Origin of the sequence: Lactiplantibacillus mudanjiangensis (genome assembly GCF_005405385.1) — a bacterium.
GTDB lineage: Bacteria > Bacillota > Bacilli > Lactobacillales > Lactobacillaceae > Lactiplantibacillus > Lactiplantibacillus mudanjiangensis.
In genome coordinates this window covers 56,743-114,413 of sequence record NZ_BJDY01000007.1, presented here as the reverse complement: position 1 = coordinate 114,413, position 57,671 = coordinate 56,743, and the positions used below count along the sequence as shown (strand labels likewise).

Annotated in this window: 55 protein-coding genes and 1 pseudogene (2 of these 56 only partly in view); 47 read left to right on the top strand and 9 right to left on the bottom strand. The window is 43.9% G+C overall.

Annotated elements, in window-relative coordinates; all coding sequences use genetic code 11:
* Both FFM84_RS13945 and FFM84_RS13940 read left to right on the top strand, forming a co-directional pair.
* On the top strand, positions 1-346 hold the 3' portion of the coding sequence (locus FFM84_RS13945) for an EF2685/EF0750 family sortase-dependent surface protein (RefSeq protein WP_130845889.1). 77 nt of this gene lie to the left of the window's left edge; only the last 346 of its 423 coding nucleotides appear in the window; its start codon lies off the left edge, out of view; the stop codon is at positions 344-346.
* On the top strand, positions 343-2,496 hold the full coding sequence (locus FFM84_RS13940) for an L-type lectin family protein (RefSeq protein WP_130845888.1): 2,154 nt from the start codon (positions 343-345) through the stop codon (positions 2,494-2,496). The genes FFM84_RS13945 and FFM84_RS13940 overlap by 4 nt, the downstream gene beginning before the upstream one ends.
* A 54-nt stretch (positions 2,497-2,550) precedes the next feature.
* On the opposite strand, the gene FFM84_RS13935 is transcribed toward FFM84_RS13940, so the two are convergent.
* Entirely contained in the window at positions 2,551-3,315 is a 765-nt protein-coding gene (locus tag FFM84_RS13935) for a DeoR/GlpR family DNA-binding transcription regulator (protein WP_130845887.1), read from the bottom strand.
* Positions 3,316-3,499: 184 nt separating this feature from the next.
* On the opposite strand from FFM84_RS13935, the gene FFM84_RS13930 reads away from it, so the two are divergent.
* The 8 genes from FFM84_RS13930 to FFM84_RS13895 all read left to right on the top strand — a co-directional run bounded on the left by FFM84_RS13930 (position 3,500) and on the right by FFM84_RS13895 (position 12,306).
* Entirely contained in the window at positions 3,500-5,845 is a 2,346-nt protein-coding gene (locus FFM84_RS13930) for a formate C-acetyltransferase (RefSeq protein WP_130845886.1), read from the top strand.
* A 12-nt stretch (positions 5,846-5,857) separates the two neighbouring features.
* Positions 5,858-6,646, top strand: coding sequence for a radical SAM protein (locus FFM84_RS13925; protein ID WP_130845885.1), 789 nt, complete (start codon positions 5,858-5,860; stop codon positions 6,644-6,646).
* Positions 6,647-6,836: 190 nt separating this feature from the next.
* On the top strand, positions 6,837-7,631 hold the full coding sequence (gene sufC, locus FFM84_RS13920; protein WP_130845884.1) for a Fe-S cluster assembly ATPase SufC: 795 nt from the start codon (positions 6,837-6,839) through the stop codon (positions 7,629-7,631).
* Positions 7,615-8,928: a Fe-S cluster assembly protein SufD gene (gene sufD, locus FFM84_RS13915; protein ID WP_225425322.1), complete on the top strand. Its 1,314-nt coding sequence runs from the start codon at positions 7,615-7,617 to the stop codon at positions 8,926-8,928. Before sufC ends, sufD begins: the two co-directional genes overlap by 17 nt.
* The gene (locus tag FFM84_RS13910; protein WP_130845883.1) at positions 8,912-10,141 is read left to right on the top strand and encodes an aminotransferase class V-fold PLP-dependent enzyme; all 1,230 of its coding nucleotides are present in this window, start codon (positions 8,912-8,914) and stop codon (positions 10,139-10,141) included. The genes sufD and FFM84_RS13910 overlap by 17 nt, the downstream gene beginning before the upstream one ends.
* Positions 10,138-10,599: a Fe-S cluster assembly sulfur transfer protein SufU gene (gene sufU / locus FFM84_RS13905; protein WP_130845882.1), complete on the top strand. Its 462-nt coding sequence runs from the start codon at positions 10,138-10,140 to the stop codon at positions 10,597-10,599. The genes FFM84_RS13910 and sufU overlap by 4 nt, the downstream gene beginning before the upstream one ends.
* A complete protein-coding gene (gene sufB, locus FFM84_RS13900; protein WP_130845881.1) occupies positions 10,583-11,992 on the top strand; it encodes a Fe-S cluster assembly protein SufB in 1,410 nt (469 codons plus the stop codon). Before sufU ends, sufB begins: the two co-directional genes overlap by 17 nt.
* Before the next feature lie 11 nt (positions 11,993-12,003).
* Positions 12,004-12,306: a metal-sulfur cluster assembly factor gene (locus FFM84_RS13895; RefSeq protein WP_130845880.1), complete on the top strand. Its 303-nt coding sequence runs from the start codon at positions 12,004-12,006 to the stop codon at positions 12,304-12,306.
* Positions 12,307-12,854: 548 nt separating this feature from the next.
* Here the strand turns inward: FFM84_RS13895 and FFM84_RS13890 are convergent.
* Positions 12,855-14,471 (bottom strand): putative polysaccharide biosynthesis protein, encoded by a 1,617-nt coding sequence (locus tag FFM84_RS13890; protein ID WP_130845879.1) that lies wholly within the window; start codon positions 14,469-14,471, stop codon positions 12,855-12,857.
* A gap of 207 nt (positions 14,472-14,678) precedes the next feature.
* Here FFM84_RS13890 and FFM84_RS13885 point away from each other — a divergent pair, with 207 nt between their 5' ends.
* The 5 genes from FFM84_RS13885 to FFM84_RS13865 all read left to right on the top strand — a co-directional run bounded on the left by FFM84_RS13885 (position 14,679) and on the right by FFM84_RS13865 (position 17,852).
* Positions 14,679-15,338: a CPBP family intramembrane glutamic endopeptidase gene (locus FFM84_RS13885; RefSeq protein ID WP_170179873.1), complete on the top strand. Its 660-nt coding sequence runs from the start codon at positions 14,679-14,681 to the stop codon at positions 15,336-15,338.
* A gap of 109 nt (positions 15,339-15,447) precedes the next feature.
* Entirely contained in the window at positions 15,448-15,957 is a 510-nt protein-coding gene (locus FFM84_RS13880) for a helix-turn-helix domain-containing protein (RefSeq protein WP_165450000.1), read from the top strand.
* 18 nt (positions 15,958-15,975) lie between these two features.
* Positions 15,976-16,644 (top strand): CPBP family intramembrane glutamic endopeptidase, encoded by a 669-nt coding sequence (locus tag FFM84_RS13875; protein ID WP_130845876.1) that lies wholly within the window; start codon positions 15,976-15,978, stop codon positions 16,642-16,644.
* A 106-nt stretch (positions 16,645-16,750) separates the two neighbouring features.
* Positions 16,751-17,287 carry a helix-turn-helix domain-containing protein gene (locus FFM84_RS13870; RefSeq protein WP_130845875.1) on the top strand — a complete coding sequence of 179 codons (537 nt, stop codon included), beginning with the start codon at positions 16,751-16,753 and terminating at the stop codon, positions 17,285-17,287.
* 43 nt (positions 17,288-17,330) lie between these two features.
* Positions 17,331-17,852, top strand: coding sequence for a helix-turn-helix domain-containing protein (locus FFM84_RS13865; protein WP_130845874.1), 522 nt, complete (start codon positions 17,331-17,333; stop codon positions 17,850-17,852).
* 35 nt (positions 17,853-17,887) lie between these two features.
* On the opposite strand, the gene FFM84_RS13860 is transcribed toward FFM84_RS13865, so the two are convergent.
* Positions 17,888-18,406, bottom strand: a complete 519-nt coding sequence (locus FFM84_RS13860; RefSeq protein WP_130845873.1) for a DUF3278 domain-containing protein — start codon at positions 18,404-18,406, stop codon at positions 17,888-17,890.
* A gap of 177 nt (positions 18,407-18,583) precedes the next feature.
* Between FFM84_RS13860 and FFM84_RS13855 the strand changes: the two genes are divergently transcribed.
* Positions 18,584-18,985, top strand: coding sequence for a nuclear transport factor 2 family protein (locus FFM84_RS13855; RefSeq protein WP_225424697.1), 402 nt, complete (start codon positions 18,584-18,586; stop codon positions 18,983-18,985).
* Positions 18,986-19,082: 97 nt separating this feature from the next.
* Positions 19,083-19,664, top strand: a complete 582-nt coding sequence (locus FFM84_RS13850) for a DJ-1/PfpI family protein (protein WP_130845872.1) — start codon at positions 19,083-19,085, stop codon at positions 19,662-19,664.
* A 39-nt stretch (positions 19,665-19,703) separates the two neighbouring features.
* Here the strand turns inward: FFM84_RS13850 and FFM84_RS13845 are convergent, their stop codons facing one another.
* Positions 19,704-22,142 carry a glycyl radical protein gene (locus FFM84_RS13845; RefSeq protein WP_130845871.1) on the bottom strand — a complete coding sequence of 813 codons (2,439 nt, stop codon included), beginning with the start codon at positions 22,140-22,142 and terminating at the stop codon, positions 19,704-19,706.
* Between the two features lie 649 nt (positions 22,143-22,791).
* Positions 22,792-23,538, bottom strand: coding sequence for a DeoR/GlpR family DNA-binding transcription regulator (locus FFM84_RS13840; RefSeq protein WP_130845870.1), 747 nt, complete (start codon positions 23,536-23,538; stop codon positions 22,792-22,794).
* 146 nt (positions 23,539-23,684) lie between these two features.
* Here FFM84_RS13840 and FFM84_RS13835 point away from each other — a divergent pair, with 146 nt between their 5' ends.
* From FFM84_RS13835 to FFM84_RS13760, 16 genes are all read left to right on the top strand, one after another.
* Complete coding sequence (locus tag FFM84_RS13835) at positions 23,685-24,491, top strand: glycyl-radical enzyme activating protein (protein WP_130845869.1); 807 nt, start codon at positions 23,685-23,687, stop codon at positions 24,489-24,491.
* A 13-nt stretch (positions 24,492-24,504) separates the two neighbouring features.
* Positions 24,505-25,230 (top strand): VIT1/CCC1 transporter family protein, encoded by a 726-nt coding sequence (locus FFM84_RS13830; protein ID WP_165450329.1) that lies wholly within the window; start codon positions 24,505-24,507, stop codon positions 25,228-25,230.
* Positions 25,231-25,302: 72 nt separating this feature from the next.
* Entirely contained in the window at positions 25,303-25,839 is a 537-nt protein-coding gene (locus FFM84_RS13825) for a GNAT family N-acetyltransferase (protein ID WP_130845867.1), read from the top strand.
* A 166-nt stretch (positions 25,840-26,005) separates the two neighbouring features.
* Positions 26,006-27,511, top strand: coding sequence for an MFS transporter (locus tag FFM84_RS13820; protein WP_130845866.1), 1,506 nt, complete (start codon positions 26,006-26,008; stop codon positions 27,509-27,511).
* A 134-nt stretch (positions 27,512-27,645) separates the two neighbouring features.
* Positions 27,646-28,491, top strand: coding sequence for an alpha/beta fold hydrolase (locus FFM84_RS13815; protein WP_130845865.1), 846 nt, complete (start codon positions 27,646-27,648; stop codon positions 28,489-28,491).
* Positions 28,492-28,770: 279 nt separating this feature from the next.
* Complete coding sequence (locus tag FFM84_RS13810; protein ID WP_130845864.1) at positions 28,771-29,319, top strand: GNAT family N-acetyltransferase; 549 nt, start codon at positions 28,771-28,773, stop codon at positions 29,317-29,319.
* A gap of 73 nt (positions 29,320-29,392) precedes the next feature.
* Positions 29,393-30,331: a DNA/RNA non-specific endonuclease gene (locus tag FFM84_RS13805; protein WP_130845863.1), complete on the top strand. Its 939-nt coding sequence runs from the start codon at positions 29,393-29,395 to the stop codon at positions 30,329-30,331.
* Positions 30,332-30,858: 527 nt separating this feature from the next.
* Positions 30,859-31,188, top strand: coding sequence for an ArsR/SmtB family transcription factor (locus FFM84_RS13800; protein ID WP_130845862.1), 330 nt, complete (start codon positions 30,859-30,861; stop codon positions 31,186-31,188).
* Between the two features lie 102 nt (positions 31,189-31,290).
* Positions 31,291-31,833: a TetR/AcrR family transcriptional regulator gene (locus FFM84_RS13795; RefSeq protein ID WP_225425321.1), complete on the top strand. Its 543-nt coding sequence runs from the start codon at positions 31,291-31,293 to the stop codon at positions 31,831-31,833.
* 37 nt (positions 31,834-31,870) lie between these two features.
* Positions 31,871-35,161, top strand: a complete 3,291-nt coding sequence (locus FFM84_RS13790; RefSeq protein ID WP_130845973.1) for a YhgE/Pip domain-containing protein — start codon at positions 31,871-31,873, stop codon at positions 35,159-35,161.
* A gap of 143 nt (positions 35,162-35,304) precedes the next feature.
* Entirely contained in the window at positions 35,305-37,056 is a 1,752-nt protein-coding gene (locus tag FFM84_RS13785; RefSeq protein WP_130845860.1) for an ABC transporter ATP-binding protein, read from the top strand.
* Positions 37,056-38,849, top strand: coding sequence for an ABC transporter ATP-binding protein (locus FFM84_RS13780; protein ID WP_130845859.1), 1,794 nt, complete (start codon positions 37,056-37,058; stop codon positions 38,847-38,849). The genes FFM84_RS13785 and FFM84_RS13780 overlap by 1 nt, the downstream gene beginning before the upstream one ends.
* 734 nt (positions 38,850-39,583) lie before the next feature.
* Positions 39,584-40,450: a DUF3737 family protein gene (locus tag FFM84_RS13775; RefSeq protein WP_130845858.1), complete on the top strand. Its 867-nt coding sequence runs from the start codon at positions 39,584-39,586 to the stop codon at positions 40,448-40,450.
* Positions 40,440-41,606 carry a MalY/PatB family protein gene (locus FFM84_RS13770; RefSeq protein ID WP_130845857.1) on the top strand — a complete coding sequence of 389 codons (1,167 nt, stop codon included), beginning with the start codon at positions 40,440-40,442 and terminating at the stop codon, positions 41,604-41,606. The genes FFM84_RS13775 and FFM84_RS13770 overlap by 11 nt, the downstream gene beginning before the upstream one ends.
* 124 nt (positions 41,607-41,730) lie before the next feature.
* Positions 41,731-42,324, top strand: a complete 594-nt coding sequence (locus FFM84_RS13765) for an NADPH-dependent F420 reductase (protein ID WP_130845856.1) — start codon at positions 41,731-41,733, stop codon at positions 42,322-42,324.
* An 11-nt stretch (positions 42,325-42,335) separates the two neighbouring features.
* Positions 42,336-43,325: a zinc-binding dehydrogenase gene (locus FFM84_RS13760; protein ID WP_130845855.1), complete on the top strand. Its 990-nt coding sequence runs from the start codon at positions 42,336-42,338 to the stop codon at positions 43,323-43,325.
* Between the two features lie 538 nt (positions 43,326-43,863).
* Here the strand turns inward: FFM84_RS13760 and FFM84_RS13755 are convergent.
* The gene (locus tag FFM84_RS13755) at positions 43,864-44,724 is read right to left on the bottom strand and encodes an alpha/beta hydrolase (RefSeq protein WP_130845854.1); all 861 of its coding nucleotides are present in this window, start codon (positions 44,722-44,724) and stop codon (positions 43,864-43,866) included.
* A gap of 85 nt (positions 44,725-44,809) precedes the next feature.
* Here FFM84_RS13755 and FFM84_RS13750 point away from each other — a divergent pair, with 85 nt between their 5' ends.
* The 8 genes from FFM84_RS13750 to FFM84_RS16190 all read left to right on the top strand — a co-directional run bounded on the left by FFM84_RS13750 (position 44,810) and on the right by FFM84_RS16190 (position 49,260).
* Positions 44,810-45,391 carry a sugar O-acetyltransferase gene (locus FFM84_RS13750; RefSeq protein WP_130845853.1) on the top strand — a complete coding sequence of 194 codons (582 nt, stop codon included), beginning with the start codon at positions 44,810-44,812 and terminating at the stop codon, positions 45,389-45,391.
* 69 nt (positions 45,392-45,460) lie between these two features.
* Complete coding sequence (locus tag FFM84_RS13745) at positions 45,461-45,904, top strand: universal stress protein (protein WP_130845852.1); 444 nt, start codon at positions 45,461-45,463, stop codon at positions 45,902-45,904.
* A 124-nt stretch (positions 45,905-46,028) separates the two neighbouring features.
* The gene (locus tag FFM84_RS13740; protein ID WP_130845851.1) at positions 46,029-46,664 is read left to right on the top strand and encodes a histidine phosphatase family protein; all 636 of its coding nucleotides are present in this window, start codon (positions 46,029-46,031) and stop codon (positions 46,662-46,664) included.
* A gap of 74 nt (positions 46,665-46,738) precedes the next feature.
* A complete protein-coding gene (locus FFM84_RS13735; RefSeq protein WP_130845850.1) occupies positions 46,739-47,860 on the top strand; it encodes a family 20 glycosylhydrolase in 1,122 nt (373 codons plus the stop codon).
* A gap of 114 nt (positions 47,861-47,974) precedes the next feature.
* Positions 47,975-48,280: a hypothetical protein gene (locus tag FFM84_RS13730; protein ID WP_130845849.1), complete on the top strand. Its 306-nt coding sequence runs from the start codon at positions 47,975-47,977 to the stop codon at positions 48,278-48,280.
* Between the two features lie 22 nt (positions 48,281-48,302).
* Positions 48,303-48,560, top strand: a complete 258-nt coding sequence (locus FFM84_RS13725) for a hypothetical protein (protein ID WP_130845848.1) — start codon at positions 48,303-48,305, stop codon at positions 48,558-48,560.
* Positions 48,561-48,596: 36 nt separating this feature from the next.
* The gene (locus FFM84_RS13720; RefSeq protein WP_130845847.1) at positions 48,597-49,070 is read left to right on the top strand and encodes a hypothetical protein; all 474 of its coding nucleotides are present in this window, start codon (positions 48,597-48,599) and stop codon (positions 49,068-49,070) included.
* 13 nt (positions 49,071-49,083) lie between these two features.
* Positions 49,084-49,260 carry a hypothetical protein gene (locus tag FFM84_RS16190; RefSeq protein WP_165450328.1) on the top strand — a complete coding sequence of 59 codons (177 nt, stop codon included), beginning with the start codon at positions 49,084-49,086 and terminating at the stop codon, positions 49,258-49,260.
* A gap of 118 nt (positions 49,261-49,378) precedes the next feature.
* On the opposite strand, the gene lepB (FFM84_RS13715) is transcribed toward FFM84_RS16190, so the two are convergent.
* On the bottom strand, positions 49,379-49,987 hold the full coding sequence (lepB, locus tag FFM84_RS13715; protein ID WP_130845845.1) for a signal peptidase I: 609 nt from the start codon (positions 49,985-49,987) through the stop codon (positions 49,379-49,381).
* A 163-nt stretch (positions 49,988-50,150) separates the two neighbouring features.
* Positions 50,151-50,766: pseudogene (gene lepB, locus FFM84_RS13710) on the bottom strand (signal peptidase I).
* Between the two features lie 219 nt (positions 50,767-50,985).
* On the opposite strand from lepB (FFM84_RS13710), the gene FFM84_RS13705 reads away from it, so the two are divergent.
* From FFM84_RS13705 to FFM84_RS13690, 4 genes are all read left to right on the top strand, one after another.
* Complete coding sequence (locus FFM84_RS13705; RefSeq protein ID WP_130845844.1) at positions 50,986-51,606, top strand: sugar O-acetyltransferase; 621 nt, start codon at positions 50,986-50,988, stop codon at positions 51,604-51,606.
* Between the two features lie 132 nt (positions 51,607-51,738).
* A complete protein-coding gene (locus tag FFM84_RS13700; protein ID WP_130845843.1) occupies positions 51,739-52,440 on the top strand; it encodes an ABC transporter ATP-binding protein in 702 nt (233 codons plus the stop codon).
* 9 nt (positions 52,441-52,449) lie between these two features.
* Complete coding sequence (locus FFM84_RS13695) at positions 52,450-55,026, top strand: ABC transporter permease (RefSeq protein WP_130845842.1); 2,577 nt, start codon at positions 52,450-52,452, stop codon at positions 55,024-55,026.
* A 99-nt stretch (positions 55,027-55,125) separates the two neighbouring features.
* Entirely contained in the window at positions 55,126-56,361 is a 1,236-nt protein-coding gene (locus tag FFM84_RS13690) for an ArgE/DapE family deacylase (protein ID WP_130845841.1), read from the top strand.
* Positions 56,362-56,523: 162 nt separating this feature from the next.
* Here the strand turns inward: FFM84_RS13690 and FFM84_RS13685 are convergent, their stop codons facing one another.
* Positions 56,524-56,958 (bottom strand): MerR family transcriptional regulator, encoded by a 435-nt coding sequence (locus tag FFM84_RS13685; protein ID WP_130845840.1) that lies wholly within the window; start codon positions 56,956-56,958, stop codon positions 56,524-56,526.
* Between the two features lie 144 nt (positions 56,959-57,102).
* Between FFM84_RS13685 and FFM84_RS13680 the strand changes: the two genes are divergently transcribed.
* Together FFM84_RS13680 and FFM84_RS13675 are read left to right on the top strand one after the other, a co-directional pair.
* Positions 57,103-57,507, top strand: coding sequence for a cupin domain-containing protein (locus tag FFM84_RS13680; protein ID WP_130845839.1), 405 nt, complete (start codon positions 57,103-57,105; stop codon positions 57,505-57,507).
* A 12-nt stretch (positions 57,508-57,519) separates the two neighbouring features.
* Positions 57,520-57,671, top strand: the 5' portion of a protein-coding gene (locus FFM84_RS13675) for a carboxymuconolactone decarboxylase family protein (protein WP_130845838.1). 175 nt of this gene lie beyond the right edge of the window; 152 of the gene's 327 nt are visible here — the first part of the coding sequence; it begins with the start codon at positions 57,520-57,522; its stop codon lies off the right edge, out of view.

Genomic DNA, 57,671 nt, shown 5'->3' with positions numbered 1-57,671 from the left:
GGCAACGAGTGATCAGAATCAGACAACGGCGAGTGTTGGATTTACTGCAGGATCGACGACGGAAAGTCAGGGCGCGACTATTGATCCGGTCATTCCAAACGGGAAAACGGCTACGGTAAAAACAACGAAACCGAAGGCGACAACTTCGTCAGCCGATGGCGATGCAATTCAAACACCAGGACAGCAGCTTAAACGTGCTTTAACTAGTGGTCGTTTGCCACAAACTAATGAAATGATGACGGTCGCTGCCCAGATTCTTGGTGGCTTGCTGATCATTGCTTTAATCTTGGTGATTATTGTTGGGTGGCAACTTCGCCGATTACGGGAAGGGGTCGAATCAAGATGAAATTACGTACAATATTAAGTGGACTTGTCTTGAGTGGTGCTTTGTTGTTTAGTGGGACAGTTGCTCAAGCAACCGATTCGGCGGCCCTCAGTTCAATGCCTAATGGAGTTTCGGCAATTTCAGATGTGTTCACGATTCCAACGTTAACGCCTACTAATGTTGCGAAGATTGTCCAATCGACAAATACGGCTAACCCCAATGCAAAAGCCGTTCAGGTTACGGATGCTAAGAGTCAAGTTGGGGCAATTTGGGCAAATACGGCGAATAAAGTTGATTTAAGTAATAATTGGACGGCCTCGATGTGGATGTACTTTGGTAGCAGTAGTACACCAGCTGATGGGATGGCTTTTGTTATGCAGAATGTGGGGACCAGTGCGATTACATCCGGATTAAGTAGCAAAATTGCACCTGGTCAGACCCTGGGGGTTTGGGGCCTTGATAATAATAAAGCAACAGGCAGTGCGGATACGGTGGCAGGCCGGGCGATTCAGAAAAGCTGGGCGTTAGAGTTTGATGAATTCGTTAATGACAGTGTCGCAGTTGGCGCTAACTCGGGCTATGACCATTTATCGGGTAATGATGGTCCACATCTTGCGTCCAATTATCCAGGAGAGAGTAGTACTTATGCCGTTCATGGTAACTCGAGTCTCGGGTACTACACGACCATGACACATAATGGCACAATCTATTCGACGTTATCGGATGGTGCATGGCACCATGTCTCATTAAAGTGGGTCGCACCAACTGGTAGCAGTACGACTGGGTCGATGACATATACATTCAATGATAAAAATGCTAGTTCCGGATTGGCGCAACCGGCGACAGGTAGTAAAACGGTTAATGTGGATATTAGTAAGCTGGGTTTAACGGCCACTTCGGCGGACAAGTCGGTCTACTGGGGATTTACCGGTTCGACCGGGACGCAGTATACGAATAACATGGTTGTTTTTGAATCAGTTCCGGGATTGGTTAATGCAGACACTGATTTAACGGTGACGGATAACACGCAAGATGGTCGGACGGTAACGGATAATGATAATATCAATGGTAAGGATGCTTTAACTTATAAGTATAAACTGACTTATAATAGCGGTACTTCTGATTGGAAGTCCATTGCGACTAAGCTGAAGCAAAACAGTAATGTGACCTTTAATAAGGGGGGCATTGATTATAGTAACGGCGATACGGAATCGTTAACAAGTACTGAGTTAGGTGATACGACGGCAATTGCGCATACGTTAAAGGATTCATTGAGTTTGACGAATCCAACGGCTACCTTAACGTTAAAAGGAACGGCCAAAGATGTGGCAACTAATACGTCGGTAGCTAGTTCATTACAATCATTTAGCGGTACGACCAATATTGGAACCGTTGCAACGCCGGCGTTTACGATCAAGCCAGCGCGGCAACTCACCTTAAGTATGTCTAGTGGTAATGCAACCAGTGTTGATGCTGGTAAGTCCATTAACTTGCAAGGAATGTTGGTGGCTGAAAGTTCAGCGGCTAATGATACCTTGAAAAATGGTGACGTGACGATGCATGTGTCGTTGGATAATGGCAATACAATTGACAGTTTTACCATGAACGGGACGAGTAGTGATAGTACGTCGAGTGGGTATTTTAACTTTAACTTACCGGCGACTAAGCTCACAACTGGCGACAATAAGGTGACCGTTTATGGGGTCGATGACAACGGTAACCAGTCGAACCAAGTCACGTTTACGATTAAGTTAAATGGGACATTAGCGTTTAGCGACTTATCGGGAACAGTTAGTTTTGGTAGTGACAATAAGATTCCAACGAAGGAAACGTTGCTTAAAGCCAGTTCTGATTGGAGCGTCAAGGTCAGTGATACACGGACATCTGGTTCTAAGTGGTACGTCTATGCAACTGCGTCCAAGTTAACGTCATCTCAACATGATTTTGATGGTAATTTGGTTTATATTGACAGTAGTGGTAATAAGCAGGTGTTGACAAACAAATCAGCGCTGATTGCGAATGGGGCTAGTGATGGCACGACTACGGCAACCGATATTGCTAGTGGTTGGTCAAGCAGTACTGGGATTTTCCTAGATGTCCAACCGAGCGTTTATGCTGGTAGTTACAGTGGCACGGTGACGTGGACTTTGGCAGATACGCCAGGTAGTTAAATGAGAGAGTAAAACAGGTGATCCTCATCAAATGATGGGGTCACCTGTTTTTAGTTACACTGTGATCACTTTAGTTTGTTCAGCAATCGTTAGTAATTCTGGAGTTTGCGGATTCATATTAGTAATCAGATAATCAATAGCCGACCATGGCACAACTTGGACAAGTGAAGTTTGCGTAAACTTGGAAGCATCTACTAATGCAATTTTAACGGCACTATTGGCAATCATTTCGCGCTTCATTTCAGCATCGGCAAAACTTGATGAGCACAGGCCTTGGCGACCTTGAATGCCACTAGACCCAAGCAAACAAAAATCAACGTGGATTTGTTGATATAAGTCGCGAGGGCCGTTTCCTTGAAAGGACATATCGCTAGGACTGTATTTACCACCAGTACTATAAAGTGTGTTGTGAGTCTTTTGTAAAGCAAGCAATGATAGTAGTGAACTAGTGATAATCGTTTTATTCGTCATCTGATTTAGGACCGTGGCTACTGCCGCAACCGTACTGCCTTGATCTAAAGCAATGGTTGCAGGGGTTAGCGGCAATAGCTGCAGCGCCCGTTGCGCCAGGTGTTGTTTTTCAACAGCAAATTGATCAGTCCGTTGTCCGACTGGTAGCAATGGGCTGGCAGTGACTAACGCTGCTTTACCAAATTCCTTAGTGACGAGTCCTTGTTGACTAAGCACCCGCAAATCTTTACGAATGGTTTCGTCTGAAACGTGACACTGTCGAACAAGTTGTTGAACCGTTAATGTCTGGTTAGTTTTTAGCAAGGCTAAAATGGTTTTGCGACGAGCTTGAATTTCAATCGCCTTCATATTGTTCTCCTTATCGTACTGAATGTCATTAAGTTCAGTATAGCGCTAATTCCAAGCTATTCAATTTAAAGCTTGGCACATTTGTGCAATTCATGATTAAAAACTTGGAAATCCAAGTTTTTCGTTGATTTTAAGCTGGCCACTCTTATAATGAGTTTGAGATCAACGAGAGGGGTTTTTATTAATGACAACCACAATGAGTACGCGACCAGCCTTTGAAACGGCACGGCCGACTTCTAAATTAGAAGTCATGAAACAAAATCTATTTAAACAAAAACGACAAATTTCGTTGGAACGTGCCAAGTTATATACGGCTAGTTATCAGCAAACTGTTGGTCAACCAACGATTATTCGTCGGGCAAAAGCTACGGCTTATATTATGGATCATGTTGAGATTAGTATTCGACCGGAAGAATTACTTTGTGGTAATCGAACCGTGCGCCCGCGTAGTGGCATCTTATCACCTGAAATGGACCCCTATTGGATTATGCAAGAAATCGATACGATTGGTACGCGTCCACAAGATCAATTCGAATTTACTACTGCCGATCGCCAGTACTATCGTGAAAATTTATTGCCATATTGGTCTGGTCAATCGATGAAAGATTTTATTAATGCCAAAATTACGCCGGAAGTCAAAGCGGCTGAAGATGATTTGGTGATTAAGTTGAATCAAACCGATAAGGGGCAAGGCCATATCATTATGGACTTCCCGGCGATCTTGCAACGGGGCGTTGGAACTTATGTTACCACGTTAACGGCTAAACAAGCCGCTCATCCAGATAATGATTTTTATACGGCGGCCTTAATTGTTTTCAAAGCGATGCAACGCCATTTTGATCGTTATGCGACCTTAGCGCAAACGATGGCTGCTGATGAGAGTTTACCAACTTATCGCCGGATCGAATTAACCGAAATGGCCGCGATGAATCATCGGTTGACCACGGCTAAACCACAGTCATTTTACGAAGCCCTACAACTTTTGTGGATGACCAGTATTGTGGGCCAATATGAATCGAATGCGTCTTCCTTATCATTAGGACGGATGGATCAATATTTATATCCGTTTTATCAAGCCTCACAGCAAGCAGGGGTACCAGCTGACTTTACGTGGGAAGTCTTAGGTGATTTCTATCTTAAAACGGATGATGTGGTCTTGTTGCGGAGTGCTGAAAGTGCCAAGTGCTTTGCTGGCTTTCCAACTGGGTATACGGTCGCGTTAGGCGGCCTGGATAAGTATGGGCAATATGCAGTTAATGAGTTATCAAATAAAATGTTAGACCTTTATCAAGAAATTCAACTGCCACAACCGAATTTGTCAGTCCGTATCAATGAACAAATTCCACGACGTTTCTTGAATAAAACGTGCGAAACCATCCGTCTAGGGACTGGAATTCCGATGTTGTTTAACGATGAAGTCTGTGTGCCAGGCTTTTTAAGCAAAGGTGTTTCACTCGATGATGCGCGTGACTATGCAGTTGTCGGCTGTGTCGAAACGACGATTCCCGGGAAAACCTATGGCTTGCATGATATCGCGTTATTCAATTTAATGCGGATTATGGAATTAGCGATGCAGGATTTACGTGATGAGCCGGCAGTAACCTATGACCAATTACGACAACATATTTTGGATAAAATCGATGATTACGTCAAGATTGTGACAGCGGGCTCTGACATTGTAGACTTAGGACACCGCGAGTTTGCGCCCATTCCATTTCTCTCGTCATTAGTGGCGGATTGTATTGATAACGGACAAGATGTAACGGCAGGTGGGGCGCGTTATAATTTTTCAGGGGTCCAAGGCATTGGTGAACCGAACTTAGCCGATTCATTATACGCCGTAAAAAAACTGGTCTTTGAAAATCATGAAATGAGCTTTAAAGCCTTAGTTGATCAGCTGAATGCTGATTTTGCTGGGGATAACGGTGAAAAGTTACGGCAACATTTGATTCATGATTTTGACAAGTATGGCAACGATAACGCTGAACTTGATATGGAATGTGCGAAGATTTTCCGGCACTATGCTTTAGAACTTGGTAAATATAAAAACATTCGTGGCGGTGAATTTAACGCCGGTGCTTACACCGTTTCAGCTCATATTCCATTGGGTGAAGATGTCGGGGCGACACCGGATGGCCGCCATGCTCATGACCAGTTGGCTGATGGTGGCTTGTCACCAATGGTCGGTCGTGATCACTTAGGTCCAACCGCGGTATTAAAATCCGTCAGCAAGATTGATAACACGCTGGCCGTTAATGGGAGTTTATTGAATGTCAAATTCTCACCAAATACATTAAAGGGTGATAATGGGATTCGAAAATTTGCCGATTTCTTAATGGCGTTTACGCAACTCAAAATTCGGCATGTTCAATTTAATGTGCAATCGCGTGAAACATTGATCGATGCCCAACAACATCCGGAAAACTATGCCGGATTAGTCGTTCGAGTTGCTGGGTACAGTGCCTTCTTTGTTGATTTAAACAAGCGAATTCAAGATGATATTATTCGTCGTGCGGAACATGTGTTATAGGAGGATTGGATGATGCCAGCTGATAAAGGCTTAATTTTTAATATTCAACGCTATTCCATTCACGATGGGCCGGGAATTCGCACTATTGTCTTTTTTCAAGGCTGTCCGTTGCGCTGCCCTTGGTGTAGTAATCCAGAGTCGCAAGGGGCCGTCCGCCCAATGACGTGGACGAAAAATGGCAAGACGGAAACCATTAGTTATTGGGCTACTGTTGATGAAATTCTAGACGAGATCGAAAAGGATGAGGTTTTTTATCGTACCTCTGGTGGTGGCGTCACCTTGTCTGGTGGTGAGTGTCTTGTACAATATGATTTTGCGGCGACTTTGTTGCGTGAAGTGAAAGCCTTGGGGATCAATACAGCGATTGAAACGACGGGGGCCATGCCCCTTAAAGCCATCAAAAAAGTTTTACCGTACACCGATTATGTGATGTTTGATTTGAAAATTATGAATCCGATCCTTGCTAAGCGCGTGATTGGCGATGATGTTGGGCAGGTCAAAGCTAGTTTTGAAGCGGCTCTCGCGACCCCAACAGCGCAAGTGACGCCGCGGGTCCCATTAATTCCAGGCTATACGACAAAACCGGAAAATCTTCAACAGATTGCGGATTACGTGCATGAGGTTGGCATTCATGAGATTCATATTTTACCGTTCCATCAGTATGGTAGTCAGAAATATGAGTATCTAAAACGTAACTATACGATGAAATACACACCGTTATTAACACCAACGGAAGTTGACAATATTCATCAGTTTTTTACCGATCAAAAAATTACGGCCATTGTTAGTGGTCTTGAATAATCAAGTGGTGATGGTTGAAAGTAAGACGCAACCATCACCTTTTTGGCGTTAACTGGCGATCCAGTGTAAACAGGCAAATGGTGGGATATTTTGACTGCTAGTTGCTCACAACTGATTGCCCTGAAACGCGTTTCATAACGTATACTAGAAACAACAATTCATGCAGCCAGTGAGAAATGAGGAATCAACGATGTCGACTTTAGAGATTAAAGATTTAAAGGTAACCGTTACTGAAAATGAACAAGAACGTTTGATTTTAAAAGGGGTCAATTTAACCTTAAAGACCGGGGAAACCCATGCCATCATGGGGCCTAATGGGACTGGTAAATCTACTTTATCTGAAACGATTATGGGGAACCCAGCGTACCACATCATCAGTGGACAAATCTTACTCGATGGTGAAAATTTGGTTAAAAAGACAGTTGACGAACGGGCTCGTGCCGGGCTATTTTTAGCGATGCAATACCCCGCTGAAATCAAAGGGGTCACGAACATTGAATTCTTACGTGCCGCGATTAATGCGCGCCGAGCAACTGATGACCAGATTCCGGTAACCGATTTTTTGGATCGATTGGATGAAAAATTGGCCGTCTTGAATATGTCAGATTCAATGGCCGAACGTTACTTGAATGAAGGCTTTTCCGGCGGTGAAAAGAAGCGCAATGAAATCTTGCAATTATTAATGATTCAACCAAAATTTGCCATTTTAGATGAAATCGATTCTGGGTTAGATATTGATGCCCTTCAAGTTGTTGCTAAAGGGGTAAATGCGATGAAGAGCCCTGATTTTGGGACATTAATGATCACGCATTATCAGCGTTTATTGAACTATATTGTCCCGGACTTTGTCCATGTGATGATGGATGGCCGAATTGTCAAAACGGGTGATGCTCAGTTAGCCCATACGTTGGAAGCGGAAGGTTATGCCGGCTTGCGTGATGAACTTGGCTTAGATGTGCCGTTGACCGATGACGATGTGGACTAGTGGGGTGACTAAAGTGGATAACCAAATGTTACTAACGGGCGTTCAACAATATAGCCAGACACAACATGAACCAGACTGGCTACAACAGCTACGGCAACAAGCGTTACAAGCTTATTTTAATTTACCGTTACCAAAATTTGAAAAGATCAATTATCGAGATTGGCCGTTGTTTGATTTTTCAGTGCCAAGCGTGCTTGAAAGTGAACCAGTCACGGGAGAACTAGCTAAACAGGCGGCAACGCAACAATTTTACGCAGTTGGTGATAGTACGATTCAATTGACCTTGCCAATGGCAGCCTTGCGCCAAGGGGTGATCTTGTCTGATTTACGGTCAGCGATTACACATCATGGTGATTTAGTTCAAAAGTATCTGATGCAAAAAGCGCTGCATGTTGGTGATGACAAATTAACGTCATTGAATACGGCGATGATGACGAACGGGTTCTTTTTATATGTGCCTAAAAACGTCCAATTAGAAGCGCCAATTGAGTTACTACAAATTGTCGATAATCGGACGACACAGAATTATTTCAGTCATAACTTGTTGATTGCGGATAGTGGCAGCCAAGTCAACGTGATTCAACGGTTGGCTTCAGTTGGTGATCAAGCGAACACAGCGCATGTGCTAGTCGAAGTGATGGCCGAAGCTAATAGCCAAGTGAATTTTGCTGGGATTGATACGATGTCAGCACAAACGACAGCTTACTTGAATCGTCGGGGGTATTTAGCCGCTGACGCGAAGCTAGATTGGGAATTCGCTGAAATGAATGCGGGTAACGTCATCGCCGACTTTGATTCTGAACTAAAGGGTCGTGGATCAGAAGCAATGGTCAAAACGATTGCGATTGCCAATCAAAAGCAGACTCAGGCATTGGATACGCGCGTGACCAATTATGGGAAGCAAACGGTCGCTAATATCGTGCAACGGGGCATTATTTTAGATGCGGCGACGTTGATCTTTAATGGGATCGGACATATTATCAAAGGCGCGCATGGCGCCAAAGCCAATCAAGAAAATCGCTTGCTCATGTTGTCGACTAAGGCCCGAGGCGACGCGAATCCGATTCTACTGATTGATGAAAATGATGTGGAGGCTGGCCATGCGGCGAGTGTTGGCCGTGTCGATGAACAACAAATGTATTATCTACTGAGTCGGGGAATTCCCAAACCAGTTGCAGAACGTCTGGTCATCCGTGGCTTCTTAGCGGGGGTTATTACGGAATTACGGTCGCAACGATTACGACAAGAATTGAACGATGTGATTGAGAGGCGTTTAACGGATGGGCAAAATGATTAAGGATTATCGGGCTGATTTCCCGATCTTGCAGACAACGATTAATGGTGAGCCCTTAACTTATCTAGATAGTGCGGCGACGTCGCAAAAACCACAAGCCGTGATTGATGCCATTACTGCCTACTACACAACGAGCAATGCCAACGTTCATCGTGGTGTCTATACGCTAGCGGCACAAGCAACGGATCAGTACGAAGCCGTGCGTGATCAAGTCGCCACGTTTATTCATGCGCCACAACGGGAATCGGTCTTTTTCACGCGATCTACAACGGAAAGCTTGAACTGGGTCGCCCAAACTTATGGTGAACAGTTTATTGAAGCGGGTGATGAGATTGTCTTAACGGCAATGGAACATCACAGTAACTTGGTGCCATGGCAGCAATTGGCTCAGCGAAAACACGCCAAGTTACGTTATATTCAGCTGCTACCAGATGGTCAGTTGGATATGGCCGATGCGAATCAAAAAATTACTGCAAAAACAAAATTGGTGGCGGTGGCGCAAACGTCTAACGTCTTGGGCGTCACTAATCCGATTAAACAACTGGCAGCTTTAGCGCATCAACACAGGGCAGTGATCATGGTCGATGGTGCCCAAGCGGTTGCCCATCAATCCGTTGATGTGCAGGCAATGGATGTAGACTTTTATGCGTTTTCTGGTCACAAAATGCTGGGCCCAACTGGTGTCGGTGTGCTTTATGGCAAGTTAGCTTTATTAGAACAACTGACGCCTGCGCAATTCGGTGGTGAAATGATTGATAACGTTGATTGGCAAACGACTACGTTTGCGGCCATCCCGCAACGTTTTGAAGCCGGTACACCTAATATTAGTGGTGTCATTGGTTTAGGAGCAGCGATCACTTACTTGCAACAAGTCGGTTGGTCCGCGATTCAGACTCAAGAAAAGACACTGACAATGCAACTTTTAACTGGCTTAGCAGCGATGGATGGTGTGACTGTTTATGGTCCGCTTGATGCTAATTTTCATGGCCCGGTGGTGGCATTTAATGTGGCCGGTGTTCACCCCCATGATGTCGCGACCGGATTAGATATGGACGGTATTGAAGTCCGGGCCGGTCATCACTGTGCCCAACCATTAATGCAAGTGCTAAACGTTGAGTCAACCGTGCGAGCGAGCCTGATGTTTTACAATACGTCGGCCGAAATCGATCGGTTGCTGACAACATTAGCGGCAGTAAAGGAGTTCTTCCAAGGATGAGCTTATTGAAATTAAACGAGTTATATAAAACGGTCATTTTAGATCATGCCCAACACCCGCATCATCACGGTCAATTGGCGGAAGTACCAGGCGTAACCCTGAATAATCCGAGTTGTGGCGATGTGATTCAAGTCCAAATTGAGGTGCAGCATCAACAAATTAATCGGATTGCGTTTAGCGGGACGGGGTGTACGATCTCACAAGCTTCGGCGAGCGTGATGACCGATGTGTTAAGCCAGCAAACGATGACGCAGGCTCAACAGTTGATTCATGATTTTTCACAGTTGATTATGGGAAAAAGCCTAACAACAGCAGCTAAACATCAGTTAGGCGATGCCGCAGTATTAGGGACTGTGGCTGAGTTTCCAACCCGAATTCGCTGTGCGATGTTAGCGTGGCATGCCGCTGAACAATGTTTAGCAGAGATTGGAGGAACCGATAATGGGTCAAAAAGTTGAACAAGTGGTTAGCGATAACCAGAATTATGAATATGGGTTCCACGATGATGTCACCCCGGTTTATTCGACGGGGGAGGGTTTAACCGAAGCAGTTGTACGGCAGATTTCGGCGGCCAAACATGAACCCCAATGGATGCTCGATTATCGCTTAAAAGCCTATGACATTTATCAAAAATTACCAATGCCAAAATTTGGTCCAGATTTGTCGGGCCTTGATATGGCGCATATGAAGTATTTTCAAAAAGCCACCGATAAAAAATATCGGAATTGGGAAGATGTCCCACCTAAGATTAAGGAAACTTTTGATCGATTAGGTGTTCCAGAAGCTGAACGGAAGTACTTAGCAGGATCGAGTGCGCAATATGAATCAGAAGTCGTTTATCATCGTATGCGTGAAACGTTTGATAAAACGGGGATTATTTTTACCGATACTGATACGGCGTTGCAAAAATATCCCGAACTCTTTAAAAAATGGTTTGGCAAATTGGTTGAACCAGCGGCCAATAAGTATGCCGCGTTAAATGCGGCGGTATGGTCAGGCGGGTCGTTCATTTATGTGCCCAAGGGGGTTAAAGTGACGACCCCGATTCAAGCGTATTTTCGGATCAATGCGGAAAATACGGGGCAATTTGAACGCACCCTGATTATTGTTGATGAAGGTGCCAGCGTGAATTACGTGGAAGGTTGTACCGCACCAAACTATGATTCGGATAGTTTGCATGCCGCCGTGGTTGAGGTCAATGTGTTAGCGAATGCGACGTGTCGCTACACGACGATTCAAAACTGGTCCAATAATGTCTATAGTCTGGAAACCAAACGAGCTCAAGCGCTGGAAAATGCGACGATGGAATGGGTCGATGGTAATTTAGGTTCTAAAATCACCATGAAATATCCATCCGTTTATTTAAATGGTCAGGGCGCCCATGGGACGATGTTGTCAATCGCGGTCGCTGGTCATAACGTCGATCAAGATAATGGGGCGCGAATGATTCATAATGCCAAAAACACCACGTCGTCAATTGTCTCTAAGTCGATTGCTAAAGATGGCGGGGCCGTTGATTATCGAGGGACGGTCCGGTTTGGTCGTCATTCTGATGGGTCGTTTGCCCATGTGGAATGTGACACGATTATTATGGATGACCAGTCGTCTAGTGATACGATTCCATATAATGAAATTTTGAACGGTAATGTGTCGATGGAACATGAAGCGAAGGTTTCTAAAGTGTCAGAAGCTCAACTTTACTATTTGATGAGTCGGGGAATTTCTGAACAAAAAGCGACCGAAATGATTATCATGGGGTTTGTCGAACCTTTCACCAAACAATTGCCGATGGAATATGCGGTTGAATTGAATCGGTTGATTAGTTTTGAAATGGAAGGCTCAATTGGTTAGGAGGAAACTGAATGGCAACATTTAAAGAGACCGGGATTGCGGCTTTACAAGACGTGATTGATCCCGAACTGGGTGTCGATATTGTGAGCTTAGGCTTGATTTATGATGTGACTAATGATGATCAAGGCCATTGTGTGGTCACGATGACGTTAACGATGATGGGGTGTCCACTGACTGATGTCTTGGCTAATGGGATTACCGATGCGTTGACGGCGTTACCTGAGGTTAAAGATGTTGAAATTAATTTGGTCTGGGAACCAGCCTGGTCGATTGCCCGGATGTCACGGGCAGCGCGGTTAACCTTGGGTGTCTAGGATCAGAGTGGGACAAAAGACGGGTTGCTACCGAGTATAGCCTAGGCAGATGAATGATTGTGCATTTTCAATCGTTCGTCTGCCGTAGCTAAACGGAGGGAGCAGTCTTTTGGCGCACGTTTCGGCTATAATTATCTGGAAATATAAAAAGCGTTTAGGTTTGGCCTAGGTTTATCTGAATGAAAGTCATTTGAATTCAATGACTTTCAATTAGATAGAGAGGTTGTTATAATATAGACGTAGAAATGGCATAACATGTGATACACCAAATCCCCCAACTATCGGTAGTAGTTGAGGGATTTTTTTTACGCTCTATGTAGAGAACGGGTGGGTTAGACGTTGCCTGTCATCATTCTTCATGATGGTCTAACCAATAAACGGACAACGAAACAATCAGACCAACCATCAATGGATAATAGAAATGGAGCAGCATGTGATTCCACCTCCCCCTGTTGCAAATGTGGGGTAGGCAACATTGTTATTATACTTGATACGTAAAGGTAAGGTGCATCATCACACTTTAATGTTTTATCACTAAGTGGAGTGAACTAACGAAAGTGTTTATATTGTCGATACTGGCGCCCAATTTTTAAATTCAAGGCCATACTTGGCAAACTATAGAATGAGCCCAATAGGCCAAAGATACCGAGCATGAGACTACCTTCGATGGCCGCGAAAATAAATGCTAGGACGCGATCACTAACGGGGAATAAGCGATCACCTAAGCCATAGACAATTAGTGCCACGATGAGAAATTGACCGACAACAGCAAACATTGTGGTCACATCGGAGTGCTTGACTTTTAGCGTAATGTCACTGGTCCGAAGTAAGTAAACGACTCCGGCAATACTAATTGTGGTAAAAGCGATAAATGTCGAAAGTAGGGCGCCATTGGCATGGAACAAGTAGACTAGTGGAACTTGAGTGAGTCCTTTCAAGGCTAAGCCAACCACTAACAAGGTGACGGCGCGGCGATGTTGACCAAGCGCTTGGATCAACGTGAAGACATCAGTAAAAATAGCTAACGGCAAACTAACCACAATTGCCCAGCGCATTAGTTGGCCGCCTTGAACATCAAAACCAAAGAAGACGGTGTTAATTTGTGGCGCCAATAATGCCAAGATAATGATCATCGGTGCGATTAGCCCAAAGAGCATCTTAAAATTGTTTACGATAACTTCAGTGACTTTAGTTCGGTCATGTTGAACGCCAGCTAAAATTGGTAAAGTCGTTTCAGAGACCGCTAAAGCTAACGAGATAATCACGGTCGTAATCTTATTCGGATTAGCAGCGAATAACGTAAATAAATTTTGAATCGTGGTGGCTGACTCAGTAGTGACGTGTAACATGATTTGTTTGAATGTAAATTGATCAATGAGTTGAGATAGTGTGATTCCAGCACCAACGAATACGAAGGGTAATGCTTCTTTGAGAATCGTGATGAAATCTGCTTTTAAATCTAGTTGGGCGGCGGGGACACTGTGACTTAGTTGAGCTTGATATTGAGTCCGGCGTTGATAGTAGTACCAGCCAAGATAAACTAAGCTGGCGATGGCACCAAAGAAAGTCGCAAATGTGCTCAGGCTAACGGCCACGGTTAAAGAGCGACCCAGTAGCCTGTAACTAACATAAGTAGCGCCTAAAATACCAATCACGCGGATGAATTGTTCAATTAATTGTGAGATGCCAAAGGGTTTCATATCTTGATTGCCTTGAAAATAACCACGAATAATGCTCATGACGGGCAAGATAAATAAGGCTGGTGTAAGAAAACGAATCACGGTGGTGGTCGCTTGGACGGAGGTCACAGGAGATCCGCTGGCAATCATTGGGGCAAAGCCAAAGAGCAAGCCACCACAAATAAACCCGGAAATACTCATGAACAATAAGCCAGCTTTGAATAGACGTTGGCTATCTAAATAACGATTTTGGGCATTATAACCGGCAATTTTACGTGAAATAGCGGTTGGAAAACCGGATGTCCCGAGTGATAAAAAGAGGGCATAGGGGGTGTAAGCCGCGTTAAACATGGCCTGTGCAGATAATTGATGTTGTTGCGAGCCGAGCATCATCAACCACGGAATTAAGTAGACCACGCCAAGTACTCGTGAAAAGATACTGCCGAATGACATCCAAAAAGTCCCTGATAATAGTTTATTCTTCAAAAAGTTCCCCACCCCAAAATAAGTTTATCAATTAATACAATGAGCTTATCTTATCATGATTAGTCTAAGAGAACGTCTGGCTTGGCGAAAATTTAGCAAATCACTAGGAATGGGCTTTGTTAGGTCAATAATTAGTTAAGCCTCACTGACCATTGGATTGGCTAGCAGCTCGTTATAATTAAGCTAAAAAAAGGGGGGGGGCTAATGATGAGCAGATTAAAGCGAATTTTAAGTCGATGGCGTGGTGGTGTGATGATGGTGTGGTTATTTGTCTTAGATAGTTTAGCAGCAGGGCCAATGTTTTTCTTGGCGTGGTTAAAAACGACTAACTTAACTTTGCAGATTGCTTTAACAGCATTAAGTGTCTTGTTAACAGTCGGTGTTATTGCGATTGCCTGGTGGTACTATCGCAAATGGCCGCCAATTCGACGATTCTTTAAGACGCCGAAACATGTTAAAGTGTGGTGGTTTGGTGGGGCCGCTTTGATGGTTGGTCAAGCCTGGTTGCCATGGGGAGAAATGCCGCATAACCAACTGGTCATTAATCGATTGCTGTATTGGGCACCCGGGATGGCAATTATCGTTGTCGTTTTAGGGCCAATGCTTGAAGAATTCATTTTTAGAGGAATCTTTTTTCGACGACTATTACCAGTTGTGAGTCGATGGCAAACTGGTTTAGTTGGGGTTCTAATTTCGGCACTAATCTTTGGCAGCTTACATGGCTCACTATTAATTTGGCGTAGTTGGAGTTACGTCCTGGCAGGGGTGATTTTAGCGAGTACTTATCTGATTACTGCTGATTTGCGGAGCAGCATCGTGCTGCATATGTTGAATAATCTCATATCGGTCCTGTTATTTTTTATTTAGTTCAGTTGTCACAAAGTCAATAGTACCAAGGGTGCAACTAGAAGGTGCGGCTAATTGACTTGCTAATTAGCCGTCTTTTAGTATGCTGAAAGTACGAGGGGATGAGCAGATGGAAATCGGGCAACGGATTCAACAACAACGAAAATTAAAACAATGGTCACAAGCAGCATTAGGGGATCGATTACATTTATCGCGGCAATCGATTTCAAAGTGGGAAAATGGCACTGCATTGCCGAGCTTTGCGAATATTGTGGCTTTGAGTGATTTGTTTGGATTAAGTCTCGATGAGTTGATTCGTCCAGATGAACAGTTGATGGCCCATTTAGAAGATCGTGAATTAAGTCCGGTCGCCACAATTTGGTGGTGGGGATTGGGTGGTGCGATACTTGTCTTCATTGGACTATTGGTCTTTAGAATTGATGCGGCCGCACTCACAAGTAGCTTGGGATTGATTAGTGCGATTGGGTTAGGCGTGGCTTTAAAATGGCGTCAAGTTAATCGGGCCTTCTCAAAAGCGGCGATTGTTTGGGGAAGCCTATTATTGGGGACGTTCTTAGTGCCACAGTTGTTCGGAATGTTGGCAACAGTTATAACTGATATGAAAATTTGGGGATATTAAGGGAATGAGGAAAAGTTGATGGCAAGATTAAAACGGGTTTTAAAGCGATGGCCAGGTATTTTTGCTTTATTGTGGTTCACGATTGTTTATAGTTTCGGTCAAGCACCAATTGTTGTTTTAGGTATGATCAAGCAGCCTAGTTTGACGGTTCAAATTATTTTGACGATTGTCGGAGTGTTGACTTTAGCGATAGCCGCGTGGTTTATCTGGCAATATTATCAAAAATGGCCACCAGTTAAACGGTATTTTTCAAAACCACAGCATCCGGTGATCTTTATGGTCATCATGGTCGCCATTGTAGCGGTGGGTCAGGCAATTCCTACGGGAACATCGGATAATCAAGCGACCCTAGAACAATTGATGCGTAACGCACCAGTTGGGATGACGTTGATGGCAGTGGTTGGGGCACCGATTTGTGAAGAGCTATTATTTAGAGGGATTTTCTTTCGGCGCTTTTTACCGACCATCAGCAGCTGGCAAACTGGTGTGATCGGTATTTTAATTTCAGCGTTAATCTTTGGAAGTTTGCATGCGTCGTTGTTTAGTCTCACGGTTATTCCATATATCGCGATGGGGATTGCTTTTGCCATGACTTATTTGGCGTTTGATGACTTACGATATGATATCGGCTTGCATATGTTGAACAATTTAATTGCAGCGGTGACCTTTTTTATGTCAATTCATTAGGACCAGCAAAGTCAATGATACCAAGGGGGCAACCAAACAGTTCCCCAGAATTGCTTGCGTTTTTTTATCAAAATTCGTAAGCTGAAATTATCGGAGGGGATGCAACATGGAGATTGGTGAGCGGTTACGAGAACAACGCAAGACACGTCAATTGTCACAAGCTAAATTAGCCGAAGCGTTACATTTGTCGCGGCAGTCTATTTCAAAATGGGAGAACGGGACGGCGTTACCGAGTTTTGCAAATGTGGTGGCGATTAGTGAGTTGTTTGGGATTAGTTTGGATGAGTTAATTAAGGGGGATGAAGCGCTGATGGATCATTTGAAGCATGAAGAATTTATTCGACCAATTAGCAAGTTAGTCATCATGGGGATCGCCATTTGTGTTGGTATTTTGATTGTTTTTGCATGGCTGCATATTTCGATGATCCAGGTTAGTGGCTGGTTAGGCCTGATTGCGGTCGTTGGGTTTATCGGGTTGTTGTGCACACTTAATTGGGAACAGTTAAATAAATCATTATCTAGAAAGGCAGTCATTTGGGGTGCAATTTGTTTAGGCACGTTGGCAGCCCCCGCGGCTAGTAACATGATTGCGACTGCTATTAAAGCGATGATTGAAGGTTTTAATCGGGGATATCATGGCTGATCTTTAGCTTTGATAAAGCATACGAATATCGGAGGAATACAGTATGGAGATTGGTGAACGATTACGGGAACAACGCAAAGCTCGTCAATTGTCACAGGCTAAATTAGCCGAAGCGTTACATTTATCGCGGCAGTCCATTTCAAAATGGGAGAACGGGACGGCACTACCAAGTTTTGCGAATGTGGTGGCGATTAGCGAATTATTTGGGATTAGTTTGGATGAGTTAATTAAGGGGGATGCGGCATTAATGGATCATTTGAAAAGCAATGACCACTTTTTCAGTCCAGTGGGGAAATTAGTGACAATTGGGATCAGTGTTGGCTTAGGTGCGTTGATTGTGTTGACGTTATTACATGTGTCAATCGCACATGTTGGTGATTGGATCGCCTTGGCGGAACTGATTGGGTTTATTGGATTAGTTTGTACGATTAAATGGGAGACGTTGAATAAATCACTATCAAACAAGGCGGTCTTTTGGGGTGTTATTTGGCTGGCGGCTTTGACGATCCCCATGGTGATGGATATTCTTCGTGGCATTGTTGAAGGACTGAATTCATATAATTGATAAAAAAAGACTGCGATGGCGGTCTTTTTTCGTTGTCAATGTTGTTTGCGAATCCGTCTGGCCTCAGAAATGCCAAACACAATATTAAGTATAAGGCTATGTTCAAGCGCATCGATTAGATTATCAGGTTTTGCCAGCTCTTGGACAAGTGTTAGGTGATCAAACGAAGTAAGACCGGTCAGTAAGTCAAAAATAAATGTCCCAACCACAGTGAATTTGAGTGTTTTCCAAATAAGTTGTGAATAGGCTGATTTGAGATCAGGGACAAGAATGGTGTCATCGATCAAGTGTGCTCGGCGACTAGCCAAGGAAATGTAAGTATCAAGGCCAAAAATGACAAAAATAAAGTTAATGCCAAAGATAACTAGGATCGCTTCATCATCAGCGGCGAATACCGTCCAAATGATGATGATAAACGGCTCAATTAATAAAACCGTAATACATAAACAAAAAGCGATAGTGCTGATACGACCAATGATTTGCCATTGTGAAGTGGTGATGGGTGCTTGCGGTTTGAGTCCAAAAACATGTTTGACGAGTTGCTCGCGAGTCATGATGAACACCCCCTAGGTTATAGTAAACATCTTTTCTAGATTATACATGTTAGTAACGGTTAACATGAGATGATGGGCCTTCGAAAGGTTAGTGTCGAAACTTATTATCACTATTGATAAAGCGCTTACTAAATCGTATGATCAAAAGGATAAGTTAATGACGAAGGGAACTGGAAAATGATGATCGATTTAAATGACCCAGTGTTTTTACAACGTCAAACAAAAATTAAACAATACTTCAAGATGTGGCTAAACCGTGATTTTAGCGACTTACCGACAATTATCGCCCCAGATTGTTATTACCAGGAATGCTATGGCCCGGCTTACTTGTCCTTAACTGAGATTCAGGCTTGGATTGCACATCAACTAACGGTGCAGACGGTAACTGCTTGGCCAATTACGACGATGTGGGCAGCCACCGACAATACGGTTTTTGTCGAGTGGTCATTTACCGCGAAAACAACGGAAATCACCCAGTTTGATGGCCTCTCAAAAATTCATTTTAATGCGGCTGGTCTGATTGATGATTTACGTGAGTATGAAACGACCACCAAACATACTTATCCCTATCACCATTAAGTTTAAAACTTTTGATTAAGTGGTCAGTAGAGTCTTTCATTTTGGCAACGACTTATGCTAAGCTAGGCAACAATCTAGATGAAGGTGGCGGCATAAAATGGCACAAGTGTTACTGTTTTTGAATCAAGGATTTGAAACAATGGAATTTAGTCCGTTCGTCGACGTTTGCGGTTGGGCTCGAAATGATTATGATGTAGATATTCACGTGACGACGGCCGGGTTTACCCCGGTGGTGCGGAGTACATTCGACGTTGATGTTACTGTCGATAAACTGATCACGGATATAACTGTTGATGATTATGACGCCTTAGCAATTCCGGGTGGTTTTGAAGAGTACGGGTTTTATGAGACGGCATACAGCGATGCTTTCTTAGCGTTAATTCGGGCTTTCCATGCAGCGGATAAATTAATTGCGACCATTTGTGTCGGCGCCTTGCCGGTTGGTAAGAGTGGCGTTTTAACTGGGAAACAAGCAACGACTTATCATTTACGCCGTGGTTATCGCCAAAAAGAATTAGCCAAATTCGGTGTCAATGTGGTTAATGAACCGGTTGTTTTTGACGCTAACGTGATTACCTCTTATTGCCCACAAACAGCTGCTTTGGTGGCTTTTAAGATGTTAGGGTTACTGACGGATGAGGCTACCGAACAAACGGTTAAACAAGCGATGGGTTATTAAAAAAAGCATCACCGAAAATTTTCGGTGATGCTTTTTACGTTAAAGCGATTGTTCAGTTCGTTCGATAATGTCGTCTTGGGTTTCTTTCGATAAGCCCACGAAGAAGGCCGAATAACCAGCCACACGGACAATTAAATCACGGTGTTTTTCGGGATGATTCTGGGCATCGACCAAAGTGTCTCGTGACACGATGTTATATTGCACGTGGTAGCCGTGCAGACGGTTGAAGAAGGTCCGCAGTAGGGCAACTAGTTTCATACAACTTTCGTCATTACGAAGAATTTGTGGTGACATCTTTTGGTTGAGCAAAACGCCACCGGTGATATCTTCTGTGTGTAACTTGGAAACGGATTTGAAGACGGCGGTTGGGCCATCCGCATCCATGGCATGTTCTGGGGAACAACCTTCTGCTAGCGGTGTTCGCGCATGGCGGCCATCTGGTGTGGCTAAGGTACTGTGGCCTTGACCAACGTTAGCGGAAATGGATGAAGTCCCAGCATAGCGTAAGCCACCAATCGGACCGCGACCGTAACGAGTATTCTTGTACTTTGCGATTTCATCAATATAAGGTTGATAAGCCTCGACGATCAAGTTATCAACATAGTCATCGTCATTGCCGTATTTCGGCGCGTCATCGATCAGCATTTGCCGAATAGCTTCACCATCTTCACCAGCAAAGTCAGATTGTAAGGCATCCCATAATTGTTGAGTCGTTAAGCGATGTTCTTCAAAGACCAACTTCTTAACGGCCGCTAAAGAATCTGCCAAGTTGGCAATACCGACTTGTAACCCACTGATAAAGTCGTAAACAGCACCGCCTTCTTTGATCGTTTTGCCACGACCGATACAGTCATCGGTTAAAACAGAACACAAGATGTCTGGATAATTTTGTTCCAAAGCAAGGTCACAGCTGTTTTCGATAATGACACTTTGCCGCGTCATTTCACGTAAGGCTTTATCCCAAGCCGCCATTAATTGCTGATAACTAGTCATGTCGGTGAATTTACCGTAGTCGGGTAATAACCGTTTGCCGGATTCAGGATCGATCCCACCGTTCATCACAATTAGTAAGACGCGTGGGAAGTTAATGAAACTCATCCCAGTGCACCGGTAGCCCCATTTACCAGGGATCGCAGTTTCGACACAGCCGATAGCACTGTAATTGTAAGCATCTTCCTTTTTAACACCACGGCGAATGAAGGATGGAATAATGACTTCGTCGTTGTTGAACGCCGGCATACCGAGGCCTTGTTTAATGACTTCGATACATTCACGCATAAAGTCATCACTTAGCCCTTTATGGTAACGGACAGTTAAGTTTGGTTGTGGCAGATGTGCTTGGGCAATGGCCCGTAAAATCAAGTAAGACATCGGATTAACGGCGTCTTTGCCGTCAGGGGTTTGCCCACCAATCGTAATATTTTGATAAAGCGGACTCCCAGCAGAAAATTCAGTATGTTGCCATGAACGAACCTTATTAATGGTTAATGTCTTGAGGCAGAGATTTGTGAGTAGCTCAGTGGCTTGATCAGCCGTGATTTCCCCGGTTGCTAAGTCATGTTCATAAAATGGATCTAGATATTGATCTAAACGACCGTAAGAAACTGAATGCCCATTGGATTCAATTTGTAGGGTCAAATGAACCAACCAAACAGCTTGGATGGCTTCGTAGAACGTATCGGCTGCTTCATAAGGTACCTTAGTTAAAATCTGAGACAGCTTGGTTAGTTGTGCTTTGCGCGTTGGGTCCGTGGTAGTTGCGGCTTTTTTGGCAGCCAAGTCGGCGTAACGTTGTGCAAAGTGGTGAATGGCTTCGATTGAGATTAGTCCAGCCTTGTAGAAGTAATACTTCTTTTGATTTTCAAAATCAGTTAAATCAAGGTCAGCGAGGGCCACTTTAATGCGATCTTCGTACCACTTTAAGCCTTTGGTGACGACATTTTGGTAATCGACTGCGATGTGGCCATCACCGGATGTGATATTTCCATCAGCGCCAATAATACCTAGATCGTAGAAGATCCGGCTAGCTTCGGGGAACGAGCGGTAACCACGATCTTCGAGGGTGTTATGTTGCCAAAATGGCGCAATGTCACGCAATTCTTGTTTGGATTCTTCAGTAATATAGAAGACATCGCCAGGGCGCTTCTCAAAGGTATCGAGTTCATCAATCACCCAGTTCATCGAGTATTCGGGAAAAACGGGGGCCCAACGATTTTGGCGGGCTTGGTTCCCAACTAATAACGTGTCGTCTTCAATGAAGATGGTCATCTTATCGAGTACATTTTCTAGCATCTTAGCGCGCAAAATGTCGACTTGTTCATCTTGATGTTGTTGATAAGTTTCAGTGGTTAAAATGGCCCGTTCGGGGTCAACGTAAGGTTTGGCATCAATAATACTATCGCGGAAGCGATCCATCATTGGGGTTAGCTTGCCGAAATGAGTCATATTGGTTTTATTTTGAGTAAGGGCTGTGGTCATTATGGACACTCCTTTTTGTTGTTCGAAACCATTTTATCTTTCTTACGTAACTATCATAACATGTCGTTAACGTGGGTCAAGCGTTTTCAAAAGGAAAGTCATGGTTAATAAAAACTGGTATCAGACTGCACGAATGTGCAATTTGATACCAGTTTTTATAAGACTAACTATAAAAGTTACTTTTTGGCAATAATTATCAATATGATGGGCTTTTACCGATTAAAAAAAGACTGACTTGCCACATACCGTTCGCCCACCTTGAGCCGGAACGCGGTGGGCGGACCGGTTCAGCCAAAGAGCGGTCTGAACCATCGTTTTGAACCACTAAAACCGTGTTTCAAAAACGCCAGGCTCTAAGCGATAAATCGCTAAAAGCCTCCTACGGCTGGGCTCAATGTGGACTCACTCTCGGTTATAATAGCGACCACTAAATTGACATAGCAAACTAACCGGAGTCAGCCAGTGATGGCGCCGGCCGTGAAAACATCGTTAGTCCGGATGGCTTTTCCGGACTTTACGATGTGGACGTCTTTTGAGACTAGCGGTTTTTGCTAGGCTTAAAAGCGAGGTGGAAGCCCGTTTTTTGGCTGGAACCGGTCCCCACAGCCAGCAGAATCGCTGGCTGGCGTAGGTGACTCATTTAGCAGAACTAGGCCAAGGTCACGTTAATTCGATTTTGCTGTAATAAATCCTGAACGTTAGTTGGAATTTTGGGATCAGTAATGACGGTATCTACTTGGTTGAATGCCAACTGGCGCACCGTACTCTTGGACTGGAACTTGCGAGAATCAGTTAAGATAATCGTCTGTTCTGCATTTTCAACCATCGCTTGCACGGTATCGGCGCGCATGATGTCGTTACTGTAGAAGCCAAATTGCGTGTCGAAACCATCCGTTCCTAAAAATAATTTGTTGGTGTGAAAATTAGCCAACATCGCTTTAGTTAACGGCCCCACGGCGACTTGTGAATCAGATTGATACTCGCCACCTAGGACGTTAACGCTAATATTGGGGTAATCGCGCACGTAATTGGCGATAAAAAAAGAAATGGTGATAATGGTGACCCGTTTACCAGCCTGGGCCAATTCGGCGGCCATTAACGCGCAAGTTGAGCCTGATTCAATCATGATCGTTTCGTTATCCTGAACATTAGCGGCGGCCACTTTAGCAATCTGGCGTTTCGTATCATAGTTTTGTGCTAAACGAAACTTTAAATCATTCGGATTGTTGATCATCGCAAAGCCGTGTTGCCGCTGTAGTAAACCTTGGTCTTCTAGCAACGTTAAATCCTTACGAATCGTTACTTTCGAAACGTGTAGTAAGGCGGCCAATTCATTGACCTCGATTTTTTTTCGCTGGTTAACAATTTGCAGTAGTTGTTCATTACGAGTATTCATTCGTGTCACCATCCTGTCGGCATTATTATAGCATGCTTGTTCATTAAAACGATAACCGAATAACTTTCTTTCGAAATTAAAACTATTTACGTTTGATATTATTTGCGTTAGGATAATGGCAAAAGCAACTAAAGGAGTGATTAATAATGGCGACCGCAACTGCCACGACGACGCCCTTAAAAGGGTTAGTCTTCAATATTCAAAAATTTAGTATTAATGATGGTCCAGGTATTCGAACCGTGGTGTTTTTTAAGGGTTGTCCGCTACGTTGCCAATGGTGTTCGAATCCAGAATCGCAATCGGGATTACAAGAATCAATGCACGACGAACAAACGGCTAAAGAAACAATTGTTGGCGACTATATGACAGTCGATGAAATCATGCAGGTTATTTTGCAGGATCGAGATTTTTACGAAGAATCCGGTGGTGGGGTGACTTTTTCTGGTGGTGAAGTTTTATTTCAAGCACCATTTGCGATTGAGCTCGCCAAAGCGGTAAAAGCGGCCGGTATTCATTTGGCCTGTGAGACGACGGGTTACACCACCCCCAAATTGTTCAAGGAATTCATGAGCTATATGGACTTTATGTATTATGACTGTAAACAGTGGGATCGCAATCAACACCGGGCTGGGACTGGTGCTGATAATACGGTGATTTTGAAAAATCTAGCCACCGCAGTTCAGGCGCATAAAACGATGATGGTCCGGATTCCAGTTATTCCAGGCTTTAATTATACGTTGGCTGATGCGGATCATTTTGGTGAACTCTTTGTAAAATTAGGCGTACCCGAAGTGGAATTACTGCCATTTCATCAATTTGGCTTGAAAAAATATCAAGATTTAGGCCGTGAATATGCACTAAAAGACGTGAAACAGTTACAAGCTGAGGATTTAGTGGATTACAAAAAAATGATTGAAAAGCATGGCGTTAAGGTGCGGATTAATGGTTGGTAGGGAGTGAATGGATATGGATTTTACGTTACGAACCGTCTTTAAGCATACCTTGTTAGCAGATCGGTTGAACATTATTCGCGCGGGCATTCTAGGCGCTAACGATGGGATTATCTCAGTATCAGGCATTGTGTTAGGTGCGATGGGAGCAAGTTTTTCTAGTTCTTACTTATTGGTTTCTGGCGTGGCCGGCATGTTAGCCGGAGCCTGTTCAATGGCTGGTGGGGAATATATTTCGGTGAGTGCTCAGCATGATATTCAACGCAATACCGTCAAAAAGGTCCTGCAGGATACGGCGAAGACGCCAGCAATGTCACGTCAACAATTGATTACCAGTTATCAAAAACGTGGATTGAGTTTGAAGACAGCCGTAACAGTGGCCGATGAATTGATGGCGAATGTTAATGTGCAAGCTCAAGTTGACGAAAAAGTCGCTGACACGTATCAACTTAAAGTTGGGCATTATTTGAATCCCTGGCATGCAGCGGCAACCTCATTTTTATCTTTTATTACAGGCGCTTTAATTCCACTATTAGCGATGACGTTGGTTCCTAATCCGTATAAAGTCTTAGGCACGCTAATTGCGATGGTGATTGCGTTAGGCATGAATGGGGTTGTCAGCTCACGCTCGCAAACCTTATCAACGAGACGCACGATTTTGCGCAATATCGCAGTGGGGCTACTGACAACGATAATCACGTTTGCCTTAGGTGAGCTTTTTCACACAACCATTGGTGGCTAGAACTAAATCATTGAAAATTTACTGAAAATTACTATACTGAAACAATTAACAGTAAATTTGGAGATGAGCGTAGTGCCAGAATTTTTAACTGAACGGCTCGTATTACGACCGTTTAACGCAGCCGATCATGATGCCTTACAAGCGATGTTGTTAGATCCACAAGTCGTGGCGTATTTACGTTACCGCGTGCTAACAACACCCGCAGCGTTTGACGACAGTTTTCAGACGCACTTTTTAGCCGATACCGACACGACTTTTGCATTGGAAAATCGACAAACCCATGAGTTAGTCGGTTTTTATGAGTTTCACGAAGATGGGACGACGGGGATTTTAACCTATGCCTTGGCACCAGCGGCTTGGGGCCATGGTTATGTCGCCGAAGCTGGTTTGGCATTGATGCAATATGGCTTTGAAACGTTAGGATTTGATGAGTTACAAGCGCACTATGCGGATGCTAATCCTAATTCCGGTCGAGTGATGGCGAAGATGGGGATGCATGATATGGGCGTGTTGAAAGCGAAGACCCAGCCTGATGGTCAAACGATTCATGTGATGGCCTACAACTTAATGAAACCTGATTGGCAAGACGCACAATCTGCGTCGGCCTAATCACCGAATAAAGGGCCATGACGGCGGTCACGGCCTTTTTTTTATGCCGAAACGTGTCATTCTTTTTCTGTAACCCCTCGTGTTCTTTCTGAAAATAGTGTAATCTTAAAGGATAGGATTTACTTATTTTGCAATTATTTTTTTAATAAACGAGAGGGGTTTCGAAGTGTCAAAACGAGTCGTGATGATTGTCACACTAGCGTTACTACTGTCGAATGCCATGAACGGCTTAGATAGTACGATTATTAGCACCGCTTTACCGGCGATTATTAGTGATCTACACGGTCTTCAACTGATGGGCTGGATTGTTGCCGTGTTCTTATTAGGAGGGGCGGTGACGACACCGTTATGGAGCAAATTAGGTGAACGGATTGGCAATAAACGGGCCTACCAGATCTCAACTAGTATCTTTGTGTTAGGTGCCTTGTTGGAAGGGTTAGCACCGAACATTATCTTCTTAATTATCGCTCGGACGATTATGGGAATCGGAAGTGGCGGGATGACCGCAATTCCATATATTATTTATGCCGAGATTTACAAGGACCCGATTAAACGGGGCAAGGTTTTCGGCTATGTCACGGCTAGTTTCAGTACGGCGGCAATTATCGGACCGCTAGTAGGGGGCTTTATCGTTGATAATTTCGGTTGGCATTGGGTTTTTTATATTAATATTCCAATTGGCTTAGCCTCAATGGCGATTATTCAACTATTGTATCGTGCGCCAAAAGTCACGGCGACTACGGCTAAAGTTGATTATTGGGGCGCGGGTTTATTAGCCGGTGGCTTAGTTAGTTTATTAGTCGCAATTGAAATGATTGGAAAGCTATCTGGTCTCGCGGTGGGATTAATTCTGGTCTTATCAGTAGTTTTATTAGCCGCACTTGTGCGGGTTGAACGAACAGCGGCCGATCCAATTGTGCCGTTACGTTTGTTCAAGAATCGTTATTTGGTTGCCGCCTTTGGAATGTTCTTTTTGATTTATGGTTTCTTTGTTGGATTCAATGTCTACGTGCCAATGTGGGCGCAAGGCTTACTGGGAACGACCGCTGTTATCGGGGGTGTGACTCAGATTCCAGGATCAATTACTAACTTTATGGGGGCTCAATGGAGTTCACGATTGGAACGCAAATGGTCGACTCGAACAGTAGTCATGATTGGTTTTGTCGGTATGTTGTTGGCCTGTGGGGTCTTAGCGTTAGCTGGTGTGCAAACCAATTACTGGTTACTCTTAGTGGCTGGTGGCTTGCAAGGGGCCGGGATTGGGATTTGTTTTACGGTCTTACAAGTCAGTGTCCAGCAACAGGCCGCTCATCGCGATGTCCCAATTGCGACGTCATTTAGTTTGTTAGTGCGAATGCTCGGGCAAACGTTTATGGCTTCGATTTATAGTATCGTCTTGAATCATGCGTTAACTGCGGGGATCGGTCAGACGAACGGCCAAGTCACGTTAACGATGATGAATAAGTTAAGTGATGCCAACAGTGCTAAGAACTTACCGACAGCGTTGTTGCCAACGATGCGGATGATTCTTCACACTGGTTTACATCATATTATGGGCTTAGCATTATGTTTATTAGTATTAGGTGTGGCGATTGATATTTGTTGGTTCCAAGCGCCACAACCACGCGCACATCGATTCCGATTACCACGGTTTAGTCATCATTTAAATTAAGGGTGTTCAGACGTTCTGTTTTGACGGAACGTCTTTTTTTTCGAAATTTTAAAAAAGGGGTTGTATTTATCAGTTTTTGATTCTATACTGTGTACATACACGAAATACAAAAACAACTTAAGGAGATCTTCATCATGACTAAATATCAAACAATCGACGTAAACGGCTTAAATATTTTTTATCGCGAAGCAGGGGACGTCAACAAACCAACCCTGGTTTTATTCCACGGCTTTCCATCAGCTAGTCACATGTTTCGGGATTTAATGCCAGCCTTGGCAGACAACTTTCACTTGATCGCCCCAGATTTTCCTGGCTTTGGTCAATCAAGTGCGCCATTACACACCGAATTCGATTATACGTTTGATCATTTAGCCAAGGTTATGACGGCATTTCTTGAAAAGCTGAATTTAACGAAATTCTATCTATATGTTTTTGACTATGGCGCACCCATTGGTTTTCAAATTGCAATGACGCATCCCGAATGGATCGCTGGGATCATCAGTCAAAATGGGAATGTTTATCAAGCAGGTCTTGGTGACAAATGGGCGACTCGGCAAGACTTCTGGGATCATCCAACAGCCGAAAAACGCGACAGTTATCGTAATGCGTTTGCGCCAGCCACGATTAAAGGGCAATACACCTTTGGGACGGAACCCGGTAAAGTTTCACCAGATGGCTATACGTTGGATATTGCGTACACGCAAACACCTGACTACGCTGAACGGCAATTAGATTTAATCTTTGATTACCAAAATAACATCAAACGTTATCCTCAATTTCAAGCCTATTTACGGGAACATCAACCAAAACTATTGGCTGTTTGGGGGAAGAATGATCCATCGTTCATTTATCCCGGTGCCGAAGCCTTTAAACAGGATGATACTAAAACCCGGGTTGAACTTGTAAATAGCGGACACTTTGCGTTAGAAACACACGCGCAAGAAATCGCCGACTTAATTAAAGAAGAATTTGCCGAATAGCATTATTTTTGACCGCTTTAGTTGTTGCTAAGGCGGTCTTTCTCTATACTAAGAATCAGTCATCTAAAGGGTGAAAGATAATGATGCGATAGAAAACGTACCGGTATTAACTGATTCGGTAACTAGTATAACCGAGAGTGAGTCCACCTTGAGCTCGGCCGGTCCGCCCACAGCGTTCCGGCTCAAGGTGGGCGAACGGTAGGTGGCAAGGGTGAGGATAGTTGATATTGGAAATTAGTACTAAATAAGTAACGCATACATAACAAACGGGGTGGTAACATGGCAACAGTTAAGATTCGACCAGTACAACCGACAGAGCTCACGACGCTGTGGCAAATTGGATTCAGTAATCCACAAGCAGAGTGGCTAAAGTGGAATGGGCCGTATTTTCATGATGAATTACCGAGTGAAGTCGTCTTTACTCATTTGATCGGGCCACATGATTGGCTGGACGATCAACGTAATTGGGTGATTACCGTAGATGAACAGATTGTCGGTAGCGTGAATTATCACTTTGTGGATGATGACTTAAAACGTTGGTTAGAAGTAGGCATTTTAATTTTCGATGATACGCATTGGGGCCAACATATTGGTCAACAGGCCTTGCCATTGTGGCTGGATCATCTCTTCCAAGCGGTCACGGATTTACCGCATATCGGGTTAACGACTTGGTCGGGTAATGAACGGATGATGCACCTAGCTAGCAAGATTGGTCTCAATCAAGAAGGCCGGATTCCCCAAGTACGCTACTGGCAAGATCAGTACTTTGACTCCGTAAAATATGGCATTTTACGTTCGGATTGGTTAACTTTACGTCATTTGTCATAAAACGTTTGTTCCCCTTCTGGAATTACGGTATGATAGAAACTGTAAATTTTAGATAGATGGGGCGGAGTAAATCATGAAACGATGGCGTTTAGGCACCATAGTGAGTATTTTAGGGTTAGCACTACTACTTGGCGGCTGTAGTAGTTTGGATCAATTAGCAAGTGACTCGAGTTCATCAGATAGTAGCACGAGTAGTAAGGCTACCAGTGGGAACGTCAAGGGGACTTATGCTAGTTTAGCGAAACAGACTTATAAATCTGGTGGCGCGGCGGCGATTAAGGTGAACAGCGGTAAGAGTACGTTGAAGGCCAGTTTGTGGAAACATTCTAAGATTGATTATGGTGACTTGGACAGTTTGAACCGGACAACAACGGATACGGCTTATTTGAGCAAGGCTAATTTAGGTCGCTCTGCCGGTCGAACGGCCCAAACATGGAGTCCAACTGGTTGGCATAATCAAGCGATCAAGGTTAACGGGAAACGGGTTTATCCGCAAAACCGCGGTCATCTGATTGCCTACACGTTATCATTTAATTTGACGAATACAGGTGTTTATAAAGCTGGCGAGGATGGCTCATTGGATAACCCTAAGAACTTAGCGACGCAAACAGCTTATTCCAATCAACAGACGATGCAGATTTATGAAAACCAAGTCCGCACTGCATTGGAACAAGGCAAGAAAGTGATTTATCGCGTCACTACCGTGTTCCGTGGTAATGAATTGATGCCACGTGGCTACTGGTCACAAGCGATTTCGACGGATGGTAGTGTGAACTTTAATGTTTATATCTGGAACGTTGAACCAGGAGTTAGCTTTGATTATGCAACAGGTCGCGGTAAAGCCGATGCAAGCATGCAAGTTGCTGGCGCGGATAAGGTCACGAGTAGTAATAATACAGCGACAAGCTCAGGTAGTTATTCAAGTAAAACCACAACCAGTAAGCAAGTTGAAAAAGAACTGGTGAAGTATGGCTATAAATACGCTAAGAAAGCACTTAATAAAGCAAACTAATTATTTTGATTATAAAGACGGCAATCGATGAGGTTGGCGTCTTTTTTGCTGGATTTAGATATTGGCATAGATCTATTTAAACCGTTTTCTTTCCTAATGTATAGGCTTTTTAGGAAATCTAAGACAGTTAGGTTAATCTGTCCTGTTTTGCGACAAAATGGTTTAATCATCGCTAGTAAATTCGATAAATGTGTTTATACTATAAGACATAGCGTTGCTTAACCGCCGTTGATAGCAATTATTTCTCTTATATTATATTGACAAGTAACGTTATATAGTCGTGCGACCTGAGTCACTGGTTAATCCTTCCCAGAAGACCTGTGACTTTTCCATAACGATGTCTCGGCTCCCAACCAAGACATTGCGAATCAGTCGTTGGATTGCAATTACCCTTTGAGTACCTGACCGTTCTGCCGGTCGGGTGCTTTTTTGTGCTTGGCACGCATTAGTGGGTTGTCAAGTGCGGGAAAATGAGTTAATATTGATTCATTCAAATATTAGAATATAAGAATAAAGGAGGCTAAAACATGAATCCCAATGAAGCGGCACTACAAGAATTTCGCGAAACAATTCCGATTTTTGAGGCACTCGCAGATGAACGTCGTCAACAAATTATGATCGAATTGACGCAACATGCAAAAGGGTTGACCGTCGGTGAGTTAACAAAGATTATGCAGATTTCACAACCGGCCGTCTCACATCAATTGAAGACGCTAAAAGATCATCACTTTGTGACAGTTGAACGCCAAGGAACCCGCAATTATTATCATGTGACGTTTGATGGCCCACTCACCAAAGTGGAACATCTGATTCATACGTTACGTGAAGATTTAAAGCAAAAGCCATATTTACATTAGGGGACTAAAAGCGTTGCCTCGGGAGCAACGTCGTTTTAGGTCTGATTAATTCTAATATTCGAATGGAAGAATTAAAGGTCAAAAGGGGTGGTTACAATTTCAGTGCGCACGGAGCTGGATTTGCAGCGCGCAATGTACCAACTGTTAGAAGAACGGTCGATGTCACAAATTACGGTTGAACAGATTTGTACGCGAGCGCTCATTCATCGTAGTAGCTTTTATCGGTATTATACGGACAAATTCGATTTACTGACGCAATTGGTGATGCGGGCGATTGAAGATTTACTGGCGGCGGAACAAGCGAATGCGGCCGGCTCAGGCGTGATGGCCCGATTTATCGGGACACATACTCAGATTTTACGGCACTTACTCGTGACGAATACGGAAGGCGATAATAATCGCTCGCAACAAGTGGTGAATGCTTGTTTCTTAGCGATCGCGCAAACTGGGGCGCACGATCATGTTTTTGTCATGATTCGCAAAGCGGCTCAACCGGATTTAACGGCTTACCTGGTGAGTGGGGCGATTACGAGTATTGTGCAGTGGTTAAATAGTGAGCGCTTAGACGGCGCGTCTCCTGAAACGCAAGCGGCAATTCAGACGACGTTGGCGACGTTTTTCTCACTCGAGCAGCATTCGGTATGAATTTTATTTAGGTGAAGGAAGGTTCCATGTAGTGAAGATGATTAGCGAGGAATGGCGATCAATTCGTCATAGTAAAATTTTATGGCTTTCAGTCTCAGTCATGATTCTGATTCCATTTCTATATAGTGTGTTCTTCCTGACTTCGGTCTGGGATCCGTATGGGGATACGAAGAACTTACCAGTAGCGGTGGTTAATAATGATAAACCGGTTCATTATCAAGGTGAACGTTTAGCCGTTGGTGAACAAATGGTTAAGAACTTAAAGAAAAATGATCAATTGAAATGGCGTTTTGTGTCAGCGGATAAGGCAGAAGAGGGGATGGCACAGCATAAGTACTATACAGTTGTGACCATTCCAAGTAATTTCTCCAAGAATGCCACAACGGTCACGAGTAAAAATCCTAAACGGATGAAGTTACATTATTCGACCAATGCCTCCTTGAACTATATTGCTAAAGTCATTAGTGATACTGGGGCAACTCAGTTGAATACCACTGTGCGGGCTTCAGTGACGAAGGCGTATGCTTTGGCGATGTTCAAACAAGTTAAAACCGCTGGTAAAGGGTTTGAAAAAGCGGCTAAAGGTGCCCGTCAGTTGAAAGATGGGACAGTCGTATTACAAGATGGCTTGAAGACGTACACGACTGGGGTTCACACGTTGAAAAACGGGACTACCGAGTTGAATACCAAGGTTAAAAAGATGCCTGCTGGGATTAACAAGTTAGCTAGCGGGACCAGTCAATTGAAGAGTGGTCTTGATACCTTAAATGGTAGCACTGGCGAATTAGCTAGTGGTGTTAGCAAATTGGCTAGCGGGTCAGGTCAAGTGACGAGCGGCTTGAATACCTTGAATGGTAAGACTGGGGCGTTGGCTAGTGGGGTTAATAAGTTAGCTAGTGGTTCAAGTCAAGTAACGAGTGGTTTAGGTACTTTGAATGGTAAAACCGGAGCCTTAGCTAGTGGCGTAGTTAAGTTAGCTGACGGTTCAAAAGCTCTAAAAGTTGGTGTTGTCACTTATACTGATGGTGTTTATACATTGTCGACTGGTATTCGGACACTAAATAGTAAAACGGGCGAGTTATCTAGCGGTGTTACTGCATTAGAGACCGGCTCTAAAAACTTAACAAGGGGTTTAACTGAATATACGGCTGGTGTAGATTCAGCTAATACTGGTGCTCAAAACTTATCCAGTAAATTAGCCGATTTGAAGACTAGTACGAGTAGTTTAGGAACTGATAGTCAGTCTTTGTATGCTGGTTCTACTAGTTTATTAGAAGGAATCAACGCTGCACAACCAATCAGTAAAGCGGTAGCAGCAGGAACTACTAGTTTGAACACACAATTACCAGCTGCTCAAACTAGTGTACAAACCTTGCAAGCTAGCATGGCTCAACTGGTGAAATTGTTGTCGGCAACACCAACGGCTTCGTCATCAACTAACACGACTAAAATTCAAAGTTTAACTAGCGAAATGCAAAGTAAAACTGACCAATTGGTAGCGGCAACTAATCAGGATACAAGCAAAACAACAACTAGTGGTACTAGTGATACTGAAATTAATAGCAAAATTGATGCAGTCGCTTCTAAGGATGGGTTAAGTCAAAAACAAGTTGATGATTTAAAGGCTACTTTAAAGGGATCTGGTCAAAGTACTAGCACGACGACTGCTAATAATAATACGGCTGCAGTTACGACAGCTAAAGCATTACAGGCAGATGCAACGGCTTTGAAACAAGCCACAACGACTGGCGTAGCTGCTAATTCTGATGCTCAAACAGTTGAACTTGCTCAGAAAATTGCGGCTGGTATTGATCAGTTAAATGCTCAGGTTTCTCAATTGGCACCTAAAATTGAAGAATTAAATGCGGGTGCGACCGGTATCGCGGCCGGATTCGATAAACTACAACCTGGTGCAACCAAATTAAATGCAGGATTAAGTGAATTAAATAGTAAAGCACCTGCAATGGTTAGTGGTATTAGTGCACTGACCGCTGGTTCACAGAAAATTTCGGCTGGAACTAGCAAGTTAGCTGCTAATTCTAATAATTTAAATACTGGTGCTAGTCAATTATCATCAGGATTAAACGCTCTAAACAGTAAAGTACCAACGTTAACTCAAGGTATCAGTGATTTAAACGCTGGGGGTAAGAAATTAACGAACAATTCAGCAGCATTAGTTGATGGTGCCTCACAACTTGCCAGTGGTACTGCACAACTGAACCAATCAGTACCAACACTAGTTTCTGGTGTTTCTCAACTGTTTAACGGTTCTAAACAAGTTTCGGGTGGGCTTCAAACCTTGAATGGTCAAATTCCAGCATTAACTAGCGGTGTTCAACAATTAGCCAGTGGTTCTAGTCAAGTAACTAATGGTTTAGTTACCTTAAACGGCAAAGTGCCAACACTAGTCTCTGGTGTTCAAAAACTAGATTCAGGTGCTACTCAATTAAACACTGGGATGCAAACTTTACAAGGCAGCACTGGTCAACTCGTTTCTGGTGTCCAACAACTCTCTGATGGGGCCGACAAGCTTGATGCCAATTCACCAAAACTCTTAAGTGGAACGAAGAAACTTAAGAATGGTAACGGCACATTAGCAACGTCACTTCAAGATGGGGCCGATACGGTTAACGCTACGCCATTGAAGAATGCGAATGCACAAATGTTTGCAACACCTTCTAAGTTAACGCACAGTAATTACAGTTATGTACCTAACTACGGTCATGCCTTAGCACCATATGTCTTATCATTGGCATTATACGTTGGGGCGATTGTCTTTAACTTTGCTTACCCAATTCGTCGGATTGCCGATGATGATGGTTCAGCAACTGACTGGTTCTTGAGCAAGTTAGCTGTTGGTGTTCCGGTAGCAATCTTGATGGCGATTATTGAATGTATCGCGTTATTGATTGTTGGGTTGAAACCAATTAGTATGGCAGGCTACTTTACGACGGCAATTATATTCGCACTGGCGTCGATGTTCATCGTCATGTTCTTGTCGATGTTACTTGATAACCCAGGTCGTTTCTTAGCGATGGTCTTACTGATGTTACAACTTGGTGGTTCTGGTGGGACCTTCCCAATGGAAATTACGAACCACTTCTTTAATGTCATTCATCCATTCTTGCCATTAACGTACTCAATCTTAGCTTTCCGGGAATCATTGACCGGTGGCTGGGGCACTGGGACGTTCGTGTCATCCATTGCAACTTTAATTTTATTTGCGGTTGTTTCGCTGATCTTATTATGGGCTTCAATGGTCTTCTTGAAGAAGAAAAACATGCAAGAACCTTCAGATGCACCGATCCAAATGAAGGCTGGTAAATAAGCGTTAAATCAAAACACGTCGTTGACGATCATCGTCAGCGGCGTGTTTTTGGTTTGTCAGACAAAATCGCAAGTGAACTGACGGAACTGTGGTAACATTAACGGTTGTTTCATTAAATTTTAATTAAAACTTGGAGGTGGCTCATGGGGATCTTTATAAAACTCGGTTGGTACTTTCGCCGTGAATGGAAGCTTTATTTGGCGGGGGTGATTGGCCTGATTTTAACGGCGTTGATCGGGATTGTGCCCCCACGGATTATTGGCGATGTCGTCGATGGTATTAACCAGCATACGTTATCGGCAAAGACGCTAACGATTTATTTAGTGATTGTGGCCGCCGCCGCAATCGGGCAATATTTAACGCGTTATTTATGGCGCAATGCGATTTGGGGCGGCGCGGCTGGTCTCGAACGAACCTTGCGTGAACGGTTATTTTGGCATTTTATGAAAATGGACGCGACGTTTTATCAACGGTATCGAACCGGTGATTTAATGGCCCATGCGACGAATGATTTAACGGCGGTTGAACGAGTGGCTGGCGGTGGAATTTTACAGTTTGCTGATTCCATTATTACGGGTGGCACAACGTTAATTGCCATGATGATGTTAATTGATTGGCGACTAACGTTGATCGCCGTCGTACCATTTCCGTTGCTGGCAGTGGTGTCCTGGTATTTAGGGCAGAAGATTCATACGGCGTTTCGAGCGTCACAAGCGGCATTTTCACGGTTAAATAATAAAGCGCAAGAAAGTATTAGTGGGATTAAAGTGATTAAAGCACTCGGTCAAGAAAAAGCCGATGTTGCCGACTTTAATCGCCAAATTGATGAAACGATTAAGATTAATCGTCACGTCAATGTGTTAGATTCGTTATTTGATCCGGCGATTACCGTGATTATCGCGTTGTCATATGGCGCCACGATTGTACTCGGTGGTTGGTACGTGATGCGAGGCACGATCACAATCGGGAACTTAGTCTCATTTGTGACCTATCTTGGGATGATGGTTTGGCCGATGTTTGCGGTCGGCATGTTGTTTAACACGATGGAACGTGGTAATGCATCATATGATCGGGTGATGGAATTGTTAAACCAAAAGAGTGCGATTATTGATCAACAGCACGGGCTAGCCCAACGACCAACTGGTGACTTGCACTATGAGATTGCACAGTTCAACTATCCTAATGATGCAGGAACGAGCTTAAAGTCGATTCACTTTGATTTGAAGGCGGGGCAAACATTAGGCATCGTTGGCCGGGTCGGCGCAGGTAAGTCCACGATTATGAAATTGTTATTACGTGAGTTTGATAATTATGAGGGTCAGATCCGGTATGGCGGCCATGATATTAAGCAATATGCATTGGATAGTTACTTGCCAGCGTTAGGGTATGTGCCACAAGAGAGTTTTCTCTTTTCGAATACGATTCGTGAAAATATTCGTTTCGCTGATCCAAAAGCGAGTCAAGCAACGGTTGAAGCCGTGGCGGCCAAAAGTGACTTGAGTGGGCAAATTGCGACGATGCCACAAGGTTACGATACCCAAGTTGGTGAACAAGGCATCTCGTTATCTGGTGGACAACGCCAACGATTGGCGATTGCACGGGCGTTATTAATTAATCCAGAATTGTTAATTTTGGACGATGCGTTATCAGCCGTTGATGCTGAAACGGAAGCCGAGATTCTGGCGAATTTGAAAGCAGAACGCGCTGATAAAACGACAATTATTGCGGCGCATCGGTTGAGTTCGGTCATGAATGCTGATGAAATTATCGTGTTGGATGCTGGAGAAATCGTTGAACGCGGCACTCATGCTGAATTGATGCAACAACATGGCTGGTACCAAACGATTTTCGAACGCCAGCAGCTTGAAACCAAAGTGGAAGGGGCGGTGCAATAATGGCAGCACGTGAATCAGTGTGGGCCCACAGTATGCCAGTTAAAGAACAATTTAATGTGATTCGACGGTTGTGGCCCTATGCCAAACCGTTCAAATGGTTCTTTGGCGCAACGATTTTGTTATCAGGACTCATTAGTTTAATCAATATTTATTTGCCGCGAGTGTTACAAACGTTTATTGATCATTATTTGAAGACTAATCAGGCAACCGTTGCGATTATGTGGTATTTTGCCAGCCTTTATGTGTTTGGAATGTTAATGCGGGCGGTCATGCAATTCTTCCAAAATTACACCAGTACGATGGGTGCGGAATACATGCTGGAAAATGTTCGGCGACAATTATTTGCCAAACTCCATCGCATGGGGATGCGTTATTTCGATCAAGTTTCCGGTGGGTCGATTTTATCGCGATTAACCAATGATACGATGTCATTTTCCAACTTTTTGGCATTATTTAATACGCTGTTTACGGCCTTTTTTGCGGTGATTTCATCGTTTATTGCGATGTATTTGACTGACCATGAAATTGCGTTGTGGTTACTCGTATTTATGCCATTTTTAAGTATCGCGATTTGGTACTATCAGCGGTATAGTTCACGCGTTTATCGGCGGATGCGGGAACGGTTAAGTGAGCTCAATACGAAGCTTAGCGAAGCCATTACGGGGATCAGCGTTATTCAGCAGTTTCGCCAAGAACATCGGATTAATGATGAATTTGACCATACTAATGATGCGTATTTCAAAACGCGGCAGGCGATGATTCGGACCAACTCATTGTTATTGAGTCCAATTATCAACTTATTCTATGCGTTAGGAACGGTCATGATTTTAGGAATCTTCGGGGTTCGCGGCCTAAATGGCTACGTGGCTGCTGGGGGGGTCTATGCGTTTATTACTTACTTGGACAATTTCTACAATCCGATGACGCAAATGATGGATAACTTATCTGACTTTCAAGATGGGGTTGTGGCTGGTTCCCGGGTGTTGCGGGTGATGGACGATCCAACGATTGCACCGGCGCAACATGTCACTGATCCAGATGCAAAAATTACGCGTGGCAAGATTGAATTTAAACATGTAACTTTTGCCTATGATGGTGAACATCCAGTTTTAAATGATGTTTCGTTTGTCGCGGAACCTGGCCAGACGATTGCGTTAGTCGGGCAAACCGGGAGTGGGAAAACGTCGACGATTAATGTGTTGATGCGCTTCTACGAGTTTCAGTCAGGTGAGGTTTTGATTGATGATCGCGACATTCGCGAGTATCCGGCGGCAGAATTGCGGCAAAAGTTGGGGCTCGTGTTACAAGAACCGTTCATGTTTTATGGGGACATTACATCTAATATTCGGATGTTCAATCAGGATATTTCCGATGAACAAGTTCGAGCAGCCGCGAAATTTGTGACGGCCGACGACTTTATCCAAGATTTACCACAAAACTATCAAGCACAAGTTTTGGAAAAAGGCGCCAGTTATTCGGCTGGTCAACGGCAACTGATTTCATTTGCCCGTACGATCGTCACCGATCCGAAAATTCTGATTTTGGATGAAGCTACGGCCAATGTGGATACGGAGACCGAATCGATGATTCAAACCGGTTTAAGTCGGATTCAGGCTAATCGGACGACCTTGGCGATTGCTCATCGATTGTCAACGATTCAAAATGCAGATTTGATCTTAGTCTTACAACAAGGTCGAATTGTTGAACGCGGCACGAATACTGAGTTAATGGCGCAAAAGGGCTATTATTACGATATGATTCAGTTGCAAAATGCCGCACATGTCGACGACTAAGGTGGTACACTAACGGTAATTAATCTGGAGGTGACACCATGCGTTTGAAACGATTGACTTTACCTTTATTAGCTTTGTCACTAGTCATACACGGCATTGGTGCTTTAAGTTGGTGGAAATATCAGCGTTCAGTACGAGTTCCGAATAAGCTTAAAATTAAAGTGAAGTTGAAGTAGTGGCTAAAGATCAGCACCCAATAAATAGGGGGCTGATCTTTTTTACTAATGTTACTTCGATTTGCCGCCTGTCGGTCGCCCACCTTGAGCTGGAACGTTGTGGGTGGACCGGTTCAGCCAAAAGGCGGTCTGAACCGTCGTTTTGAACCACCAAGCCCGTGCTTCAAAAGCGCCAGGCTCTAAGCGATAAATCGCCAAGAGCCCCCACGGCTGGGCTCAATGTGGACTCACTCTCGGCTATAATGATGATTAAATTAATTAGTGCTCGCGATGCAACGGAAGTCAGTGATGGCGCCGGACTTTACGATGTGGACGACTTTTGAGACTAGCGGTTTGGGCTAGGCTTAAAAGCGAGGTGGAAGCCCGCACTTTGGCTGGAACCGGTCCCCACAGTCGGCAGAATCACTGGCTGTCGCAGGTGCCCAATTTTGGATAAAGTCGTTTCTATCGCTGTTAACTTTTAGTTTGTAAAAAGGCTTGCCTTCGTCCAACTCGAAGGGACTATGATACTACCAGATACCTAACCCGTATCGATTTTGAAAAGAGGGACCATTAAATTTGAAAACACTTAATCAACAATTATTAACTGGCGAACGGGCGCTATTCAAAGCTCGCGACCTTACGATTAACAACACCACTTTTGCAGACGGCGAATCACCATTAAAAGAAAGCCAAAACATTGCACTCACCCAAGCCATTTTTAAGTGGAAATATCCATTGTGGTATAGCCAACATGTGACCGTAGACAACTCATTATTTGAAACGATGTCACGTTCTGGAATTTGGTATACCCACGATATCACGATCAATAACAGTACGTTACAAGCACCAAAGCTTTTCCGGCGTGCGAGTCAAATCAAACTCAATCACGTGCATTTTTCCGATGCAGAAGAAACGCTTTGGAATTGCCAAGATATTGAACTTAACGATGTACAAGCGACTGGCGATTACTTTGGAATGAATAGTGAAAATATTAAAGCCCAAGATTTTAGCTTAGTTGGCAATTACGCGTTTGATGGTGCCAAGAATATTGAAATTCATAACGCCACTTTAATGACGAAAGATGCGTTTTGGAATTGTGAAAATGTGACGGTTTATGATTCACAAATTATTGGCGAATATTTAGGTTGGAATTCCAAACATATTCGTTTCGTCAACTGTACGATCGAAAGTGATCAAGGGTTGTGCTATATGGACGATGTGACGCTGGAAAACTGTACGTTATTAAATACGGATTTAGCCTTTGAATATTGTCGCAATATCAAAGCGGACATTAACTCAACGGTCGATAGTATTAAAAATCCGATTAGTGGGGAGATTCATGTCGCCAAGATTGGCAAGATCATTTTTGATGATCCTGAAATCGATCCGCATCAAACCACGATTAGTGTCGATACTGAACAGGAGGTGCCCCATGCCGTATGATTTTGAAACGGTGATCAATCGCCGCGATACCAATTCAGTTAAGTGGGATGTGAAGCCTAATGAACTGCCAATGTGGGTGGCAGATATGGACTTTAAAACGGCTCCAGCTATCACGGCAGCTTTAGAAAAACGCGCTAGCTTTGGCATCTTTGGCTATGAAACGATTCCAACAGCCTATTATGAAGCTGTGGCTGACTGGTGGGCAACGCAACATCATTTTCGGCCACAACTGGACTGGTTATTGTTTTGTACTGGCGTTGTGCCAGCGATTTCGTCGATGGTCCGTAAGCTAACGACGCCTGGGGATAATATCTTAGTACAAGCGCCGGTCTATAATATTTTTTATCATTCGATTGAGAACAATGGGCGTCATACGCTTAGTAGTGATTTGATCGATCATGAAGGTCAATATCAGATTGATTTTGATGATTTAGAAGCTAAGATGGCCGATCCATTGACGACGATGATGATTTTGTGTAATCCACAGAACCCAATTGGCATCGTATGGTCACGGGAAACGTTACAACAGATTGGCGAGTTGGCCTTGAAACATCACGTGGTGATCGTGGTCGATGAAATTCATGGTGATTTAACGTTGAATGGTCACGAATACACGCCCTTTGCATCGTTAACCCCAGTGGTTGCGGCAAATAGTGTCAGTTGTGTCTCACCTAGCAAAACGTTTAATGTGGCCGCACTCCATGCCGCCACACTGATCATTCCGGATGCCCATTTACGGGCACAAGTGAGTCGGGGTATTAACAATGATGAACTTGCGGAACCGAACTCATTTGCAATTCCTGGTAGCATTGCCGCTTATCGTGAGGGCGCCGATTGGGTGACTGCATTGCGAAAAAAGTTGAGTGACAACCAACAACAAGTGCAAACGTTTATGCAACAAGAAGTCCCGCAAATTCACGTGGTAGAAGCTCAAGCCACGTATTTAATCTGGCTTGATGTCCGGCAAATTACACCGGATTCCGCTGAATTGGCTAGCTTTATTCGGGCGAACACCGGATTGTTCCTATCAGCTGGCGATGTTTATCGTGGTGATGGTCGCCGATATTTGCGGCTAAATGTGGCTTGTCCAACTAGTGAATTGATGGATGGATTGAATCGGTTAAAAGTGGGGATTCAAGCTTATTTAAAGCGATAGTCTTGAAAGCTCGAGGGTTGCCTCGGGCTTTTTTGTCGTTTAGTTTTCAAGCCTCCGACTTCCAATTCAAAATCACTTCTATTAAAATAGTTATAACAACTAAAATTTTAAGGCGGTGACAGTGATGGAAATAGGGATTATTGGTGCGGGCACGGTCGGAACCGTATTGGCACAGACGTTTGCGCATGGTGATCATCAAGTGAAGTTGAGTCGTCAACATGGCCCAGCAAGCTTAGCGTCACGCCGATCAGAGTTTGATCCGCATGTGAGTTTTGTGACTGTTGAAGAAGCCTTGCAACAGCCGATGGTCATTGTGGCGATACCTTTTGAAACGGCGCCCGCAGTGTTACAACAAGTTTCAGATTTCGAGCAACGGATTGTGATTGATGTGACCAATCAATTTACGGCTGATTTTAAGAAGATTAAAACGGCTCCGTTAACGGGGAGTGAAGTGATCGCCAAGGCGGCGAACAATGCCCGCGTGATCAAAGCATTTAATACGCTACCACCAGACTTCATGGATGGTCATGTGACCGGTCCCGGTCGACGCGTTTTATTTTATGCGGGTGATGATGTGGCTGCGAAAAAAGATTTTGCTGCGATTGTGCGCCAACTGAACTTTTTCCCGGTTAACCTAGGTAAACTGCGCCATGGCGGTAGTGTTATGCAAGTTGGCGGTGGCCTTGGAAACACACACTTCGTACAATTAGACGAATAGGAGATAGACACATGCGAGCATGGATTGTCCCCAATCCCCAACAATTGGGTTTGGAAAATTTAAAATTAGTGGATGTGGCGATGCCATATCCTGAAGATGATGAAATACAGGTGAAAGTGCACGCAGTTGGCTTAAATCCAGTTGATTATAAAGTAATTGATAGCGGTGTTGCAACGTGGCAATCGCCGCATGTGATTGGCATTGATGTGGCGGGTGAAGTTAACCGTGTTGGTAAAGCGGTGACTGCCTTTAAAGTTGGTGATCGTGTCTTTTATCATGGCGATTTACGACGCAATGGGAGTTTAGCCCAATACACCACGACTTTAGCTGCGAGCGTGGCGCACTTACCACAAGCGTTGAGTTACGAACAAGGCGCCGCGATCTTGTGTGCTAACTTAACAGCTTATCAGGCGTTGTATCGCAAGGTCAATATGACCAATGTGCATAGCGTGTTAATTCACGCTGGCGGCGGTGCCGTGGGCTTAGCGGCTTTGCAACTGGTAAAAGCGTTAGGGCTACAAACAATCGCCACCACTTCGGCACGCAAACGGGTATTAGTTGAGAAAATTGGTGCCGATACGATTATTGATTACCATCAAGAAGATGTGACGGCAGCGGTACTAGAGGCCACCGATGGTCGGGGTGTTGATGTTAGCTTGAATACGGTCGGTGGTGACGAACTTGCTGCCGATACAGCGCGAATGGCTTACAATGGTCAAATCGTGGCCATTGGCGATGGCTATCCTGAACATGTTGAACTTGATGAACGGGCACTGGGCTTAATCCGGTCAGGGTTAGGTGGCGTTTATCGGTCTAATGATGACTACCAAATTCACGATTTAGCGGTGATGGCTGCGGCAGTGGCCCAGCTAGTCATTGACGGTCAGCTTGATCCAATGATAGGCGATGTCGTGCCATTTGACCAAACTGTCGTGGCATTAACTGCTTTGAAGAATGGGGAAACAACTGGCAAGACGGTCGTACAGATTATCGGTGAGTAGTAGACAACTTCTAAAGACTGAAAGTTGTTTTTAAACAATATGCACTGATCAAAGATAGGCTTGACTTGCCACCTACCGTTCGCCCACATTGAGCCGGAACGCTGTGGGCGGACCGGTTCAGCCAAAAGGCGGTCTGAACCGTCGTTTTGAACCACTAAACCCGTGTTTCAAAAGCGCCAGTCTCTTAGCGATAAATCGCTAAGAGACTCCCACGGCTGGGCTCAATGTGGACTCACTCTCGGTTATAGTGGTGATCACAAACTTAAGTAACAATCAAAAGATAACCGGAGTCAGGCAGTGATGGCGCTGGCCGTGAAAACATCGTTAGTCCGGATGGTTCTCCCGGGCTTACGATGTGGACGACTTTTAAGACTAGCGGTTTTGGCTAGGCTTAAAAGCGAGGTGAAAGCCCGTACTTTGGCTGGCGTAGGTGGCTAATTTAGCTTAGCTCAAGTCATACTTATCGGTTAATTTTTAGTTCAAAAAATACGAAACGTCATGCAAGCGCAGTAAAAGCTTGCATGACGTTTTTTTGAGTTTATAGCGCTTGAATTGCCTGCACCATCGCTAAAAATGAGGCTTGGTAGTCGCCAGTTAATGACACGGTAAAGCCGTGCAGTGAATTTAAATAACGATGCATGGTCACCGGTGTATGTGCAGCGACTAAGTGTCGACCGAATTGTTCAGCTTCATCGGCCAAAGTATCATGATCGGCGGTATGAATCAAAGTTGGTGGAAAGCCAACTAAGTCAGCTGGTTTAGCTAGGACGGGTGACACATAAGGGTTTCCTAGTGGAATATTCTTTCGATAGAAACGATTGAATAATTTAGCTTGTTCAGATGGAATAACCGCGCCGGTTGGGTAATATTTGTCGTCCGGATCGGTGTCCAGATCTAAGGCTGGGTAATCCAGAATCGCCAATGTGACCACGGGTTGGTGACGTGCCAAAGCCCGCATTTGAGTACCAATCACCAGATTGCCACCCGCACTATGTCCGCACAAAATTAATCGTTGCGCGGGTGCCTCACTATAATCGGTGTAGTGCGTTTGGACGTACTTAACGAGTTCATCGCAAGCGTCAAGGGCGGCTGGAAAAGGGTGCTCAGGTGCTAGGGGATAATCAAAATCTAGTACAGTGTATTGCGTGGCCGCACTGAGTCGGCGACAGAAATAGGTGTCATGATCGTTATGTAAATGAACGAAACCACTGCCATGAAAATCAATTACGATCCCTTGTGACGGTACAAAATTGGGGGTATGAATATAAAGATTAGCCGTATCACCGGATGTTAAGACGAATTTCTCAGTACGTGTTTGCTCAACAGCCCATTGGTCGGTGGTAATTGGTTGTTCGCGATCACGTTGGGCTTGACGTTCTTCAGCTGCTGTTTTAGTCATGTGAAGACCTCCTTGCCGATCATCATACAGCAAGTTTGAGCAATGTGGTATGCTTAAAGTATCTTAATAACAAAGGAAGTTCAGCATGGAAATCGATAAGGACCCAGCGTATCAACAAATGATTAATGGCGAACTCTACATGGAATCGCCCATCTTACAAGAACGGCGCCGGTTAGTACGACGTGAAATTATGAAGTATAATCAATGTGCCGACAATGATGAACGGAATAATGGTATGAAGCAGTTATTGCGTTCAGTTGGTGATCGATTTTTCGTCGAATCAACTTTTGAATTTAGTTACGGCGTGAATATCACGATCGGTAACCATTTTTATGCCAATCATGGGGTGACACTTTGTGATGAAGGGTTGATAAAAATCGGCAATGATTGTAAGTTTGGGCCAAAAGTTGGTTTATATACGCCACAACATCCACTCGATCCCGCTATTCGGCGGACCGAAGCTGAACGAACGGCTCCAATTACGATTGGTAATGATGTGTGGATCGGCGGCGGCGCTAGCATCTTGCCTGGGGTAACCTTAGGGAATAATGTGATTGTCGGTGCGGGTTCTGTGGTGACACATTCATTTCCAGATAATGTGATTGTGGTTGGCAATCCAGCGCGGGTTTTGAAAACCAATGAACCTAGCGCGGCAGTTGACAAATAAAACGTTTTCATTGAAAATTAAGTTAATCGAAAATAGTCAAATTTAGTTTGATGAGGGGTGCGATGGATCATGTCAGAAATGAGTCCTAAGGAATTTAAACATATCTTAGTTGGGGTTGATGACTCTGAGGATGCACAATTAGCGTTTCGTTATGCCATTAATCGGGCTAAAACGGACCACGCCAAGTTAACGATTGTTTCAATTTTGGAACAAGATAACATGAATGTTTATGAAGCAATGAGTAAGGACTTTATTCATGGGCAACGGGCTGATTTGGAAGAACATGTCCAAAAATATGCCAAGTTAGCCAAACAATTTGGCGTCACCGATGTTACCACGGTGGTCGATGAAGGCGATCCTGGTGAAATGATTGTAAAGGATATTATTCCAGCCATTAAACCAGATTTGCTAGTTATTGGCTCGATCTCTAAACGTGGCGTTCGGAAGTACTTTGGGTCGCAAGCGGCCTATATGGCAAAGCATTCACCAATCTCGGTATTAGTGATTCGGTAGGTCATTAAAGATATCGTGATAAAAGCGGGTTTTCCAGCGGGAAGACCCGCTTTTATGCTATAGTTGAACAACAAAATAAATGTGGTTCTTGGGATGAATCGCAGTTAAAAGAGGGTCTGAAATCATGAAAGCTATCACATTATATCTGGTCGTCACAGGTGCGACTTACTTTGATCAATTAGATCGGTTTCAAGGTTGGAGTGGGACACCGTTAACGCCGGATGGTTTGGCGGCTAGCCAAGCCGTTGGTCAACAATTGAGCACGGTTAAATTTGATACCGCCTTTGCTAGCGATACGAGTCGTGGGGCGCAAACTGGTCGGGCCATTTTAAGCCAGCAAGCGGCAGCACCAGAACTGCAATTGAAGCCAGCGCTGCGGGCGCCTTTTTTTGGTGGCTTTGAAGGCCAAGAACAAGCGGCTGTATGGTCAGGATTCGCGACTAAACTAGGTTATCCAACAGTAACGGCGTTTGAAATTGATCAAACGCCAGCGGAATTACAAGGCTTATTGCATGATCACGATAGTGCTAGCTTAGCAGAAAATGGTGATGAATTTTGGCAACGATATACGGCCGGCTTGGCACAAGTGACTGCTGCAACTCCTGATCAAGGGCAAGCACTAGTCGTGATTGATGCGTCGGCACTACAAACGTTGATTTACGATATCACCGGTCAAGTAGCAACACCACAGCGATTGGCGGCCAGCACGATTACCATTGTCGATCAAGTTGATGGTCAACGCACGCTTCGCACAAATTAGGAAACAGGTTACTTGGCACGTGCCGGCAACTGGTGGACAATTGACATCTAAAGCAGATTGCGAGGGGATTTGTGATGCGGAAACTAGTCCAGTGGTTATTAGTAGGTGTGCTATGGTTAGGCTTGGGTTTAAGCGTTGATATTGCTGGTGTCCAAGCGGCAACCACGCCCAAAGTTAAAGGATTAATTCTAGATAACGCGCGGCAGTACTATTCAGTGAAGTCGATCAAAAAGTTGATCGATCAAGTACAAGCAGGTGGCGGCAGTTTTGTGCAACTGCATTTAACCGATGATACACGTTTTGGCGTTGAAAGTGCTAAATTAGGCCAAACGGTGAAAAAAGCGAAAAAAGTTGGGTCAACGTATTATAATCGTCAAACTAAATTAGCTTTTTTGAGTAAAAAACAATTGCGATCGTTGATCGTATATGGACACCAACGCAAAATCGAAGTGATTCCTGAAATTGATACCCCGGGTCACAGTACAGCGTTGATAAAGCTGTTGAAAAGTTCAAGTAAAGCCAATCGTAAATTGGCAAAACAAGTCGCTGTGGAAAAGTCGGAATTGAATCTGAAAAGCACCGAAACAAAAAAATTTGTTAAATCACTCTTAAGTGAGTATGTGGGATTGCAATACTCAGGCCAACATATTGCCATTGGTGGTGATGAATACAGTGCAGCCATCACTGCAAGTCAGCCACGAGTGGTCAGTTATACGAACTATTTGAATCGTTACTTGATTAAAAAAGGCCTGAAAACCGCCATGTGGAATGATGGCCTGTTGAAAGCTGATTTACCAAAGCTGGATCATAACATCTTAGTGATGTATTGGAGCTACGATGGACAAACGAGTAATCCCAAAGTGATTGCGCAGCATCGCAAGATTCGGGCAACGTTACCTGAACTCAATGCGGCTGGTATGCAAACGATTAATGCGAATAGTTATTATTTATATGTGATGACGAAAGCGGCCACGTTTAAAGCCGCAAATGTGGCTTATTGGAAAAAGGATTTAGTGAATAACTGGCAGTCAAACGTTTGGGACGTGACAAACCACAAAGACTTAGCGACCAGCAGCCGAAATATCGGGTCAGCAATCTCAATTTGGGGTGATGGTCGTAAAAGTTATACACAGGCTGAGGTATTAAAACGAACACGGCCATTCTTACAAACTTACTTTAGTGCACAAGTGCAGTGATTGTGGATAACTAGGGCTAGCGACTGTTGGCCCTAGTTTAGTGATGGTTGCGTTAGGGCTAAAACATGGGATAATAGCAGTAACAATAAATTTAGTAATAGGAGCTCATTAATTATGCAAGTATCTGTAGTAACCAGTGTGGTTGCCGGTCAAACAACCGTGGCAACTGAAGATGTTGAAAAGTTTATGACGGCGATCAGTGATCAATTAGGTGATGATTACACCTTTACCTTAGATGCTGACTACGGTGCCAGTTTAGATACCGATGACGCGGATGTTTATCTCGTTTATTTCGGGTCACAAGCTAATCTAACGGCGGCACAAAAATCAAAAATGATCATTTTCTATAGTGATGATGATGTCCAGAGTGGTTTAATTGGTCGCTTTGTGGATATGTTGAAGCAATTAAAACAAAAATAAGTTATCAACAGGAGGTTAACTGATGGGCTTATTAACCTTAGGTGTGATTACAGTAGTTTTATTGGGACTAGAAGAATGGTTATTTACGGCCAGTCATTATTTCTGGGTTGGCGGCATCGTCCCGATTTTGTGGACGGTTGCGTTAGCTGTATTAGTCATTCAAAACGCGGCTAATTTAACGTTAATAGATTATTTCTTGGCCATTATTGCAGTGATTAGTCTGTATGTTTGTTGGGGCAATGGGTTCCAACGACATGCGACCAAGCGCGCTGCTCGTTAGATTAGGTTGTGGATCATTTGATGAAAGGGGCTCCGTATGTGGCAAGCAAAAAACTTAATAAGTAGTTGGTTTTGGGGGGCGCTAGCGGTCTTTATCATCATGTTTGGGACAGCGCGCCAAGAAGTCAATCGGATTGTGCTCGAATTTAATCCATTGGTCATCTATAGTCTGATTTGTGCGTTAGTGCTATTTCCGATCGTTCATTACCGCTGGTATCGGATTTTTAAAGTATGGCACACCAAGTCAAAAGAGGCGCCAAGTGAGCCACGGCCAGATGATGAGCAGATCATTCAAGATTCCGGTCATACTTGGTCAGTGGCGGCGAAACGAACCAAGCCGAAACCTACACCATCTGTGTTAACACCGCAAGTGGAACAAAAAGATAGCATGATGGATGATGTAATTAATTTCTTTAAGAACATTGTCGTGGCGCTGTTCTTTGTGCCATTGAGTCCGATTTTTTGTGTGATTTTCTGGTGGCGTGATCGGCAAGCGGGTGATCAACATTAAGCAACAAAGACGCGTGAGTCGTGTCCTGGTCCCCATCATGATTGTGGTTGCGATCGGCTTAATGGCGATTGTGCATGGTCATCAAGGTTGGCAATTTATGATTTTAGTTGTGGCTTTGCTTGGCGTTGATCAGAGTCGTCCAGGTCGATGGCTAAATCATTGGGTTGTGCAAAAACTGAATCGTTCATAAAGTTATCCACTGTGGATAAGCGAGCACCTAGATTAAGGTGAGTGATCAACTTAATCTAGGTGTTTTTTGTGGATAAAAAAAGCGGGTACCCTTGAATTGGGCACCGCTTAAGTTGTGTTTATGGTTGATAACTATTGATATATTGATGACGATTTTGCCATGACCAAGCTTTGACAACCCCAATCATCTTGCTCTTAGGTACGAAGCCCCAATAGCGGCCATCGTTAGAAACACTGCGATGATCCCCTAAAACAAAGTAGTAGCCTTTAGGGACTTTATTGCCTTTGGCAGGTTTGACTTTCCAACCTTGAAGTTTGTTCAAACTATCTAATGTCCAGCCGGAATAATTACTTGGTAAGTAAGATCCCGTCGTTTGTTGATAGTTGTTCTTTAAATAGCTTTGCTTAATCAATTTACCATTGACGTAAAGTTTACCTTTGGTGTACTTCACGGTATCTCCAGGCATCCCAATCACACGTTTAACATAGACGGCATTTTTTTCCGTTTGATCAGGATCAACCCCATGAGCATAGAAGACAACTACTGAACCAGCCTTAGGTTTGACTGCTTTAAGCGCCATTACCCGTTCGTTATTTTGTAGGTTAGGCTGCATTGAGGTCCCATCAACGCGGACCATCGTAAACCAGAATTGACGAATGATTAACGCTAACGCCAGTCCAATCACGATTGGTAGCACCCAACTCATGATACTTTTGAATTTTTCCAATTTTTTGACTCCCTTAACTTGTGTGTATAGTTCTTATTATATACGAATGTACGTCAATGAGGGGTGTAAATCACTTAAAAGTTACGGCTTTTAGTGGATCTTTAATAAACAGGCTCGAATAAAAAAACGCTCGGGCGTGTGCCCAAACGTTTAATGACTATTATTATGGCTGGTAATTATTGACGTATTGATGACGATTTTGCCATGGAAAGGCTTTAACCACCCCAATCATCTTGCTCTTAGGAACAAATCCCCAGTAGCGACTGTCGCTGGAAACACTGCGATGATCACCCAAGACAAAGTAATAACCTTTTGGCACTTTGCCATTAGTTGGTTTAACTTTCCAGCCCTGATCGTGAGCGAGGCTAGTTAACGTCCAGCCAGTAAATTGGCTGTGACTATTAGCCATGTATGACCCAGTCGTTCGTTGCTTGGTATTCTTTAAATAGGATTGCTTAATCCGTTTACCGTTGATGTAAAGTTGTCCGGATTTCGTGTACTTCACGGTATCGCCAGGCATCCCGATAATCCGTTTGACGTAGACGTCATCTTTTTTCGCCTGATCTGGATTGACGTCGTACGCATCAAAAACGACGACCGCTCCAGCTCTAAGTTTGCCAGTTTTAAAGGCGATGACGCGTTCATTGTTTTCTAAAGTGCTGCATCGATGACCCATCAACCCGCACCATAGTAAACCAGAATTGGCGAATGAGTAGGGCTAATCCCAAACCAATAACAATCGGCAGGACCCAACTCAAGATACTTTTAAGTGATTTCACAATAGTTAAACTCCCCTGATTAGTGTTGCCTACTATTATGGCGGATCGTTGTGATAGTTTGAGGAATTCTTAATGGGATTAGTGAATTTTTAAGTAAAACCATTCGGTGTACTGGAGCGGTCCAATTTTAAAATTAAGCTTAAAATGGGTTGAAATCGCTAACACAGTGTGGTTAACTGGATCAGTGATGATTTTTTTACGAGTCGGAGGAACCAATTAATGAAAACACAAAAGGAACGGATGCTCGCAGGTGAGTTATATATCGCCGATGATCGCGAACTCGCACAAGCGATGCGCCACGGTCGGCGGTTAACCCGCATCTTTAATCAAACGACCGAAATCGATAATGATTTTCGTTCAGAAATTTTAAAACAACTCTTTAAGCAAGTTGGGGATAACCATTATATCGAACCCCCATTCCATATTGACTATGGCAGTAACACCACTATTGGGAAGAACTTTTATGCCAACTATGATGCGATCTTTGTGGATTGTGCCGAAATTAAGATTGGTGATAATGTCTTCATGGGACCACGGGTTGGGTTGTATACCGCTGGTCACCCAATTGATGCGGTGATTCGTAATGAACAGTTGGAATATGCCAAGCCGATTACGATTGGCAATGATGTCTGGCTAGGTGGCAACGTGGTTGTTAATCCAGGTGTCACGATTGGAAACAACGTTGTGATTGGATCGGGTTCAGTGGTGACCAAAGACATTCCAGATAATGTTGTCGCTGTTGGCAATCCATGTAAAGTTTTGCGGCCTATTACGGAAGCGGATCATATTCTATGGCAACGTCAAAAAGAAGCGTACTTTGCTGATCAAGGCGAAGCTTAATCGAAACAATGAACGTTTGGGTGAAAGCCCAAGCGTTTTTTAATACTAAATTAATTGGTTATAAATTTTCGACCAATTGCGGCTGATTAACTGCTAAACTAAGGATAGTTAGAAAAAACGGAGGGTAATGGGATGGCATACATTGAAGTGGTTAAGGAGACACGGACCTTCAAAAACGGTAGTCAAACGACAGTCGCTAATCGTGACTTGTCGTTTGAAGTGGCACAAGGATCAGTGGTCACTATTTTAGGTCCAAGTGGGGCTGGTAAATCAACGTTGTTAAACATTTTAGGTGGAATGGACTCGCCAACTAGTGGACAAATTTTGATCGATGGGGCTGATATTGCCCAATACTCAGCCAAACAGCTGACGACTTATCGCCGGCAAGATGTCGGTTTTGTGTTCCAGTTTTACAATTTGGTGCCGAATTTAACCGCGCGTGAAAATGTTGAATTGGCGTCACAGATCACAAAAGACGCCCGTGATGTTGATGAAACGTTGGCCTTAGTTGGGTTAACTGATCGAGCGGCTAATTTTCCCGCACAATTATCTGGTGGGGAACAACAACGGGTCGCAATTGCGCGGGCCGTGGCGAAAAATCCTAAATTGTTATTGTGTGATGAACCAACTGGTGCCTTGGATTATCGAACGGGTAAACAAGTGCTTCAAGTCATTCAAGATGCCGCTAAGCAAACGCAAACGACCGTCATCATTGTGACGCATAATAGCGCGATTGCGCAGATGGGTGATCAAGTGATTCGGATTAATGATGCACAAGTCCAATCAGTTGAATACAACGATCATCCGACACCGCTTACCGAGATTGAATGGTAGGTGGCTAAGATGACAAAAGCTTATTTTAAAGCTATTTTACGTGAAATTTGGCGCTCTAAAGCGCGTTTCTTTTCGATTCTGTTGATTATCTTTTTAGGGGTTGCCTTTTATACGGGCATTCGCGCAACGGGCCCCGATATGTTACAGGCCGCGGACACTTATTTTGCCAAGCAAAAGTTGGCGACCAATAGTGTGCAGTCGACGATGGGCTTGACGAAGGCAGATACGAAAGTCCTAGACAAACATCAAGATGTTTTGACCTATCAGGCCGTTAAGTATTTGGATGTCAATCAGCTGAATAATAATCGCGTGGTGCGTGTCAGCGAGTTACCAACTAAACAATCACTGGATCAGTTAACGGTGGTTAGCGGTCGCTTACCTAAGCGGGCTAATGAAATCGTTTTGGATCAGCAAGCTAAACGACTGCAGCCAAGTTTGAAGCTAGGGTCGACGTACCGGATTGTCAGCGGCAAAACCTTGAATCAGAAATTCAAGCGGCGCACGTTTAAAGTTGTTGGCTTTGTGAATTCACCACGTTATGTGGAAAATGTCAGCCGTGGGGTGACGACAGTTGGCAAAGGGACCTTAGATTATTTAGCCTTTGTTCAACCAAAGACATTACGGTTGAACGTGGCGACGCGGATCGATGTTCAATTTAAGAATCTTGCTAAGGTGACGCCGTATTCAGCGGCTTATAAACGTTTGAACAAGCAAAATACTGCCAAACTTAAACGGTGGTTAAAACCACAAGCTAAAAAGCGGCAACAGCAGTTGCAACGACAGGCACGAGCCAAACTAAAACCATTGGCGCAACAAGTTGCTGCGTTGAAAGCCCAAGTCCCAGCGACCACGCCAGCGTTGGTGAAATTGACGGCGCAATTAAAAGCGGCAACTGCTCAAGTCAATGCGATTGAGAAGCCAACTTATTTATATACCGATCGCAGTGATAACCCGGGTTATACCGAATATCATGAAAATACACAACGGGTAGTGGCGTTATCCACAGTCTTCCCGCTATTCTTTATTGCGATTGCAGCGTTAATCTGTTTAACAACGATGACTCGGATGGTGGAAGAATTACGACTTCAAATGGGAACATTAAAGGCACTTGGTTACAGTAATGCGGCGGTTGGTAGTGAGTTCATGATTTATGGTGGATTAGCCGCTTTAGTCGGGACTGGGCTTGGCGTTGGCTTTGGGGTGAATTTCTTTCCACAATTTATTGCGCAAGCCTATGGCAGTATGTATAACTTGCCCGCTATTTCAGTCCAGTATTTATGGCCGGATATTATGGTTGCCTTGGTGATTGCATTAGTTTGTACGTTGGGCACGGCATTGGTCGTGTTACGGGTCGATTTACGCAGTTTGCCAGCACAATTACTACAACCTAAAGCCCCAAAAGCGGGTCAAACGTTATTGCTAGAACGTTGGCGTGGGCTATGGCGGCGATTAAGTTTTAATCATAAGATCACATTGCGCAATTTGTTCCGTTACAAGCAACGTCTATTGATGACCGTGCTTGGAATTGCCGGCTGTATGGCGATGATGATTACTGGTTTTGGGTTGAAAGATTCGATTGGTGATATTAGCAGTAAGCAATTCAATGAGTTGTGGCACTATGATGCGATTGTGACTCGCAACGGCCAAGAAACGGCCGCCCAAAAGCGGACAATCAGTCGGCCGAAGCTTTATCAAAACAGCTTATTGTTGAAATCTAAACAGGTTACCATTAAGCAAAATGGAGTGGCTGAACAAACCGCAACCTTAGGTGTGCCAAAGGCGACGGCCCAATTGAATCGTTTTGTCGTGCTACGAAATCGCCAAACACACCGGGTGTACCATCTCAGTAATCAAGGCGCCATCATTGATGAGAAGTTAGCTAAACTTTATGACGTTAAAGTTGGCGATCAATTACCGATCAAGCTGGCTGGACAGACAACTAAAAAAGTAAAAATTGCCGCGATTGCGGAAAATTATGTGAATCACTTTGTCTATTTGAGTCCAACTTATTATCAACACGTTTTCGGCGCTAAGCCAGTTTATAATGCTAATTTGGTTCAGTTTAAAACAACCAATGAGAAAAAAGAAAATGCCTATGCCAATACGCTATTGAAGCAAGCGGGAATTTTGAACGTGACGCTCATGAGTACCGAAAAGAAAACCAATTTTAAGATGTTTGATAGTATGAATTTGGTCGTCCTAATTTTTGTGGTTTCTGCGGGGGCTTTGGCGTTGGTTGTGTTGTATAACTTAACCAACATCAATGTTTCAGAACGAATTCGAGAATTATCCACGATTAAAGTATTGGGCTTTTATGATGGTGAAGTTACGATGTATATTTTCCGAGAAAACCTGATTTTAACCGGTTTGGGAATCATCTTCGGATGTTTCCTAGGTAATTGGTTGCATGCTTATATTCTACAAACGGCCGAAACCAACGCATTGATGTTTTCACCAGGCATTCACCCGATGAGTTATGTTTATTCGGCGCTACTTACCGTGGCCTTTAGTTTGGTTGTTATGATAATGATGCACCGTAAGCTTAAGCGCGTGAATATGTTAGATGCGTTGAAATCGGTTGATTAGGCGTGAGCGCTTGCACTTGACGGTTAAAAGTGCTGTAATCAAGGTAGGATTAAATTGTGCTGAATAGGTTAGCACAAGCGAAATTGATGGGGTGAAGAAATGGAAGCAGCAGTTCAAGCATTAAGCGATATCGTTAAGATGAATACGGTCAATGACCACGAAAAATTGGTCGCAGATTATTTAGCAAAATTATTAAACGAACATGGTATTGAGGCCAAATTAATTGAATACGCACCCGGCCGCGTGAATTTAGTCGCCGAAATTGGTGACGGTAATGGGCCAGTTGTGGCGTTTGACGGCCATGCTGATACCGTTGCTTTAGGTGATGAAAGTAAATGGGCTGGTAGTTCATTGAGTGCGGCGATTAAAGATAACCGGTTATTCGGTCGCGGCGTGACGGATATGAAGGCTGGGTTGATGGCTGGTGTTTTCGCCATGATTCATTTGAAAGAACAAAACGTGCCATTGCATGGGACGTTCCGTTTACTAGCGACAGTTGGTGAAGAAGATGGACATTTGGGTGCCGAACAATTGACTGAATTAGGCTATGCCGATGATATTCAAACGTTAATTGCTGGTGAACCAAGTGGTGCCGATAAACGATTATTGGGTCAACCACAAATTCAAGCCATGTTGGGCGTTGATGCGGAAACAGCTGCTAAAATGGCTGCGGCTAATCCAACGACGGAACAACATTTTATTGAATTGGCACATAAAGGCTCATTGACCTATACCGTTCATTCCAAAGGGGTGGCGGCGCATAGTTCGATGCCAACGATCGGAAAAAATGCCATCGATGCGTTGATGACATACTATCAACGTCAAGCGGCTTACTTTGAAAGCTATAAGACGGTCGTTAATCCGGTTTTAGGGCCAACGGTTCCAGTTGTGACCTTGATTAAGGGTGGCGAACAAATCAATACGGTCCCTGCCAGTGCAGAATTATCCGTTAAGATTCGGACCATTCCCGAATTGCGGAATGATCGCATTATTGCAGGATTACAAACGATTATTGATGAATGCAATGCCGATGGCGCTGAATTGAGCTTAGATGTTCAAGACAGATTCTTCCCAGTGCATACACCAGAAGATGCGCCACTCGTGCAATTGGCTAAAAAAGTCGGCGAAAAAGTGTTAGATCAACACTTACCATACTTTGGCGCACCTGGTGGTACCGATGCTTCTTCTTACATTGTTAAAAACGACAACATGGAAGTTATCGTCTTTGGCCCTGGGAATATTACGGCCCATCAAGTTAACGAATACGTGGACTTAGACATGTATCAACGATTCATTACTATTTATGAACAGATGTTTACGGAATTATTGAAATAGGCAAAATTAAGGTCGAATTTCGACTAATTAAAGAGCGACCGCAAAATCATTTTTTGATTTTGCGGTCGCTCTTTTAACTTAATCATTAGTCATTGGCTTTGCTTGACATCTTCTAGAGCTAAATCTAATTCACTTGATTTGGTCGTTACTTTTTTCATGGCTTTACTCCTGATGCCCCAAACGATCCAAATAAGCAGCAAAGCTTTCATCGGCATCGGTCACGCCGGCTTCTTTTTCTTCGTACCAGTTGATCTTATCATTGAGAATTTGAAGATGACGTTGGACTTCGGCGTATTGAACCAAAAAGTCTTGTTTCACTTGTTGGAGTAACGCGAGTCGTTGCGGAATTGTGATATCACCTTGGGCGCGCCAAGTCACATATTGTTTAAGTTCGCTGATACTCATGCCAGTTCCTTTTAAGTGCAGGAGAAATTTGACCCAGTTAATATCGGCTTCTTCATAATAACGGCGACCATTGCGATGACGGTGCGGCTCGATTAAGCCTTCATCTTCATAGTAGCGCAAGGTTGGGGCAGTTAGCCCAACCGCTCTGGCAAAGTCGCCAATCGTGTATTGTTTCGTTGTTGCTGTTGGCATGGCTATAGTTCCTTTCTTCAAGTTACTTTAACAATGATCTTACCACGAAAACTTATTTTAACAAGTTTAAACTTTAGTGTTGACTTAAAGTACACTTGAAGTTATATGATGAATTCATCATCAAAACAGAGGAGATTATTAATTATGACAAATGAAACTAACAGTGGCATTTTTGGTTTAGGTGAAAAGAACGTGGCTTACCAACAATACTTTATCGGTCAAAGTTACTTGCAAGGTTTATCAGAACCTGGTGATGAAATCGATGTTAATGTGTCCAATGTGACCTTTGAACCGGGTTGTCGAAACAATTGGCACATTCACCATGATGGCTTTCAAATCTTGTTAGTCACTAGTGGTGAAGGTTGGTACCAAGAAGCTGGCAAGCCGGCTCAATTATTACATGCGGGCGACAGTGTGACGATTCATGAAGGTGTCAAACATTGGCATGGGGCCACTAGGGATAGTTGGTTTAGCCATGTGGCGATTACTAAAGGGACTAGCGAATGGCTGGAACCCGTTGATGATGACGCATACGCAAAGTTAGGCTAGGAGGAAATAAACATGGCAAAGAAACAAACGGCTGGTCGGGATAACTTAGGTGATTTTGCGCCCAAGTTTGCAGCGTTAAATGATGATGTCCTATTTGGTGAAGTTTGGTCACGAGAAAGTGAACTCAGCTTACATGATCGCAGTATGATTACGATTGCGAGTTT

Bases quoted from the DNA above. Each gene is read 5' to 3' on its own strand.
- FFM84_RS13940 (WP_130845888.1), top strand. From the start codon at position 343: ATGAAATTACGTACAATATTAAGTGGACTTGTCTTGAGTGGTGCTTTG.
- FFM84_RS13935 (WP_130845887.1), bottom strand. From the start codon at position 3,315: ATGAAGGCGATTGAAATTCAAGCTCGTCGCAAAACCATTTTAGCCTTG.
- FFM84_RS13930 (WP_130845886.1), top strand. From the start codon at position 3,500: ATGACAACCACAATGAGTACGCGACCAGCCTTTGAAACGGCACGGCCG.
- FFM84_RS13925 (WP_130845885.1), top strand. From the start codon at position 5,858: ATGCCAGCTGATAAAGGCTTAATTTTTAATATTCAACGCTATTCCATT.
- sufC (WP_130845884.1), top strand. From the start codon at position 6,837: ATGTCGACTTTAGAGATTAAAGATTTAAAGGTAACCGTTACTGAAAAT.
- sufD (WP_225425322.1), top strand. From the start codon at position 7,615: ATGACGATGTGGACTAGTGGGGTGACTAAAGTGGATAACCAAATGTTA.
- FFM84_RS13910 (WP_130845883.1), top strand. From the start codon at position 8,912: ATGGGCAAAATGATTAAGGATTATCGGGCTGATTTCCCGATCTTGCAG.
- sufU (WP_130845882.1), top strand. From the start codon at position 10,138: ATGAGCTTATTGAAATTAAACGAGTTATATAAAACGGTCATTTTAGAT.
- sufB (WP_130845881.1), top strand. From the start codon at position 10,583: ATGGGTCAAAAAGTTGAACAAGTGGTTAGCGATAACCAGAATTATGAA.
- FFM84_RS13895 (WP_130845880.1), top strand. From the start codon at position 12,004: ATGGCAACATTTAAAGAGACCGGGATTGCGGCTTTACAAGACGTGATT.
- FFM84_RS13885 (WP_170179873.1), top strand. From the start codon at position 14,679: ATGAGCAGATTAAAGCGAATTTTAAGTCGATGGCGTGGTGGTGTGATG.
- FFM84_RS13880 (WP_165450000.1), top strand. From the start codon at position 15,448: ATGGAAATCGGGCAACGGATTCAACAACAACGAAAATTAAAACAATGG.
- FFM84_RS13875 (WP_130845876.1), top strand. From the start codon at position 15,976: ATGGCAAGATTAAAACGGGTTTTAAAGCGATGGCCAGGTATTTTTGCT.
- FFM84_RS13870 (WP_130845875.1), top strand. From the start codon at position 16,751: ATGGAGATTGGTGAGCGGTTACGAGAACAACGCAAGACACGTCAATTG.
- FFM84_RS13865 (WP_130845874.1), top strand. From the start codon at position 17,331: ATGGAGATTGGTGAACGATTACGGGAACAACGCAAAGCTCGTCAATTG.
- FFM84_RS13860 (WP_130845873.1), bottom strand. From the start codon at position 18,406: ATGACTCGCGAGCAACTCGTCAAACATGTTTTTGGACTCAAACCGCAA.
- FFM84_RS13855 (WP_225424697.1), top strand. From the start codon at position 18,584: ATGATGATCGATTTAAATGACCCAGTGTTTTTACAACGTCAAACAAAA.
- FFM84_RS13850 (WP_130845872.1), top strand. From the start codon at position 19,083: ATGGCACAAGTGTTACTGTTTTTGAATCAAGGATTTGAAACAATGGAA.
- FFM84_RS13845 (WP_130845871.1), bottom strand. From the start codon at position 22,142: ATGACCACAGCCCTTACTCAAAATAAAACCAATATGACTCATTTCGGC.
- FFM84_RS13840 (WP_130845870.1), bottom strand. From the start codon at position 23,538: ATGAATACTCGTAATGAACAACTACTGCAAATTGTTAACCAGCGAAAA.
- FFM84_RS13835 (WP_130845869.1), top strand. From the start codon at position 23,685: ATGGCGACCGCAACTGCCACGACGACGCCCTTAAAAGGGTTAGTCTTC.
- FFM84_RS13830 (WP_165450329.1), top strand. From the start codon at position 24,505: ATGGATTTTACGTTACGAACCGTCTTTAAGCATACCTTGTTAGCAGAT.
- FFM84_RS13815 (WP_130845865.1), top strand. From the start codon at position 27,646: ATGACTAAATATCAAACAATCGACGTAAACGGCTTAAATATTTTTTAT.
- FFM84_RS13810 (WP_130845864.1), top strand. From the start codon at position 28,771: ATGGCAACAGTTAAGATTCGACCAGTACAACCGACAGAGCTCACGACG.
- FFM84_RS13805 (WP_130845863.1), top strand. From the start codon at position 29,393: ATGAAACGATGGCGTTTAGGCACCATAGTGAGTATTTTAGGGTTAGCA.
- FFM84_RS13800 (WP_130845862.1), top strand. From the start codon at position 30,859: ATGAATCCCAATGAAGCGGCACTACAAGAATTTCGCGAAACAATTCCG.
- FFM84_RS13790 (WP_130845973.1), top strand. From the start codon at position 31,871: ATGATTAGCGAGGAATGGCGATCAATTCGTCATAGTAAAATTTTATGG.
- FFM84_RS13785 (WP_130845860.1), top strand. From the start codon at position 35,305: ATGGGGATCTTTATAAAACTCGGTTGGTACTTTCGCCGTGAATGGAAG.
- FFM84_RS13780 (WP_130845859.1), top strand. From the start codon at position 37,056: ATGGCAGCACGTGAATCAGTGTGGGCCCACAGTATGCCAGTTAAAGAA.
- FFM84_RS13770 (WP_130845857.1), top strand. From the start codon at position 40,440: ATGCCGTATGATTTTGAAACGGTGATCAATCGCCGCGATACCAATTCA.
- FFM84_RS13765 (WP_130845856.1), top strand. From the start codon at position 41,731: ATGGAAATAGGGATTATTGGTGCGGGCACGGTCGGAACCGTATTGGCA.
- FFM84_RS13760 (WP_130845855.1), top strand. From the start codon at position 42,336: ATGCGAGCATGGATTGTCCCCAATCCCCAACAATTGGGTTTGGAAAAT.
- FFM84_RS13755 (WP_130845854.1), bottom strand. From the start codon at position 44,724: ATGACTAAAACAGCAGCTGAAGAACGTCAAGCCCAACGTGATCGCGAA.
- FFM84_RS13750 (WP_130845853.1), top strand. From the start codon at position 44,810: ATGGAAATCGATAAGGACCCAGCGTATCAACAAATGATTAATGGCGAA.
- FFM84_RS13745 (WP_130845852.1), top strand. From the start codon at position 45,461: ATGTCAGAAATGAGTCCTAAGGAATTTAAACATATCTTAGTTGGGGTT.
- FFM84_RS13740 (WP_130845851.1), top strand. From the start codon at position 46,029: ATGAAAGCTATCACATTATATCTGGTCGTCACAGGTGCGACTTACTTT.
- FFM84_RS13735 (WP_130845850.1), top strand. From the start codon at position 46,739: ATGCGGAAACTAGTCCAGTGGTTATTAGTAGGTGTGCTATGGTTAGGC.
- FFM84_RS13730 (WP_130845849.1), top strand. From the start codon at position 47,975: ATGCAAGTATCTGTAGTAACCAGTGTGGTTGCCGGTCAAACAACCGTG.
- FFM84_RS13725 (WP_130845848.1), top strand. From the start codon at position 48,303: ATGGGCTTATTAACCTTAGGTGTGATTACAGTAGTTTTATTGGGACTA.
- FFM84_RS13720 (WP_130845847.1), top strand. From the start codon at position 48,597: ATGTGGCAAGCAAAAAACTTAATAAGTAGTTGGTTTTGGGGGGCGCTA.
- FFM84_RS13705 (WP_130845844.1), top strand. From the start codon at position 50,986: ATGAAAACACAAAAGGAACGGATGCTCGCAGGTGAGTTATATATCGCC.
- FFM84_RS13700 (WP_130845843.1), top strand. From the start codon at position 51,739: ATGGCATACATTGAAGTGGTTAAGGAGACACGGACCTTCAAAAACGGT.
- FFM84_RS13695 (WP_130845842.1), top strand. From the start codon at position 52,450: ATGACAAAAGCTTATTTTAAAGCTATTTTACGTGAAATTTGGCGCTCT.
- FFM84_RS13690 (WP_130845841.1), top strand. From the start codon at position 55,126: ATGGAAGCAGCAGTTCAAGCATTAAGCGATATCGTTAAGATGAATACG.
- FFM84_RS13685 (WP_130845840.1), bottom strand. From the start codon at position 56,958: ATGCCAACAGCAACAACGAAACAATACACGATTGGCGACTTTGCCAGA.
- FFM84_RS13680 (WP_130845839.1), top strand. From the start codon at position 57,103: ATGACAAATGAAACTAACAGTGGCATTTTTGGTTTAGGTGAAAAGAAC.